This window comes from Clostridium cibarium (genome assembly GCF_014836335.1).
GTDB classification, from domain to species: Bacteria; Bacillota; Clostridia; order Clostridiales; family Clostridiaceae; genus Clostridium; species Clostridium cibarium.
On record NZ_JACSRA010000007.1, the window covers coordinates 57,672 to 115,342 of the forward strand.

The following is a 57,671-nucleotide window of genomic DNA, read 5'->3' on the forward strand; positions in this document are numbered from 1 at the left end:
AATGGATTGAAAGTAGGCAGGAAGGAAGATAGAACTATGAGTAGAGTTGGGGAGAAAATAAAGGACGCAAGATTAAAATCTGGACTTACACAAAAGGCATTAGCTAAGAAATTAGGAGTATCTGATAAATATATAAATGAAGTTGAAATTGGTAGAAAAGTGGTACCGGAAAGTTTTATTGATAAAGCAGCAAAAGTACTTAATGCTAATTTAAACGATATAAATATGGTAGTCACTGATGATGCACTAATGGAAGAAAGAAAGCAGGAAGTGGTAAAAGCTAAAGTAAGTAAAGTTTCTTCAAGAACTTTAGGAGAGACTTCAGAAGTTTGGACAGATGCTTTTTCATCAGTTTTAAAGAGAGTAAATATTTATGACTATAGTTTAAATGATATATTAGGAGGCAAAGAGTTACCTAATTACTCTAATAAGGTTGAAGGATATGTTGCTGATAAAGTTCTATACTTAAAGATAGAAGATAATGATATGTCTGGATTTAGAATTATGAAAGATGATATAGCATTTTCTCATTTAGTCAAGGAAGTAAGTAATGGGATATTCCTAATTGAGCATAAGGGTAAAAGAATTATTAGACAAATTAAACTAATAGGTAATGCGAGAGCTCTTCTTATTAGTAATGGTGGGTCTGTAATTACTGAGACAATTGAATTAAATAATATTAAAGTTATAGCGAAATTAGAAAGATTAGAGATATCTTTATAAATGCGTAAAAGAGTTGTTTAGAATAAAATTCTAAACAACTTTTTTTCTTAGTAATTAATTTAGATTTCTATAATAATTTATGGATTATAGTGAAACATATACTTGGCTTTTTTCATATATTGATATTATTAATTTATTGGAGGCCTATGTGGAAAACTCAAGTAATACAACAAATTTGATAAAAAATGTTCCTGAAAGTATATTAAGTAAATTGAACTTTATGTCAAAGGTAAGTAAGAATGCAAGTGAAGTTATAGAAGTAATTGTACTATATGGAGAAAATTTTGAAAGAGTAAATGAATATGTAAATAGCATTGGAGCCAAGTTACAAGATTTAGGATATGGGTATGGGATAGTAACAATAAAGGCTACAGATGTTGATAAGTTAGCTCAGAATCCGGATCTTCAATATATTGAGCTACCTGCTAGTCTTTATTTCTCAGATGCAGCTAGCAATAGAGCTTCTTGCATTGATAGATCACGTAGTACTTATGATGTATCTGGAAGAGGAATTATAATAGGCTTTGTTGATTCAGGAATAGATTATACTCATCCTGCATTCAGAAATGAAGATGGAACTACTAGAATTGAATATATCTATGACTTAAGTTTAGAGGGAGCTATTTACGATAAAAATCAAATAAACCAGGCTTTAAAAAATCAAGATCCTTTTTCAATTGTTCCATCTTATGATGTTATTGAACATGGTACTCATGTAGCTGGAATAGCTTGTGCTGGAGGAAAAATAGATGCTAAATATTATGGAGTAGCACCCAATTCATCTATTATTATGGTGAAAAGTGCAAGAGGAAATTTCACATTAAGTACTCAAGTAATGAGAGGATTAAAGTTCTTAGTTGATAAAGCTAATGAGTTAAAGATGCCACTTGTAGTTAATTTAAGTTTAAGTACAAATGATGGTGCACATAAGGGAACTAGCCTTTTAGAACAATATATAAATACAGTATCAACTTTAGAAAGAATAACCATAGTAGTTGCTGCAGGAAATGAAGGAAGTGCAGCTCACCATGTAGGAGGGGTTATAGAAGAAGAAAATATAATAAAGTTTAATGTAGCAGAAGATGAAACAGCAGTAGTTATAAATTTATATAAATCTATACTTTCTAAAATAAGTATAGAATTAATCACACCAGTAGGAGGGACAACAGGAGCGGTTATAGTTGAGGAAGGTTATAAAGAAGGCGTAATATCAAGAAATAGATATCAAATTTATAATACCGGGCCAAGGCCCTTTGATATTAATGGAGAAATAGGTATATCTTTAATTAGTGGAGGCAACTTTATATTGTCTGGAGAATGGACAATTATAATTAGACTGATAGATAAGTACAAGGGTATTTATCAGATGTGGTTACCTATAGCAGAAGGACTTAATGAAAAAACTAAGTTTTTAAGTCCTACAATTACAAATACATTAGGTATTCCTGCAACTGTAAATTCAGTTATTTCTGTAGGGAGTTACAACTATGTTACAAGGATGATATCACCATTTAGTGGGAGAGGAGTTCCTACAATTTATGGAGAAGTAAAGCCGGATGTGGTAGCTCCAGGGGAAGGGATAACATCTGCAATTCCTAATGAATCTTTTGATACAAAAACAGGGACATCAATGGCGGCACCGCATGTAGCAGGCATTTGTGGATTGATGATGGAATGGGGAATAATTAAGGAAAATGATCCATTCTTATATGGGAATCGTCTTAAGTATTATTTAATTATGGGAGCGAGAAGAGATCGAGCAGATGTTGTTTATCCAGATATTAGTTGGGGATATGGTGAGGTGTGTGCAAGTAATAGTTTCGAGGAAGTAATAGATGCTTTAAACATAATAAGTACAGCTGGCCCGCAATTTAGAGAAGAAAAAGTATTAACCCAGTATAATGAGTATAACATAGGTAAATTATTTATTCGGAGGCCACATATGTGACATTCACAAATAGGGTGGTTATTGCATAAAATGTATATGAAGTAATATACTAGGAGAAACAAATGGCAGAAGGTCAATTAAAGGTTCAGTGTTATAAAGGTCAAAGTTATGTACCTGTAGATGGTAGTAAAGTAACAATAAATCCTTCAAACAGTAATGCGAGAATGGACTATTTAAGGGTTGATTTAACTACAGATGCTACTGGGCAGACAGCGCCAATAAGCTTAAGCGCACCACCAATAGAGTATTCAAATGAACCAACAGATAATGCTCCATATAGTTTGTATGATATAAGGGTTGAGAGAGATGGGTTTCAAGACGCTATTATAAGAGAAGTGCAAGTGTTCCCTGAACAGACAGCATTGCAGAGAATAAATTTAATAGAAAGGGCTAATAAGCCTAGTACCGTTGAGGAGATAGTTGTGTTACCTAACACTTTGTTTGGAGATTATCCAGAGAAGATTCCAGAAGATCCAGAAAAACCTCTTCCGCCTCCATCTAGTGGAGTGGTTTTACCAAATCCAGTAGTACCAGAATTTATTACAGTACATCAAGGTGGTCCTAATGAGGCAGGACCCAATTTTAGGGTTCCTTATAAGGAATATGTTAAAAATGTTGCATCTAGTGAAATATACTCAACTTGGTCATCAAATACTATAAGAGCTAATGTATTTTGTATAATATCTTTTACTTTAAATAGAATATATACAGAGTGGTATAGAGGAAAAGGAAAGAATTTTGATATAACTAATTCAACTGCATATGATCATGCTTTTAATTATGGAAGAAATATTTATGATAACATAAGTGTTATAGTAGATGAGTTATTTGCAACTTACGTAAGAAGATTTGGAAGAAAACAACCTTTGTTAACTCAATATTGTGATGGAAAGAATGTTCAGTGTCCACAGTGGTTGAGTCAATGGGGTAGCAAAACATTAGGGGATCAAGGAAGGCCACCGTATGAAATTTTAACCAATTATTATGGAAGTGACCTTGAATTAAAAACTGCAGAACAGGTCAAAGGTAGCCCAAGTTCTTATCCAGGATATGATTTAAGAGTAGGGTCAAGGGGGGAACCGGTAAGAGTGATACAAGGACAACTAAACAGAATATCTGAGAATTACCCACTTATACCAAAGCTTGCAGTAGATGGAGTGTTTGGTAGAAAAACTGAGGAATCTGTAAAGGTATTTCAAAGTGTATTCAACTTACCACAAACAGGAATAGTAGATTATAAAACATGGTATAAAATTTCAGATGTTTATGTGGGAGTAACAAGGATAGCAGAACTTAGAGGAGAGAATAATATATTTTATCCAGTAAATGATATAGGATATAGAAGTGAGGAAGAACCTCATTTTAAATATCCAAAGTAAAACTAAATTTAAATGCATAATGTATCAAAATTTATAGAAGTTTATTTTGAGTACATTATGCATTGTTTATACTCCTTCAAAGTTAAATGTAGGAATGTAATTTTTATTATTTGTTCCATTCTCCTGAATAAAGCCATTACTAACCCCTATAGATGCCGCATAATCTATTAAGGAATTGTAGTGATTGGGATTTAATGGCTTGTTTATTTCTGGATAACTTGATGCAGTATGCATAGGTGTATATTGATTCATTATGCTTATATAAACCTTGTTACCAAAGGTGTTGTATATTGCATCTATAATTTTCTTTGAGTCAAACAATAGCCCTGGTAGCATGAGATGCCTTATCATAACACCCTTGAGTATTTTGCCGTCTGAATCAAATAATGGTTCCCCTACTTGATTAAGCATTTCCTTTAGAATAGGAATGATATTATCTACATAATGTGTAATTTTCGAATATTTAAGTGCATATTTATCATTAAAATATTTAAAGTCAGGAAGATAAACATCAATATATCCATCTAGAGATTTAATAGTTTCTAAAGAGTCATATCCATTAGTGTTATAAAGGATGGGTAATGTTAAGCCATCTCTTTTAGCTATTTCAATAGCTTCTTTTATTAGTGGAACATAGTGTGTTGGGGTTACTAAGTTTATATTGCTAGCTCCTTTATCTTGAAGTTCTAAAAATATCTCACTTAATCTTTCCACTGTTATATATTTTCCTTTAAATTCTTGACTTATATCATGGTTTTGGCAAAATACACATTTTAAATTGCAATGTGAAAAGAATACTGTTCCTGAACCTTTTCCCAAAGATATAGGAGGCTCTTCCCAAAGATGAAGATAAGCTTTAGCTATCTTTATCCTACTATCGGCAGCACAAGCACCTAATTCGCCTTTAATTCTGTTTACATTACAGTTTCGTCTGCATAAGTTGCAGTTTATGAGTTCTTTAGAATATTTCAAAAGAGCACCTCCTGTTTAAGTATTCAATAAATTATAAGTCTAATAGGAGGCGATTACAAGAAGTTAATTTGACATTTTATCTTTATGCTTATAGTAGAAAATTAAGCACTGAATTATAAATATTAAGCTTAGAACACCAAATAAAGGATACAGAGTAGATATTAAGTTAGTAAAACCGATTTGAGATATAGGCAAAGCTATGACTAATACTAAAAAAATACCTCTTTCAAATTTTATATTAAAGGTTTGTTCAAGAGTTTTACTTATTGAATATACATCTGAAACTTCTGTTGAGAACATTTCTAACCAAATGATTATTAAAAGTAAAGCTTGTATAACTGGACCAAATCTTTGAGCAACGAACAATAGTGGTATTTCGTATTCGTAAATATAAGGTTGATTAATCATAAGCATAAGATTAATCATACAGCAAAGTAGAGTGAGACCTATAGCGCCAAAGAAAATACCTATAATCATTGTTTTTGATTTTTTCATTTGCGTACTTAAAGGAACTAGTACACCAGAGGAGCAGAGAATATTATATCCAGCATATAGAATAGTTGAGAGCAAAATCCCTTCTCTTTTAGGCTTAAAACTGGCTATATTGTCGATAGTGACCATTTCTCTGCAAAATAAAAAGTATAGGATGGTAATTATAGTTATGGTAGTTATTAAGGCTGGGACAATAAAAGAATTTACTTCAATTAAGCCATCTGTTCCTCTAATTAAAAAAAATGAAGCTAAAGCAATCATAATTAATGAACCGGCAATTTTAGGTATACCAAAAAATTGATTAATTAAAGCACCACTTCCAGCTATTATTATTGATGCACTTGATATTAAATAAAGTGTGGTTATAACTCCGGTAAGTTTACCTAAAAGGTTAGGACTTATTATTTTCATTACATCACTATAAGAGTTAAGATTATAGTTAACACTTATTTTTGAAATAATAGATCCCATTATTATGTAGAATGTACCACATAAAATTATCCCTAAGAAACTCTTTACACTAAATGAGGTGAAGAATTGGGTTATTTCCTTGCCAGAGGCTAGTCCAGCACCAACGATAGTGCCAATAAAAACTACAGCTATCTGAAATATTTTAGTAATCTCTTTATTCACAATATATTTCCTTTCTAAGTTGTTTCTAATAACAAATATATTAATGATGTATATGTATTTATTCTAATTCAATGGTATAAGGAGAATTTTCTAAGGAAAACTAAACTTATTAGTATCTAGTAATAAGAAAGAGGAGTTTTTTATGAAAAAATTTATAGTGTTTGTTTTAATATTAGTTTTACCAATTAACATTATTGGTTGTGAAAGGTCAGCGAAAGAAGTGTCATTGTACTTATTTAATATTAATGAAGCAATAGAGTCAGGGAACAATTTTATGAAGGGTTTGGCGAATGATGATATTAATGAAGCTAATAAGTATTGTAGAAATGAGACTATAGATGAAAATGAAATTAATAAAATAAGAGAAAATAAAATAGATTCATATAAAATTGATTTAGTATCAGAAGGATCAAATTATGCATATATAAGATATCTATTAATAAGGGGAAGTAAGAATGTTGTAAGGGCTGATCTTGAAAGTCTAGATTTAAAAGTAGTTAAAGTAGATGATAAGTATTTAATAGATGACGTAAATATTAAGAGCTTGAAACAAGTATATAAAGATGGAACTTCTTTAAGATTGATAGATGAAGAAACTGGGAAGAGTCAATTGCTTTTAAGAAGAAGAGATTTACCTAAGCAAGTATTCCCTAAAGATGGGAAGGTAGTGATAACCAAAGAAGATGTACCAGAAAGTGAAATTTCTTTTATCAACATAGGTTTTCAGGGAGAATCTATAGCTATGACTGCGACACGTGGGAATAATGCAATAATAGCTTTAGCTTTGGTGAATAAAACTAAAAAGGCATATGGAGAAGCAAAAGGAGAAGGAAAAGGAGGACAACAGGATGTAAATGTTGATGAAAATATAGAGAAGTTTTTAGAAAAACCGATAGCAGAAGATATAATGGGGTATGATGTACTAAAGAATGTAGATGTCCAAAAGCTATTGTTCTCTGATAGTGATGGAGAATTAATTGTACAGTTTATAGAGGAAGGAAAGGGATCAACTATCAGGATATATAAAAATCCAACAGGAGAATTATTGCCATTAAAGTTTGATGTAGTCTTTCCAAGTGATAAATATTCTCTAGATATTCTTAGAGTTACAGATAGAGGAGTGTTTGTGAAATCTACAGGAATGAAGGGAGATAAAGATTCTGAAGGAACTTATTTAGTGGATTTGAAGGATATGAGAATAATAAAGAAAGAAATGGAGAAATAGTGTTTTAGCATTTTTAATTTTAATCTGTTATTATAAGTATGATATTTTTATTTGGAGGAGGATGACTATGGGGAAAGAATGGAATGGGAAAAGATATCATAGCTTAAATCACTTTTTAAGAGAAAAGTTTGGAGAAAAAGTTTTTAAAATATCTTTAGATGGAGGTTTTTCTTGCCCTAATAGAGATGGAACTATAAGTAGTGGTGGATGTTTATTTTGCAGTGAAAGAGGATCAGGAGATTTTGCTGGGGATAGAGATTTTTCTATTGGGATGCAATTTGATCATGTAAAGAAGATGATGTTAAAGAAGTGGAATGGTAGCAAATATATTGCTTATTTCCAGGCTTACACTAATACTTATGCATCTATAGAAGTTTTAAGAGAAAAATATGAAGAAGCACTTAAACAGGAAGGCGTGGTGGCTTTAGCTATAGCTACAAGACCTGATTGTTTAGGTGAAGATGTATTAGATTTGTTAGAAGAAATAAATAAAAAATTTTATGTTTGGATAGAGCTTGGGTTACAAACTTGTAATGATGAATCAGCTAAAAAAATAAATAGAGGATATAAGTTAGAAGTTTTTGAAAAATCTATAGAGGAGTTAAAAATAAGAAATATAGATTTTGTTGTTCATAGCATTTTTGGATTACCAGGTGAAACTAAAGATGATATGCTTAAAACAGTGAAATATATTGCTCATTCAGGAGCAAAAGGAGTAAAGTTTCATTTACTTCATTTAATGAAAAATACTCCTTTGGTTAAGTTATATGAAAGAGGGGAATTAGAATTTTTATCTCAGGAAGAGTATATAGATTTATTGTGTAAGTCAGTTGAAATGATACCGGAAGATATGGTTGTACATAGGTTAACCGGTGATGCTCCAAGGGATTTGTTAATTGGACCTATGTGGAGTCTAAAGAAATGGGAAGTTTTAAATGCTATAGATAAAGCTATGGAAGATAATGATATATATCAAGGGGAAAAATTTAAGGAAGGTATGAATTTATGAAGATTGATGTTATTATTTCAGCAGACTACATAAGAGAAGATATAATTAAGGATAATATTGTTGTGGTAATAGATATGCTTAGAGCAACTTCAGTCATTACAACAGCTTTAATGAATGGTTGCAAAGAAGTAATACCCTTATTAACTGTAGAAGAAGCATTTGAGATGAGAAAAAGGTTAGGAAAAGAAAATTGTATTTTAGGAGGAGAGAGAAGGGCTGTTAGAATCGATGGATTTGATTTATCCAATTCTCCTTTAGAGTACACAAAGGAACAAGTTTTTGGTAAGACGATAATAATTACAACAACTAATGGAACAAGAACTTTAACTAATTGTACAGCTGCAGATAAAATATTTGTTGGATGTATGCTTAATGCAAGAGCTCTAGCTAATAGGTTGATGGAGGTTAACAAGGATTTAGTTATAGTTAATGCTGGAACGAATGGCCAATTTTCTATGGATGATTATATATGTACAGGCCTTATTATTAACGAAATTAAAAAAATTAATAATAATGTGGAGCTAACAGATATAGCATTTACAGCAGAGAAGTTATATGAAGAATCTACTAATGTATTAGAATATATAAGTAATGCAAGGCATTATAATGTTATGATTAATTTAGGGTTAGAAAAAGATATCAATTATTGTGTTCAGAAAAACATAACTAATATAGTACCCGAATACAGTGAAGGACATATTATAGGAATAAGTTAAAACATTATTAAATATTAATTAGTAATCTGGTATAAAAGGGGAATGACTATGTGTAGATGCAAGTATCCTAAATCTGTTATTAAAAAGGGTATTAATGTTACTGAGGATGAAAGAGGAGAAAGGTGTTATAAAGTTTCATTTAACCTTGGTAAAAAAGGAAGTCACGTTCTAGTTATATCTAGAGCTCCTAAGGGAGTAGAGGAAGATAGTTGCAATAGCCTATATAAGAGAATAGTTAAGTTTATGGAAGAAAACAAGGATGAGTTTAAAGGAATACAAAAACTAACGATAGTAAATCTTTTTACAGTATATGAATATTCAAGAGAGGATTTATATGAGGAGTGTATTTTAAGAGGTAGAGAATATATAGAAGGAAACGAGGATATTCTTTATAATGATGAAGTAATAGCTGAAGAAATACATGATGCTGATTATATAATTGCTGCTTGGGGAGAACCTTTAGAGGGTTTAGATGAAATATATATAAGCAGAGTGGAATTAATATTAAAGTCTTTAAGGTATGAAATGATGAATAATTCTCAGAAAAAGCATATCTTGAGAGTTGGGGAAGTAAGTAAGAAAGGGTATCCTAAGCATTGTTTGGCTTGGTCATATAAAGATAAACTTGAAAATTTATTTGAATGAAAAAGATTTATAGTAAGCAGTATTTTATGTTTTTATGCATAAAATACTGCTTTAAATATTTAAAGCGGTATAAAGGAAAAGGGTAAATATTGCGTTTTCATGGAGTGTGATAATTGAATATATTCTATTTGTGGGTCATTAAAGGACAAGTATCTCATTTTATTTATTAATATCTTTTGTGGAAAAAATTTCTCTCAAGGTTTACAATGAGAACATATGTTTGGTTATTGTATATGTAGTTCTTATTTAGGGGGGATTTTATGAGGTTAATAGAATTACTAATAAACTCTGATAAAAACTTTGATGCAATCTATTCAAGGTTTAATAAGAAAATTGAGTTTTTAACCATGAGTTTTCAACTTGAGTTGTATAAAAATTACATTGTATTATTTCTTTGGCAACTTACTAAGAAAATAAATATTTCTAATTTTAAATCAGAAGAGGAGTTATACAAGTATATATCTGTTTCATTAAAAAATTATTGTATAAACATTTATTATAAACAAGCTAAAAATAAGAATGTTACATATAATTCAATGCTTACAAATATAGAAATTGATAAAAAGTATTCTTGTAATCCTATGGATAATTCGTCTTTAGCTTTTGATGAATTGATTTCAAGTTTATCAGATAAACAGAAAAAAGTTATAACTATGAGATATAAATACTGTTTATCAGATTGTGAAATTGCTAATTTTTTAAGTATATCAAGACAAGCTGTATATAAAAGCAGAAAATCTGCGTTAAGCATTTTAGAAAAGACTTATAGAAATGCCCTAAGTTAAATAATATAGCTAAAAATCGGGGGTAAGTTTATAAATATGATTGTTTTTTATTGAAATAAGAGGGAGATGTTAATGATGGTAGATGAAGCGGTAAAAATAACTCAACGATGGCTAAATAGAACGTATAGTGGAAAGAAGGGATATATTGTAATAGATGAAGATGGGATAACCGGAGGAAATACAATAAAGGCACTTACAATAGCTTTACAAATAGAGCTTGGAATAACTGAGCCTAATGGTAATTTTGGACCGGCAACTACTAGTGCGTTTAAGGATATAGCAATTTGGTCCGATAAAGCAAATCAAGTTTACATTTTGCAAGGTGCGTTATTTTGCAAAGGGTACAATCCAACAGGATTTACTGGGACGTTTGGGGAAAATACAAAAAATGCAGTAATAGAGTTTCAATCAGATGCAGGATTAACGAATTTAACAGGAGTTGTAGATTCACTTTTAATGAAAGCATTGCTAAATATGGATTCTTTTAAGCTTTTAGGAGATTCTAAGATTCGTAAAGTTCAACAAAACTTAAATAGGGATTATTCTTCTAATGGGTATTTTAGAGCTAACATAGGGTTGGTTCCATGTGATGGAATTTATGAAAGAATAACTAATAAGGCGTTAATTTATGCTTTGCAGATCGAAGAAGGAATAGTTGAGCCTAATGGCAATTTTGGACCAGCAACAAAAGCAAGGTGTCCTAGATTAAGATTAGGTAGCAGACAAAGTAAACTTATATATTTGTTACAATATGCTTTGTATGTGAACGGTTTTGATTCAAGTGGATTTGATGGATTGTATGGAGAGAATACAAAGAAAGCAGTAACGGATTTTCAGAGGTTCTCTAGCTTGGATGAAACTGGAGTAGCTGGTATGCAAACGTGGGCATCACTGCTAGTAAGTAAAGGAGATGAAAGCAGAAAAGGAACAATTTGTGATTGTTCAACAACAATTACCCCTGCAATAGCTAAAGCATTAAGGAGTAATGGATATATATCAGTAGGGAGATACCTTACTGGTAATTATAAAATCACACCTAGTGAATTGAATATTATCTTTGAGGAGGGATTGAACTTTGTTCCCATATTTGAAACCTTTGGAAACAAAGGTGATTATTTTAGCACATTCCAAGGAAGTAATGATGCAAAGGATGTAATTGAGGCAGTAAATAATCTTAGGTTAAAGCAAGGAATTATATATTTTGCAGTAGATTTTGATGCTCTAGATAAGTATATAAAGGGAGTTTTAGAGTATTTTGCTGAAATTTATAAGGTGTTTAATGATATTGGAACAAGTTTTAAAGTAGGAATATATGCTCCAAGAAAAATTAGCAGTATAGTTAGCAAGGCTGGTTATACTTGTAGTAGTTTTGTCTGTGATATGTCAACAGAATTTAGCGGGAATATTGGATACCCATTACCTAAAGATTGGGCTATAGATCAGATATCAACGATCTCGATAGAAATTATAGATGGAAATATAAAAATAGATAATAGTATTAGCTCAGGGAGAGATATAGGAATATCAAGATAAATTAAGTAGAACCCATCATTTTGATGAGTTCTAAATTTATATAAGGTTACATGCCTAACATTTCTAAATCTTCATATGATAATTCATTACTTATTGAGTCTAGACGGCTATGGTATTTTTGGGTTAAGTGTTCAACACTACTAGATAAATTGATCTTTTTGTAAGATTTATTATGAATTTTCTTATAAATAATATTAGTATGATCCAATAAGTATACAATATGATCAAAGGTTTTTTCTGAAAATCTTAATTTATATAATATAAAATTGTCATTTGATGAATCTACTATATCTTTATTATCAATATATATATTATCATTTATCTTATGGTTGGTTTGGAAAAAAATATCTCCACATAAAACAACTCCAGATTCTTCATAGAATATTGTAATTAGGATACCATCTCTAATAAATAATGCTCTAGTAATATTAGAGATACCAGTATTAGTCTTTTCTATAATTATTATCTTAAATTTTTCATGAGTTAACTTATTGTAAAGTGATGTAATTTGGTTGTTTTCATTGGATGGACCAAGTAACATATCGAAAAGTTCTTTATCAAAATTCATAATTCTATCAATTTTAATGGAACTTACATTATCATTTGTTTTACATAATGATAAGTCTTTCATGGATAGGAAAATTAACTTATCTAAATGTATTAATTCATACAATGTTAAGTTCCACTTTAGAAGCATACTATTAGTTGAAATAATATTTAGTACATGTTCCAACAAATCATCAAAGGAACTTTCATTATCTAAGTTATATGTATAAGAAACAAACTCATGATTTATGTCAAAATACATCATAGTAGCATTTATTATATCTGTAGATAGGTCAATTGTTAAGACTAGACCACTCTTATAAAAAATATGATATTCATCTTTTTCGTATGATGCTGCAGATAATTCAAAATGCTCTTCTTTTAATACAGAATAAATTAAATTCATTTTTTGTGTTACCATATCAATCCCCCCATTTCGCAAGTGGTTAATTTCTTATTATATTATATCACATAAAAGGAAAAAAATGCAAAAAGTAGGTTAGTGAATAGGTAAAGAGTATTATTTTTATCATTAATACAGAGAATAAAAAAAGTAACCTTATAACAAGGTTACTTTTTTAATTTCAAAGAATTAAGACTTATTTTTAATAACTTTTCTTTAGGCTTCTTACCAGCAGAACCTAACTTAACATTTAATAGATCTAAAATAAACATGAGAAGAGGTATGCCAAGAAGCAGTCCCCAGACTCCCATGAAGTGTTCAGATATTAATAGAGTGATAAAAACGATAAAAACAGGAAGTTCGGTTTTATCAGCCATAAATCTAGGATTCAATACATAACTTTCTAGAGCGTGTAAAACAGCTATCAGAATAAGAATATAAAAAACTGTTTTAAATCCGCCTATAGTATAAGCTATTATACAAAGAGGAATTAATGAAGCGATAGTACCGGCAACTGGAACCAAGCTGAATATAAAAATCATAACCCCAAGCCCCAAAACTTGAGGAAAGTGAAACAAGAATAGTGCTATTGTAGATAAAATACTATTTACAAAAGCGATAATTAATTGAGCTTGCACTACTTTACCAAATGAGTTTAAAAAATTAGTTCCAAAGTCCAATGTGTATTTATAGACCATAGAAATTTTGCTATCTTCAAATTTAAAAAAGAATTCTTTAATTTTATCTTTTTCAAGTAAAAAGAATAAACTTAATATTGAAGCTATAAAAACATTGAATCCCCAAGCTCCTAGGTTTGAGGCATATCTTAAAATCTGATCTAATCCAGCCCCTTTTATGATTGATATAAAGTCAATTTCATGAATATATTTTCTTACATAAGGAGAGAGAAATCCAATATTAATTGAATCAAAGTTAAAGTTAGTTATTTCTGAAATTATCTCACCTAGCTGTTTGATAATTATTGGAATATATGTAGACACAAAAAATACGATTGCAGTTGATAAGATTAAATACAAGAATAATGTTATTATTGTTGGATTTATTTTAATATACTTATCTAATTTGTCGGTAATCCCTTTTTGAAAACTATATGTTATGTAGGTGAATATAAATGTTAGTAAGAACAGATTAAGCATTGATTTTAGTATGAAGAAGAAAAAGATAATTATAAATAAGACAATAAGTCTTTTGGTTATATCTTTTTTTAGTAAGTCTTTCAAAAAATTCATCCTGAAGTCACCTCTTTAGAAATATTTTTAGAAAAAGTAGTAACGGTAGACTTTTTGTATGTCACTACTTTTTAAATTTAAATTTACACAACTTGAAATACAAAGAATTTCAAGTAATAACTTTCATCTGAATTCCATAGTATTGGATGATCTGCAGATTGGGTTCTAAATTCAACTTGCCTTAATATTCTGTGAGCATCATGTGCAGCTTCATTTATTGTGGACTTTAGTAAATCTTCGCTCATGTAGTGTGAGCATGAGCAAGTTACAAAGTATCCTCCAGGCTTAACCATTTTCAGCCCTCTAAGATTAATTTCTTTATATCCTCTTTTAGCTCCATTAATAGTGTTTCTAGATTTAGTGAAAGCTGGAGGATCTAAAATAACTACATCAAACTTTCTTACTTCCTTTGACCATGTAGATAATACATCAAAGGCATTATGACATTCGAATTTAACAGTATCCTGTAAGCCATTAAGTTCAGCGTTTTTTGTCGCACATTCAATGGCATGTTCTGATACGTCTATACCAAGTACTGATTTTGCACCTGCAATGCCAGCATTTAATGCAAAGGAGCCGGTATGTGTAAAGCAATCTAAAACTTCCCTGTTTTTACATATCCTATGAATAGCAGCTCGATTTTCTTTTTGATCTAAGAAAAATCCGGTCTTTTGACCATTTTCAATATCAACTATGTACTTAACTCCGTTTTCAATAATTTGAATATTGGTATCAAATTCATCAGTTAAAAAGCCTTTTCTTTGCTCAAGTCCTTCAATCTCACGAGTAGCTATATCACTTCTTTCATATACTCCTTTAGCATTGAAATCATTAACAAGAAGATGAACTATAATATCTCTATATTTATCCATTCCCAAAGTTGAAATTTGTATAACATAGTAATCTTCAAACTTGTCAATAGTTAATCCAGGAAGTAAATCAGCTTCACCAAAAACCAATCTACAAGAAGATGTGTCTATAACAGTTTTTCTATATTCAAAAGCAGCTTTTAATCTGTTTTTAAAGAATTCTTTATCTATTTCTTCATCCTTATCTCTAGTCATGATTCTAATAGTTATTTTACTTCTATCATTAATATAGCCTTTTCCTATAAAATATCCTTTGTGATTATATACTTCGACTATATCACCATTTTCATAATCACCATCATATTCATTTATTTCATCTATATATATCCATGGACGTCCGCCTTCAGCTCTTTTATTTTTTCCTTTATGTAAATAAAATTTGCTAGTCATAATTATCTCCTTTCAAAAAGACTCTTCTAAGATTATAACAGTATTTATAGGGAAAATGGTATCTTTATTTAACATAATTAAGAATAATTAAGAATACTTAATATTAATTAAAGAATATAGAAATGTAATTTTAAAAAAAGACGAAAATTTATGTAAAAACTATTGAAAAAAATTCGAAAGTTGATAGAATAGGCATTAGAAAATTAAATATATTGGGGGCAAAAAAATGAATTCTGTAGTAGTTACAAAATTTGGAGGAAGTTCACTTGCAGATGCATCACAGTTCAGCAAAGTTAAAGAAATAGTATTTGCAGATAGCAATAGGCGATATGTGGTTCCATCGGCACCAGGAAAAAGAAATGCAAAAGATACAAAGATAACAGATTTATTATATCTTTGTCATGCACATGTTATGACTGGAATTTCATTAGACGATGTTTTTAAGCATGTTTATGAAAGGTATACTGGAATTGTCAATGACTTGGGATTAGATTTTGATATCCAAAAACACTTAGGTATCGTAAAGAAAGATCTTGAAGCTGGTGCTTCGAAAGAATATGCAGCTAGTAGAGGAGAGTACCTAAATGGGTTGATATTAGCTAAGTATTTAGGATATGAATTTGTTGATGCAAAAAATGTTATTGTGTTTAATAATGATGGAACTTTAAATTCAAAAGAAACAGATGAATTATTAAGAAATACTTTAAGAAATGTTGAAAAGGCTGTTATTCCTGGATTTTATGGGGCAGATAAAGAAGGGAATATAATTACATTTTCAAGAGGTGGATCAGACGTAACTGGTGCATTAATAGCAGCTAGTATAGAAGCTGATTTATATGAAAACTGGACTGATGTTTCAGGATTTTTAATGGCAGATCCAAGGATAGTAGAAAATCCTAAGGCTATAAGCCGTATTACGTATAAAGAATTAAGGGAATTATCATATATGGGAGCATCTGTACTTCATGAGGAAGCAATATTCCCAGTGAGAAGAATGGGTATTCCAATAAATATTAAAAATACTAATAGACCTGAAGATGAAGGTACATATATAGTACAAGATACAGATGAAAAGGAGTGTAAGACAATAACAGGAATAGCAGGTAAAAAAGATTTTACTGTTATATCTATTGAGAAAGCTATGATGAATTCAGAACTTGGATTCTGTAGGAAGGTACTTTCAGTGTTAGAAATGAATAACGTATCATTTGAAAATATGCCTTCTGGAATTGATACAGTATGTGTTGTTATTTCAGATAGTGAGCTTAAGAATAAGACTGACAAGATAGTTGAGGAAATTCGCAGAGCATGTGACCCAGATTCCGTAGTGGTACATCCTAATATGGCGTTAATAGCTACAGTAGGAAAGGGAATGGCAAAAAGAAAGGGTGTCGCAACTAGAATTTTTAGCGCATTAACAAATGCAAATGTAAATATAAGAATGATAGATCAAGGTTCATCGGAAATGAATATATTAGTAGGTATTGAAAATGATGATTTTGAAAGAACTATAAGAGCTATTTATGGAGCTTTCAATTAGATAGTTAAAGGGAGGCATATAGCCTCCCTTTTTTATAATCTCATTTGGAAGTTTATTCATCTTCTTCTTCGGAATTATTATTTGAACTAGCTGCTATAGCTAATAATATTTCAGAATCTGTTATTAGAGATATTCCCTTAGGTAATGTTATATTGCTTGCTAGAACTTTATCTTCAAAATTCATGTTACTTACATCAAATTCTAAAGTTTCAGGCATACTTGAAGCAACGCCTTGGACTTCTATTTCAGGAGAAAAAGTTTCTAAAACTAATCTCTTAGTTTCTAAGTTTTCTTCACCTAAAAATGTTACAGGAATTTTCAATCTTATAACTTCATTTTTTCTAACAGCTTGAAAATCAGCATGAATAACTTTTCCATAAACATCTTTTTGAACTTCTTTTATTACACAAGTTTTGGTTTTTCCGTTGATTTTTAAAGGAATTAAGGAACTTGATGTGTTTGAACTAATAAGTTTAATCAATTCGATCTTTTTAATTTTTATAGGAATTGCTTTTTCTAAACTTCCTCCGTAAATTATACAAGGAACTTGTCCATTTTTTCTTAATAGGTTTGATTTTTCATTAGATTCTCTTTCAATAACTTCAAATGCTAGATTTGTCATTATAAAGCCTTCTTTCATTAAATTATTTATACTTTACTAATGTACTCTATAGCAATTAAGCTGCTTGTAATCTTATGCGTTAGGATTAAGCGACCTACTTCCTATAGAGTTTGTAGGTTATTTCCCTTATCGCATTCGCCTCCTTTAATGAAATACAATTTAAGTATATCACTAGAAAAAATATATTTAAAGCAAAGTTGCAAGATAATTGACAGATATTGAGGTGTTGATATATAATGATAAACAAAAGCTATGATTAGGAAAAGTACTTAAATCTTCTACTTTAAGAGAGCAACTGGTTGGTGGAAAGTTGTATAGAGTTTAAAGGAAAATCACCTAGGAGTTGGAAATTGAAAGGCTTAAGCTTAGTAGGTTTTCCCGTAAGCCTGCGTTAAAGGATAGAGTATGAAAGTACTTGAAAAGAGCATCTTGAAATATTTAGATGCATTTGCCATAGGTGGTATAGCGAATATAACTTCGTCCTTTTGGATGGAGTTTTTTTTATTTTTATAAAAAGTTATTAATAAATTTATAAAGGTAAATAACCTAAAAAAGTTAACTATAGGAAATAAGAGAGGAGTATCTTTAGAATGTACAAAAAAGTAGAAATGCCAAAAGGTTTTGTAGGCATGGAAAAAGAAGTCGCAGATTTTTGGAAAGCAAAAAGTGTAATTAAAAAGAATTTTGATATGAATAAAGATGGTGAGTATTTCACTTTCTATGATGGACCTCCAACAGCAAATGGAAAGCCTCATGTAGGGCATATTTTAACAAGAGTTATGAAGGATATTATCCCAAGATATAAGGTTATGAAGGGATATAAAGTTATAAGAAAAGCTGGTTGGGATACACATGGTTTACCAGTTGAACTTGAAATAGAAAAGAAACTTGGAATCTCAGGTAAGGAACAAATTGAAGAATATGGCGTTGAAAAATTCGTTACTGAATGTAAGGAAAGCGTATTTAAATATGTTTCAATGTGGGAAGATATGACTAATAAAATTGGATATTGGGTTGATATGGATGAGCCATATGTAACTTATCACAATTCTTATATAGAATCAGTATGGTGGGCATTAAAACAAATGTGGGAAAAAGGTCTTTTATATGAAGGACACAAGGTTATGCCATACTGCCCAAGATGTGGGACAGCTCTTTCATCTCATGAAGTAGCTCAAGGGTATAAAGATGTTAAAGATTTAACTGCAACTGTTAAGTTTAAGGTAGAAGGGGAAGAAAATAAGTATATATTAGCGTGGACAACAACTCCTTGGACATTGCCATCAAACTTAGCTATATCTGTAAATAAGGCTTACACTTATATAGAAGCAAAAGTTGGAGAAGAAATTTTAATCCTTGCAAAAGATTTAGCAGGAAAAGTTCTTGGTGAAGATTATGAAATAGTTAGAGAATTTAAGGGAACAGAACTTGTTGGTCTTAAATATGAACAATTAATGCCTTTTGCAAAAGTAGAAGGAAAAGCATTTGAAATAATTCATGGTGATTATGTTACTTTATCAGATGGTACAGGAATAGTTCACATTGCACCAGCTTATGGTGAAGAGGATAGTTTAGTTGCAAAGGCTAATGGAATCACGTTTATTAATTTAGTTGATAAAGAAGGTAAATTCGTAGAAGAAGTTACTCCATGGGCAGGTAAATTCGTTAAAAAGTGTGATGAAAGCATCTGTAAATGGTTAGAAGAAAATAATAAGTTATTCAAAGCAGAAAAACACCTTCACTCATATCCACATTGTTGGAGATGTGACACACCACTTCTTTACTATCCAAAGGAAAGCTGGTTTGTTAGAATGACAACTCTAAGAGATAAACTTTTAGAGAACAATAATAAGATTAATTGGTATCCAGATAACATTAGAACAGGTAGATTTGGTAAGTTCTTAGAAAATGTTATTGATTGGGGTATTTCAAGAGATAGATATTGGGGAACTCCACTTCCAATATGGGAATGTGAATGTGGGCATAAGGAATGTGTTGGCAGCATTGAGGAATTAAAAGAAAAAGGAAGAAATGTGCCAGAAGATATAGAACTTCATAAGCCATATATTGATAATGTTAAATTAAAATGTCCTCACTGTGGTAAAGAAATGGTTAGAACTAGAGAAGTTATTGACTGTTGGTTTGATTCAGGGTCAATGCCATTTGCCCAATTACATTATCCATTTGAAAATAAAGAGTTATTTGAACAAAACTATCCAGCCCAATTTATATCAGAAGCTGTTGATCAAACTAGAGGTTGGTTCTATACACTATTAGCTATTTCAACTGCTATTTTTGATAGAAATCCATTTGAAAATTGTATAGTTTTAGGGCATGTTTTAGATAAAAAGGGATTAAAGATGTCTAAGTCAAAAGGAAATGTAGTCGATCCATTTGAGGTGTTAGATGCTCAAGGTGCAGATGCTACAAGATGGCATTTTTATACAGCTAGTGCACCATGGTTACCAACAAGGTTCTCAGTTGATGATGTTGGTGAAGCTCAAAGAAAGTTCTTAAGCACATTATGGAATGTATACTCATTCTATGTTTTATATGCAGATATAGATGGATTTAATCCATTAGATTATACTGATTTCAAATCAGAAAATGTTATGGATAAATGGATTATGTCTAAGTTAAACACTTTAGTTAAGGATGTAGATGATAAGTTAAACGCTTATGATATAACAAATGCAGCTCTTCAAATAGAAGATTTTACAGATGAGTTATCAAACTGGTATGTAAGAAGAAATAGATCTAGATACTGGTCAGAAACTTTAACTGACGATAAGATAGGAGCTTATGTGACTTTATACAAAGTTCTTGTAACTTTATCAAAGGTTGCAGCGCCATTTGTGCCATTTATAACAGAAGAAATTTATCAAAACTTAGTAGTTAATTTAGATTCAAAAGCGGAAGAAAGTATTCACTTATGCAATTGGCCACAAGTTGATGAAAAGGCAATAAACAAAGAATTAGAAAAAGAGATGGATCTAGCTTATACAATAGTTAAGCTTGGAAGAAGTGCTAGAAACGGAGCTAACATTAAGAATAGACAGCCGCTTTCAGAAATACTAGTTTCAGTTGCATCAATTCCAGAATATTATGGAGATATCATAACTGATGAGTTAAATATCAAGAGTATAAAGTTTGGTGCGGATTTATCAGAACATGTTAATTTTGAGCTTAAGCCAAATCTGCCTGTACTTGGTAAAAGTTATGGAAAGTTAATTCCAGCTATAAGAAAAGAAATAGCATCTAGAAATCAAATGGAATTAGCTCAAAAGATTAAGAGTGGCAACGTTGAAGTTATAAATATAGACGGAACTGAGATTGAATTAAATTCAAATAGTATTCTTGTTACAATGCAAGGATTAGATGGTTATGCTTTTGCAGGTGAAGGAGAAATTGGAGTGGTTCTTGATACTCATATTACAGAAGAATTAAAAGAAGAAGGTCACTTAAGAGAAATGATTTCTAAAATTCAAAATATGAGAAAAGAAAAAGGCTTTGAAGTTGCTGACAAGATTAACTTATATGTTAGAAATAATGACATGTTGATGAATGTAATCAAGAAGTTTGAAGATATAATTAAAAGAGACACTTTAACAGTTGAAGTTATATACGGAGCAGAAAATTGCGATTATATGGAAACAACAATAAATGGTGAAAAATTAGATATTGATGTTAAAGTAATTAGATAATATTTAAATATGAATGCACAATTTAGGGTAGAATTAGTAATATATATTCTAAATTGTGCATCATTTATTATGTGCAAAAAGAACAATGTTTTAAGAAAAACTATAAATAAAAAAGATAACTGCTTGTTATTGCGCTAATATATATGTATAATTAATAATTAGAATATATAAAAATGGGAGTGATAAATAAATGGCAACTTCTATTAAAGACGTAGCAAAAGAGGCTGGCGTATCTATTGCGACCGTATCAAGAGTGTTAAACGATATCGATGTTGTAAATGAAGACACAAAGAAAAAGGTTTTAGACGCCATTAAGAAGTTAGGTTATAGACCTAACATTGTAGCAAGAAGTTTGAAAACTCAAAGAACTAAAACTATAGGTATACTAATTCCAGATATATCAAGTCAATTTTATCCTGAAATCGTAAGAGGAGCAGAGGATGTTTCACATATATACGATTACAATGTAATACTATGTAATTCTGATTTCGATGCAGAAAAAGAGAAAGAATATTTAAGAGTTCTTAAGGAAAAGATGGTGGACGGAGTCATTTATATGAGTAGTTCACTTAATGAAGATATCTTAGATTTAATTAACGAGTTAGATTTAAAAACCGTATTGGTTGAGACAAAAGATAAGGATGGTGCTTTCCCAAGCGTTACTATAGATAACGTAAGTGCTGTACATGATGGAGCTAAATATCTTATTGAACAAGGAATAAAGAATTTAGGTTTTATTGGTGTAAAAAATGATGGTATGAATGCATGGGGAGAGAGATACATAGGATTTGAGAATGCTTTAAAGGAAGCTAATTTATCAGTATTAGATGATCTAGTTTGCTTTGATACATTAAGAGTAAAATCAGGAGCAAAAGGTGTAAAACAATTTATAGAAAGTGGTAAGAAATTCGATGGAATTGTTTGTGCATCAGATGAAATTGCAATGGGTGCAATAAATGAACTTAGAGATAATGGAATTAAGGTACCAGAGGATGTAAGTGTAATAGGGTTTAATAACAACTATGCTGCTTCAATTTTCTATCCTAAAATATCAACTATTACCCAACCAAGTTATGATATGGGATCAGTTGCTATGAGAATGCTTATAAAAATTCTTAATAAGAAAGATTTGGAACAAGATCAATATGTTCTTGATTATGAATTGATTAAGAGAGACAGTACAAAATAAAAAATAATACCTATAGGCTAATATTTTTGTAAGTTTTAGCTTATAGGTATTTTTATCTTAATGTATGGGAAAGTATAAAAAATTCAAGGGGCTGTATCAGATTGAGTTAAAAAAACTTCAATCTGATATAGCCTCTCTTACTTGATTTTTTTATATGAAATTTTACTTAATCAATAAGCTAAACCATCGTTTTTAGAAGCTTAGTTCAAATTATATTTAGTGAAATTATTATTTTTTAAAACTACAATTTATATCCAATAGAATATAATGCAGCTTGCTCACCATGGATTAAAGTAGTATCAAACAATGGTATTTTAGTGTCTTTTTGTTGAATTAATAATCCAATCTCTGTACAACCTAATATAGTTCCTTGAGCACCTTGTTTTGCTAACTTATTTATAATATTTAGATAAATCTGCTTTGAATGTTCGGATATAATTCCTAAACACAATTCATCATAAATAATTGTATTTATAAGATTTATATCTTCTGCATCAGGTATTAATACGTCAATTCCATTTTCAATTAACTTAGACTTATAAAAATCCTGCTCCATTGTATATTTTGTTCCTAATAATGCAACCTTGTTAATACAGCTTTTCTTTAATTCCTGTGCAGTTACATCTGCAATATGTAATATAGGAATATTAATAGCTTCTTGAATTTGATTTGCTACTTTATGCATAGTATTAGTGCATATAACTATAAACTCTGCACCTGCTTTTTCTAGACTCTGTGCAGCTTCTGATAAAATTTGCGCACTCTTCTCCCAATTCCCAGTTGATTGACATTTCTCAATTTCATGAAAATCAACACTATATAATAAACACTTTGCTGAATGTAACTCTCCAAGTTGATCTTTGATAACATTGTTCACAACTTGATAATAGGTAACCGTGCTTTCCCAGCTCATACCCCCAATTAAACCAATTAGTTTCACTTCTGTTCACCCTTCCAATTTGATGATTTTATGTTATATATTTTAGTTATAACTAAATTATACCATATGATAAGTAAATAACTAGAAATAGATATGGATATTAATCTATATATTTAATAATTTTAACGGAAGGTATAGTGTTATTGTTGATGATTCTGGTATGTAAGATAAATTAAAATACCGAAGGTCATCGGTATATGTCTAGGACTACAAAGTGCATCGGTAGTTAACTTTGGTAACCTTGTTATTGGTGGAGTGTTTATTTTAATTCCTTAATATGTTTTTTATAAAAAAGCAGTTTGTTATTAAAGTGCAACTTTTTGTATTAAATAATCACTAATGTTGTTCGAAATTTGACATTTAGGAATAATAAATGTAAAATAATACAATATAATAATATTATTGTAAAAAATGTATCAATATACTTGGCAAGTAATTGAATAAGTATCAGGGGGGGGTATATGGAGCAAAATATATATACAAAAAAAATATGTTATGAAAATGTAAAAACATTCATAAGTAAATGTATGAATGAAGTATTTTCATTATCAAAAGAAATGAATTTTAATCTTATTCAAGAACACTATAATTATATTTTTGATAGTATATATAATTTAGTGATTGAAGATTTATTAGCTTTTGTAAATAATGATCCTGCTTGCAATGGAAATTTAGATTTAGTATTAAATTCATATAGATCATTTAAATGTATCGTTTTATATAGAATCGCAAATTGTATTTATTATAGTAATAATATTGATAGTTATAATAAATTAATTTTAGCTCGAATGATTTCCGAATATGCAAAAGTACAAACGGGTATAGAAATACACCCTGCCGCAAAAATTGGGAAACAGTTTGTTATTGACCATGGAATTGGAACAGTAATAGGTGAAACATGCGAGATAGGAGAACAATGTTATCTATTACAAGGAGTTATATTAGGATCTAAAGGTATCTCTGCAAATGAAGCGGGAAAAAGACATCCTACTTTAGGGAACAATGTAGAAATAGGAGCTTTTAGTAGAATACTTGGTCCAATTACTATTGGGAATAACGTTAAAATTAGTCCACACACAGTATTGACAAGTGACATACCTAGCAATTCAAAAGTTATTATTCAAAATGAATTACAAATTCTAAAAGAACGAAATTGTATTAATTCAATTAGTATAACTAATATAAAATATGACGGTGAATTGTTATTGTCTATATATGGGGAAAACTTAAAAGATACTTCTATTGAAGTTTTAGATAAAGATTTTAATTCTATCAATTATATAGAATACAACGTACTGATGATGAAAAATGATATCATAAAAATTAAATTTAAAACAACTAATAAAAGTTTATTAAAAGAAATCAAAAATATCTTTTTGTTAAAAATATTTAATCAATATAATAATGAAGTAATACTAGCAAATTGTATAGCAATGAAATTAATGTTCAAAGATATTATAACTTGATAGTAGAAATTTTTTAAAATTCCATTTATGCAATGAAGAAAATAATATATTAGGAGGATAAGTATATGGATAAATATTCACTTGTAAATTGTATTGGAAATACTCCAATTGTTAAGTTAAACCAAATAGTACCTAAAGATTCTGCAGATATATATGTAAAGCTTGAAGGGTTTAATCCAGGAGGCAGTCATAAAACTAGAATTGCATTAAATATGATAGAAGAAGCTGAGAAAAGTGGTATTTTAGTTCCTAATAGTGGACAAACAATAATAGAAGGAACAGGTGGTAATACAGGTACTGGACTAGCAATTGCCGGTTGCTTAAAAGGCTATAAAGTAGTATTGGTAATTCCAAAGCATTATATTACCAAAGATAGAATGTCTATGTTGCATGCTTATGGAGCAAAGGTAATAGTTTGTGAAAGTGCTTTTGGTGCACACATTGAGACGGCAAAAAGACTTTGTAATGAAAATCCTGATTATGTATATTTAAACCAATTCATTAACCCTTCAAATCCTAATACACATTACAAATATACAGGTAAAGAAATTATAGAACAAATTTCTAGTCCCATAGATGGATTTGTATGTGGTGTTGGTACTGGAGGAACATTATCTGGAATAGCAAAGAGAATTAAAGAAGCTTATCCATCAGTAATAATAGCAGCAATGCAACCTAAAGGATGTGAGGTTTTAAAAGGAATAGCTGTTCCACATGAAATTAAAGGTAATGTATCTGCAGAAGGAATTCCAGAAACGTTTGAAGTCTCTCTTGTAGATACCTCAATATCCGTTTCATTTGATAGAGTTAAAGAAATTGCTAAATTATTATCAACCAAAGAAGGCCTTTTCTTAGGAATTTCATCATGTGCAAATATAGTTGCTGCCATTGAGCTGGCGAAGACATTAGGAAGTGGAAAAACTATTGTTACAATATCTCATGACTTTGGAAACAATTATGTGGATTTTTACAATGAACTATTTTCAAATTAAAATTTCTATAAGAAAATGAAAAAACAACAAAATTATATTATAAAGATATGTATAATGTAAGATTTAAAGCTAAAATCATAGATTTATTCTTAGATCAAACCATTGCGTTTCCGGGAGGCGATACTGGAGGCATCTATGTTAATTATAACGGTGAGGAGATAAAAATTCCATTTACCAATATGCAGAAGTTAACAAGGAAGGTGTTTGGGGCGATATAGAAAAAAATATAAGTTGCTTTTGCTTATAACAAATTATCTTTAATTATATCATAGATAATATTTTTTATAACAAAATTAAGATTTTATAAAGGAGAAAATATTATGGATGAGAAATTAAAAGCCCTTACGGCAGCTTTTAAAGAAACGATACCAGTTTTAACTGGATTTACATTCTTAGGAATGGCGTATGGAATATTAATGAGTACAAAAGGATATGCATTTTATTGGTCTACATTAATGAGTGCTATTGTTTTTGCGGGAAGTATGCAATATATTGCTATTACTACTTTATTAACAGTAGCATTTAATCCTTTATACGCATTATTTTTAACACTAATGATAAATGCAAGGCATTTATTTTATGGAATATCCATGTTAAAAAGATTCAAAGGAATAGGTAAAGTCAAACCTTTTTTGATTTTTTATATGTGTGATGAAACATTTTCTATAATTTTTAATAAAAAAGCACCAAAGGGAGTAAAAGAAAATTACTTCTTTTTCTTCATAGCTTTCTTAGATTATTTATATTGGGTAATTGCATCAACAATAGGAGGATTATTAGGTAAAATAGTTAACTTCAATACTGAAGGAATTGATTTTGTTTTAACAGCTTTATTTATAGTTATGTTTTTAGAACAGTGGAAGAATTCTGAAAGTCATAAAGCTGCCATAATAGGACTAGTATGCTCTATTATTTCTTTAGTTATATTTGGGGAAAATAATTTTATTATTCCAGCTATGATATGCATTTTAATAATATTAACTCTGTTTAAAACTAAACTAGAAAGGAGTAATTTAATAAATGACATTAACACCAATTCAGATTCTTATAACTATTAATGTTATTGCCTTTGGAACTATCATTACGAGATTTTTACCATTTATAATCTTTAGAGATAATAAAAAAATGCCTAAGTATATTGAATATTTAGGTGATATATTGCCTTATTCAGTTATTAGTTTATTAGTTATATATTGTTTGAAATCAGTATCATTAACAAGTAGTCCTTATTCTTTGCCAGAACTACTATCAATTATTACAATAGTAGCTTTACATAAGTGGAAGAATAGTACGCTATTAAGTATTGCCGGAGGAACTATCATTTATATGATATTAGTTCAATGTATATTTTAGAAATCAGGAGGCGTATCATTATGATATACCTCCTGATTTTTTAGTAAGGAATCGACATAATAAATACACTATTTCCACTCATTATGGTTTCAGAATTAAGTTTAGCCGATTTCATGTAAGGAAAAGTTAGTAGTCAATTATAATGATAATTAATTAAAGAATATGTGGAATATTAAAGATATGTAATTTTTATATGAAAACATATATAGTTCTAAATGTATTTCTAATTTTAGATAAACAATAAAAATATTAGGCATGAAGAAAATAAAGTAGTTATAGAAACTATCCAGGCATATGGATTTATTAAGAGATTAATAAAGATGAAATTATTTAGCAATTTCCCTGTTCTTCATGTGAAAAATGGGGAGGAATAATGAGAATGATAAAACATAATGGATTGTATTGGGAAGGTTATAAATCGTAAAGTAAAAGCATAGGTTTTTATTGGGGCCTATGCTTTTAATTCTAGTTTGTAAAGTCTTTTCACGAAGGGAGCTCGTTTCGGAGCCGTTCTTTTATAATTAAATTATGCCTTCATTTTTTAATATGTTTTCTAAATTTTTTACTTTTTCATTTAATGTTACAAACTTTTCTCTTAATAGTTCTTTTGACAAGTTTTCTTCGTTTGCAACTTTTTCTAGATCTTTTACAGTTTCTAAGGCATCGTTAATATCTTGTTGAGCCATTTTTAAGTTAGTGTCTTCCATATAGCTTCTCCTTTTTAGGTAAAAAATAAAATATATAATAATCCTATCACTACTAAAAGAGTAGTGCAAGGCATATATTTTATTAAGTAATAAGGTATGTGGAGGAAAAATGATAAATTATATTTGGTTTGGACTTATATTTTTAGGACTTCTAGTGTCATTGATTACTGGAAAGGGAGGAGACATATCAAGCAGTATAGTTAATTCAGCTGATAATACTGTAAAATTGATTATTGGACTTGTAGGAGTTATGTGCTTTTGGTGTGGAGTTATGAAGGTTGCAGAAAAAAGTGGATTGACTGAAAAATTGGCCAAGCTTATGAGGCCCATCTTAAAAATTCTATTTAAAGATGCAGCGAAAGATGAAAAGGCTCTTGGTGCGATAGTTATGAATTTAACAGCCAATATGATGGGGTTATCAAATGCAGCAACACCATTTGGAATAAAAGCTATGGAGGAAATGGACAGACTTAATCCGAAGAAAGGGAGGGCTAGTGATGATATGGCTCTTTTTTTAGTTATGAATGCAGCGTGTATTCAATTAGTTCCTTCAACTGTTATGTCAATTAGAGCAGCTTGTAATTCTCAGAGTCCTGGAATAATTATAATACCTGCTATAATATCAACGGCAACAGCAGCTGTGGTAGGAATTATTTGTTGTAAAATACTTCAAAGGTACTTTTAGGGGGTAATTTATGGATGGATATATAACTAAAAGTATAATAGGATTTATCGTTATATTAATAATTGGATATGGCATGATTAAAGGTGGCAAAGTTTATGAATGGTTTATAGAAGGTGCAAAGGATGGTTTAAAGGTATGTCTTAATATATTTCCTTATCTTTTGGCTATGATTGTAGCTGTCGAAATATTTAAACAGGCTACACTTTTAGATATTCTAAATAATTTTATAGCTCCAATAGCAGGATTAATAGGACTTCCGAAGGAAATAATACCATTGATATTAATAAAGCCTTTATCAGGAAGTGGTGCAGTAGGGATTTTTACTAATATTGTTCAAGCATATGGACCAGATAGTGCTATAGGGTTAATAGCATCAGTAATTATGGGAACTACAGAAACTATTTTTTATACAGTAACAGTATATTTTGGAGCAGTTAAGGTTAAGAAAGTTAGACATACTGTTTGGGCAGCTATTATGGCAGATTTAGTTGCTATAATAACGGCTGTAACAGTTGTAAGATTGTTCTTATTAAGTTAAATTTAAGAATAGGGTATATTAATTTGGAAAATTTAGTGATAATATATTTCTATGATGATACTTGGAGGTGAAGTTCAGTGATAAAAGTTGATGCTATAACAAAAAGTTATAATGGGGAATATAAGGCTGTAAATAATCTGAATCTGGAAATAAATGATGGAGAAATATTTGGATTATTGGGGCCAAATGGAGCTGGAAAAACAACAACTATTAAAATGATAACAGGAATTATTGAGCCTACTGTAGGGAACATAGAAATTAATGGTATAAGTATTTTAAAGGATCCAGTAAAAGCTAAAGAACAATTTGGGTATGTACCAGATAATCCAGATATGTTTTTAAGGTTAACAGGTTTAGAGTATCTAAACTTTATGGCAGATGTTTATGGTGTAGATACTAACATTAGAAAAGATAAGATAAAAGAATTAACAGAGAGATTTGAAATGACTACTGCACTTGGGGATAAGATTCAATCTTACTCACATGGTATGAGGCAAAAGATAATAGTTATGGGAGTATTAATTCATGATCCGAAAGTTTGGATACTTGATGAGCCACTAACAGGATTAGATCCAAAGTCTGCATTTACATTAAAAGAGATGATGAGAGAGCATGCTGATGCTGGAAATGTTGTGCTTTTTTCAACTCATGTATTAGAAGTAGCGGAAAAACTATGTGATAAGGTTGCTATTATTAATAAGGGGCAATTGATATTTAACGGAACCTTACAAAATCTTAGAAATGAATTTAAAGAAAATGAATCATTAGAAGATATGTTCTTGGAGCTTACAAGTAATGAGAAGGCTTAAATTAATAACAAAGTACTTTATGAAAAATGCCCTTGAAAGTAACTTTGGTAATAAAAATATGAAACCATGGTTGAGTGTATTGCTAATGCTATTTGTGGTAGGCTGCATATCTTCACCACTTGCACTTATGGTGTCAGTTTCTTACAAACCATTAGAAGCTATGGGACAAGAAGGTTTTTTATTAACTACTATATTGATATTAGGAACATTGGTTACTTTTGTTTTTGGTATAAATACAATATTAAATGTTTTTTATTTTTCTAATGATGTAGAGCATATTTTACCATTACCTTTTAAAAGTTCACATATAGTTTTTGGTAAGTTTTTAGCCGCTTTACTTGATATGTATTTTTATTCGCTCATATTACTATTTCCATTAATAGCGTATGGAATAGCAAGTAATGCTGGAGTGGTATATTATATATATGTTTTATTATCTATTCTAGTTATTCCTATACTTCCTATGATAATTGGAGCTCTTATATGTATGTTACTAATGAGATTTACATCATTATCTAAACATAAAGATGCCTTTAGGATGTTTGCTGGAACCCTTATGTTAGTTTTATTCGTTGCATTTAATTTTTTTAGTCAATCATCTGGAAGTAATGATGAGGTTTTAGTTAAGTTAGCAGCAGAGCAAGGAAATAATAGTTTAATGAACGGCATTAGCAATGTGTTAATTACAAATAAGTTAGCATCTTATGGATTGTTATATAATAAAGAGTTAAGAGGATTATTATTTATTCTAGCAGCAATAGTTATTGCAGCTGCTTTATTTGGTGTGTATTACATCATAGGGGGAAGCTTATACTATAAGGGGATTATAGGTGCTTCAGAGACATATAGTAAGAGGGAAAATGTTCTAGAGACTAAAAATGCAGATAAACTTATAAGGGCAAATTCACCTATAAAGGCGTTGGTATTAAAGGATATAAAACTTTTATTTAGGACACCACAATTCTTTATTAATTGTATAGCTATGATGTTTTATATGCCTGCTATATTTGGATTAGCTTTCTTTGCTAAAGGTTCTGATTATTTAGGGGAAAAACTTGTAGGAAAAGAAAATCTTTATGGATATGTAATTGTAGCTATATTAGTTTTTTCAATAATGTCTATATTATCAGGTGGAGCTGCATCAACAGCGATATCGAGAGAGGGAAAAGATTTAATAGTATCACAGTACATTCCTGTATCTGGTAAAGATTTTATTATGTCTAAAATTATATCTTCAATTTTGATAAATGAAATCAGTGCGATAATAGTGATAGCACTTATGATATTTTTAAAGCTACCAGTAATAATTATTGCTTTAGGAAGTGTAATTTCATTAGGTTCAGTAGCTGTAATATCACTAGTTGAGCTATATTTAGATTACAAATCTCCAAAGTTAGAGTGGGAAAATGAAAGAGATATGTTTAAAAAGAATTATATGCCATTGGTGTTAATGTTAACAGCATTAGTTCTAGGAGGAATATTCTTATTATTAACATTTGTTTTGAAAAGTTATTTAATAACATTTTTAGCTATGGTAATTGTAATAGTTGTTGTAGGTGTTGTTGTTTTAAATATGTTAAATAAGGCGTGTAAAGATTCAATTATTTAAATTATAAATAAATCTATCTTAAAGTATTTATTAAGTTACTTTGAGGTGGATTTTTTTGTATCTATATTAATTATATGAAATATAAAGAGTATAATAAACTTATATAAAGAAAAAGGGTGGTAGTTTACATGGAAAAAGGTGTTTTAAGGAAAAATAGAGATAAATTAATGAAAAATTTAGAAGATAATTCTATGGTTATATTATTTGCTGGAAGTGCACCTAAGAAAAGTGCTGATGAGATGTATGAGTTTACTCCTAATAGGAACTTTTACTACTTTACAGGAATAGAAGAAGAAGATCATATTATGATATTAACAAAATTTAAGAAAGAAGTTAAAGAGTATTTATTTCTCAAAGAAATAGATGAAGATGAAGAGAGATGGAGTGGAAAGACCTTAAGGAAAGAAGAAGGAATAGAGATTTCAGGTATAGAAAATGGATTGTATTTGAATGAATTAGAAGGATTTTTAAATAAAACTTTTAATGGACAGGAAGAAATGAATATTTACTTAGACATGGAGAGGGATTCTTTCAGTGAGTTAGATACTATTGTGGGGAGATTCGCTAATGGTATTATAGAAAAATATCCTTATTTAAGAATAAAGAATGTTTATCCAAAGATAGTTCCTTTAAGACTTATAAAGTCTGATGAAGAAGTAGAAGAAATTAAAAAGGCAATAGATATTACAATTGAAGGAGTTAAATCTCTTATGAAAAATGCTAAGGTTGGAATGAGGGAATATGAATTAGAAGCATTTTTTGACTTTACTTGTAAAAGCAATGGAATAAGGGATTATGCATTTAAAACAATAGCTGCGGCAGGAAAGAATGCAACTATATTACATTATGCAGATAATAATTGTGAGATTAAAGATGGGGATTTAATTCTATTTGATCTAGGGGCTCAATATAAATATTATAATGGTGATATTTCTAGAACTTTTCCTGTGAATGGCAAGTTTACAGATAGACAGAAGGAAGTTTATGAAGCAGTGCTTAGAGTTAACGAAGCTGTAATTAAAGAAATAAAGCCAGAAGTTAAATTTTTAGAGTTAAATAAAAAAGCAAGAACAATGATAGCTGAGGAATGTAAAAAACTTGGACTAATAAAAGCAGAAGAAGAAGTTTCAAAGTATTATTGGCATAGTATTGGACATAGTTTAGGTTTAGATACCCATGATGTTGATTCGCCAGATAGAGATACTGTATTTAAAAAAGGAATGGTATGGACAGTAGAACCAGGAATATATATAGAAGAGGAAGGGATAGGTATTAGGATAGAAGATGATGTTTTAGTAACTGATACAGGTGTAGAGGTATTAACTAAGAATATGATAAAGAGTATTGAAGATATAGAAAATTATATGTCTAAAAATTAGTATATATCATCTTATATAAGGAAAAAATAAAAGAAATACTTAAATTCAAACATTTTGATACGGGGTGATTTTATGGTCAATGATGCAAAAAAGATATTTTTAGCAGGTGTTGGAGCAGCGGCTATGACTTATGAAAAAGCAAGTGAAGTTGTGTCAACATTAGTTGAAAAAGGTAAACTTACAGTAGATGAAGGAAAAGAGTTGTCAGAAGAACTAAAGAGAGAAGTTAAAAGTTCAGCAGAAGAAGTTAAAGAAAAAGTAGCAGAAAAGATAAAACCATTAACAAGAGAAGATTTAAGATGCATTTTAGAGGAAATGAATTATGCAACTAAATCTGAAATTTTAGAATTACAAAGAAGAATAGAGGTTTTAGAACAAAAAAATAACTAACGTGGAATCCCTTGCTTAAACATTTAAGTAAGGGAATTTCTTTAGGAGTTGAAGTTATGAGAAATAAATCTACAGAACGATTTAATGAAATTATTAAGGTTTTTGCATTTTATGGATTTGGAGTAATAATAGATAATAAAGTAACCCATAGTAAGAAATCAGCAGAGAATTTAAGAAAAGTATTTGAAACACTTGGACCTACTTTTATTAAAATTGGACAAATACTAAGTACTAGAACAGATATATTACCTAATGAATATATAAATGAGCTTATTAAGTTACAAGATTCGGCGAAAGAAGAAAGTTATGATTTAATTAAAGAAGTTATTGAAATATCTTTAAATAAGAGTATAGAAAATTATTTTTCATACTTTAGTAAGGAGCCAATTGCAGCGGCATCAGTTTCACAAGTCCACGAAGGAATATTAAAAGATGGAAGAAATGTTGTTGTTAAGGTCCAAAGGCCTAATATTTATGAAAAAATGAGGATAGATATATCCATTTTAAAGAGGATGGTTAGGTTTACTAGATTTAAGTTAGAAATACCGGGAATTGATATTTTAGAAGTACTTGAGGAGCTTGAAGAAAGCTTAAAAAAAGAATTGAATTTTATACTTGAAGGGGAGAATATAAAAAGATTTAAAGAAAATAATGAGAATGTAGTAGTCTTGCATGTTCCTGAAGTGATAGATGAACTTTGGAGTATGAAAGTTTTAACCCTTGAAAAGATAGATGGCTTTAAAATAAATAATACAAAAAAGATTAAGGAAGAAGGTTATTCTAATAGGGATATAGCAAGAAAATTGGCATTATGCTATTGTAAACAAGTATTTGAAGATGGTTTCTTTCATGGAGATCCTCATCCAGGAAATATATTGATTTCTGAAGGAAAATTATGTTTTATTGACTTTGGAATTATGGGAGAATTAAATGAAACATTAAGAAATTGGTTGAATTATGCTATGTTTGCTTTGGCAACTGCAGATAAGAAAAAATTAAGTGAATTTATTTTAGCTGTAGGTATCAAAAGAGGAAAAATCGATAAGGGATTATTATATGAGGATATAAGTTATCTATTTGATAGTTATGTAACAACTAGTTTAAAGAATATAAAAATAGAGATATTATTTCGAGAGGTTTTTACAATTGCAAAAAAGAATAATATACAATTACCCAGGAAATTAGTTAGCTTAGTTAGAGGAATTATAATATTGGAAGGAGTAATTGCTGAAGTAGATCCAGAGTTTGATATTTTTTCTATAGCAATATCCTTCGTTAAATCGAAAAGTAAAACGGCACTTTTAAAGGAGTTAAAAGGTGAAGAATTAATATTAGCAACCTATTCATTTATGAGAGACCTTATAAGAATCCCAACAGAGACTTTAGAAGTACTAAATAGTATAGAAAATGGTAGAAGTAAAATAAATTTGCATATAACTGATTTAAATAAGACTATATCTAATATGCAAAACATGGTTAACAGATTGACCGGAGGACTTTTGGTTTCATCTCTTATAATATCTTCATCACTTATAATATGTAATAAGGTAGGTCCTACATATAGAGATTTATCTTTACTTGGGGTTGTTGGATATTTGGTATCAGGGATATTTGCTATCTTATTATTAGTTTCTATGATTAGAGCTGGGGATTTTAAGAGAAGGAATAAATAATATTTGACATAGAAATTTTTTTGATTTATCATAAGTATGGAAATGCTATGAAAAGAAGAGTAATAAAGGAATGTGTTTGAAGAGAGCTGATATTTGGTGAAAATCAGTAACAGAAAACTTTATGAAGATGGTCTTGGAGCAGAACTATTGAGCTGGATCTTAGTTAGATAGTTACGGGAGCAACCGTTATATTGCAAGGTGATGATAGTCAGCTAAAGAGTTTCTTATCGTGAGGTAAGAGAGAAATAGAGTGGTAACACGTAATTTAAGTTTAATACGTCTCTATATAGGTAAAATACCTATATAGAGACTTTTTTTATAAAGATATTTTAATAGAGGAGGAAAAGATATGAGTAAGAAACCATATTATATAACTACGCCAATTTATTATCCATCAACTAAATTACATATAGGGAATACCTATACAACAGTTGCAGCTGATGCAATTTCAAGATTCAAGAGATTAACAGGTTACGATGTAATGTTTTTAACAGGAACAGATGAACATGGTCAAAAGATCCAAAGGGTAGCAGAAGAAAAGGGCATAACTCCAAAGGAACATGTAGATGAAATAGTAGCTGGGATTAAAGATTTATGGAGCATGATGAATATAAGCTATGATAAATTCATAAGAACTACTGATGATTATCATATGAAAGCTGTTCAAGATATATTTAAGAAACTTTATGATCAAGGAGATATATATAAGAGTTCATATGAAGGATGGTATTGTACACCTTGTGAATCATTTTGGACAGAAACTCAACTAGTAAATAGTAATTGCCCAGATTGTGGTAGGCCTGTTGAGAGATCAAAAGAAGAAGCTTATTTCTTTAAAATGAGTAAGTATGCTGATAAATTAATTCAATATATAGAAGAACATCCTGATTTTATCCAGCCAGAATCAAGAAAAAATGAAATGTTAAATAACTTCTTAAGACCAGGATTACAAGATCTTTGTGTTTCAAGAACAAGTTTTAATTGGGGAATTCCAGTAACATTTGATGAAAGTCATGTAATTTATGTTTGGATAGATGCATTATCAAACTACATAACTGCTTTAGGTTATGGAAATGATGATACAGAATTATATAAAAAGTTCTGGCCAGCGGATGTTCATTTAATTGGAAAAGATATTTTAAGATTCCACACAATATATTGGCCAATTATGTTGATGGCTTTAGGATTACCTTTACCAAAGCAAGTATTTGGGCATGGATGGTTACTTGTTGATGGAGGCAAAATGTCAAAGTCAAAGGGAAATGTAGTAGATCCAGTGACTCTTGTAAATAGCTTTGGAGTAGATCCTGTTAGGTATTATTTATTAAGAGAAATTCCTTTTGGATCAGATGGATTGTTTAACAACGAAATATTTATAAAGAAGATTAATTCAGATTTGTGTAATGATCTTGGTAATCTTTTATCAAGAACTGTAGCTATGGTTGAAAAGTATTTTGGAGGAGTAATTCCTGCTCAGTCAGTGAAGGAAGGCATAGATGATGAATTAATAAATCTTGCTTTAGAAACACCAAAAAAGGTTGAAGAAAGCATAAATGAACTAAAGATTCCAGAAGCTTTAGAAGCTATATTTGACTTAATTGGAAGAGCAAATAAATATATAGATGAAACAACTCCTTGGATATTGGCTAAAGATGAAGCTAAAAAGGATAGGCTTGGAACTGTTTTGTATAATTTGTCAGAAGCCCTAAGATTTGTTTCAATACTAATATCTTCATTTTTACCAGATACAGCGAAGAAGATAAATGAACAAATAGCTACAACTAATGTTGAGTGGGATTCTTTAAAAGAATTTAACGGAACAGTTGTAGGAACTAAGGTGGTTAAGGGTGATAACTTATTCCCAAGAATAGATGTAGATGCAAAATTAGCTGAATTAGAAGCATTAAAAGAAGCTGAATCGAAATCAAGTAAAAGAGAAATAATACCTATAAAAGAGGAAATAACTATAGATGATTTCTCGAAAATAGATCTTAGGGTAGTTAAGGTTATAGCTTGTGAACCTGTAAAAGGTGCTAAAAAATTACTTAAATTAAAGGTTGATTTAGGCAACGAAGAAAGACAGGTTGTATCAGGTATAGCAAAGGATTATAAACCGGAAGAATTGGTAGGGAAAAATGTCGTTTTAGTAGCTAACTTAAAGCCAGTAAAATTAAGAGGTGAATTATCACAAGGAATGATACTAGCTGCATCAACAGATGATGATAGTATATTAAAGGTAGTTGATCCAGGTGAATTACCAACAGGTAGTGTTGTAAGATAATTTAAATATTATTAAGAGTTCAGGAAACTGGACTCTTAATCTTAATATAAGAGGTAGAGTATGAATGTAATTATAGGTAATGCATGGCCATATGCTAATGGGCCACTTCATTTAGGAAGAATAGCAGTATTAATGCCGGGGGATGTTTTAGCGAGATACCATAGATTAATGGGTGATGATGTGGTATTTATTTCAGGAAGTGATTCCCATGGAACACCTGTAGATATGAAGGCCAAGGAAGAAGGAATATCACCTCTAGAGGTAGCAGAAAAGTATCATGAGGAGTTTTGCAGGTGTTTTAACAAGTTAGGTTTTTCTTTTGATTTATTTACTAAAACTCATACCGAATATCATAGTAGAAAAGTACAAGAATTTATATTGGATTTATATGAAAAAGGTTATATTTACGAAAAAGAGGTAGAACAAACTTTTTGTGAAAAATGTAATGAGTATTTACTAGATAAATATATAGAAGGGAAATGTCCACATTGTGGAGAAATTGCTTCAGGAGATCAATGTACTGAATGTTCAGAGATATTTGAAACGGAAGATTTAAAAGATAAAAGATGCAAGATTTGTGGATCTGAGCCAGTGGTTAAAAAAACTAAACATCTATTTTTTGCCTTATCAAAGTTTGAAAATGATGTTAGAAGGATATACATAAAGCAAAAAGGTTGGAGGGAAAATGCGGAGGTTATAACTAAAAGGTATTTAGACGAAGGCTTGAGAGATAGAGCTGTAACTAGAGATTTTAATTGGGGGATTGATGTTCCACTAGTTGGGTATGAAGATAAAAAGATATATGTGTGGATTGAAGCTGTAATGGGGTATTTAACAGCTAGCATGATGTGCATAGAGAAAAGAAATGAAAATTATATGGATTATTGGAATGGAGAGGATAGTAGAATATACTTTGTCCATGGTAAAGATAACATACCATTTCATACAATAATTTTTCCTAGTTTGTTAGCTGGATTGGGAATAAAAAATCCATGTATAAGAGAAATATCTAGCGAGTATTTGAAGTTAGAAGGTAAAAAGTTTTCTACCACTAAGAACTGGGCCATATGGATAGATTATTTAACTGATAATTATAATACAGATTTAATAAGATACTATTTAATTCTAAATGGACCTGAAAAACGAGATTCAGACTTTGTTTGGAAAGATTTTATTAGTACTAATAATAACGACTTAGTAGGTTTGTATGGGAATTTTGTTAATAGAACATTAACTTTTTTACAGAACAATTTTAACGGGAAAGTCCCAGAGGGAAAAATGCCGCAAAAATTAAAAGATGAATTGTTTAATGTTTATTTTGATGTTGGAGATAGAATTGAAGAAGGCAGATTTAAAGATGGACTTCAGCAAATTATAAATGTAGTAAAAAAGGCTAATAAGTTTTTTGATGAAGAAAAGCCTTGGGAAAGGTTGGCCGATGATAAAAAGAAGTGTGCTGAAACAATTTATATTTGTATTCAAATTATTGCAAACTTATCAAATTTGTTTGAACCATTTATGCCTTATTCATCTAAGAAAATAAGAGAATACTTAAATATAGATGAGGCCGCATGGAGTTATGTGGAAAAGAAGACTGGCAATATAAATAAAGTTGATGTCCTGTTTGAAAAAATAGATAAAAAGAATATTACGAAAGAAGTATTAAGATTAAAAAATAAGGTTATATAAAAGTTTTAGATTATTTATGAAAATATAATGTGATAATCTTATTAAGTTCGGAAACTTGTGTTTTTAATAATAATACTATAATGGAAAAAACCAGAGTATCTGCAATAGGGGATGAGATACTCTGGCCAACCATTCACACGAGAATGGTTTAGGGGTAAATAATAATGCTTTAACTACTTTACATGTATTACTATAATATACGTATATGACAATTCTGTGTCAAAAAAATTAAAAAAGAGTGTATAACAAATTTACTTATGTAAGAGAATACCTATTAAGAGGTGAAAAAAATGAGTAACAATGAGAATGTTATACATGAAATGAATAAGTTTTTAAAGGGAATTCATATGGGTGGAACCACATTTAAAGATTATTTGGAAAAAGCTAAAACACTCAAGTTAAAGCAAGAATTAGTTGAAATAATAGAGTCATTTAAACGTCATGAAGAAGCTATAACAAAGAGAGTAAATCAGTTAGGTGGTAATGCTTCTGATAGTGTTGGATTGATGGGAATGATGGGTGAGTTTTTTGAAAAAGTTAAACTAATGCCAGTAGAAACTGATGAGGAAGTTGTAGAACATGCTATTAATGCAATGAATATGGGAATTAAAAATGGAAATAAATTCATAGATGAACATAAAGATTTAGAAGAAAGTTTGTTAAAAGAAGTTAAGGCAGTTGTTGATGATTATGATGGGCATTTAATAAAATTAAAAAAACTTCTTTGATTTATTAGAAAGCTCCAATGGAGTTTTCTTTTTTATATTGAAAAACAAAAAAATAAGTTTGTTCCTTATTAATATAAAGAAGTATAATAATTATGTAAAAAGTTGAGAAATGGAGTGATTTTATGGCAAATAAGTATAAGATATTTGATAGTCATGCTCATTATGATGATGGAGCATTTGACATAGATAGAGATGAGCTGATTGAAAATCTAAATGAAGCTGGAGTAATAGGTATATTAAATTGTTCTTCAAGCTACGAAAGTATAAGAAAAACTTGTGAAATTATTAACAAGTGGAGTTTTATTTATGGAGCTGTAGGTATACATCCAGAAAATGCAAATGAATTAACGGGAAATAGATTAGAAGAAATTAAGGATATAATAAAAAGTAATCCTAAAGTTATAGCAGTAGGAGAGATAGGATTAGATTACTACTGGGAGGAAAATCCACCAAGGGATGTACAGAAAGAAGTGTTTAGGAAACACATGATTATAGCTAAGGAATTAAATTTACCTGTTATTATTCATGATAGAGATGCACATAAAGATACTTTAAGCATAATGAAGGAGTTCCCAGAAGTGAAAGGCATAGTTCATTGCTTTTCAGGGAGTGTAGAATTTGCTAGAGAATGTTTAAAATTAGGCTATTATATTGGAGTTACTGGAGTTGTAACTTTTAAGAATGCTAAGAAGTTAGTTGAAGTAATTAAAGAAGTGCCGGTTGATCGATTATTAGTAGAAACAGATTGTCCATATATGGCTCCAGAGCCTAATAGAGGTAAAAGGAACAAATCAGATTATATTGAGTATATAATAGAACGAATTGCCTTAATCAAGGAAATTGATCCTAAACAATTAAATTTGAGAGTTAACGAAAACTTTTATAGGTTGATGAAATTGGAAAAATATAGTAAAATGTAGTTTGTACAGCGAATAAAAATTTAATATGTGGGAATAATAGGAATGTGGGACTTATTATATTTTTAGAGATCTTCACCAATTAGTACCTAGATGAATTGAGAATATTAGCTATTATAAATATTATTTATTTTTTTATGCATAATGTGCATTTTATTACAATTCATCATATGCAAGAGTATAGAAATTTGACAAATTAGTAATTTCTAATATATAATGCAAAAGACGCTCTTGCCAAAGGAGGGGAATAAATGGTAGAAAAATTCAGGGAATACTTGAAGAGAAGTTTTTCTAACGGTCCGAAGGCAAAGATAATGTTGGGACTAATAATTTGTATAGCGTGTATAGTCACGATTTTAGTCTCTATGAGGAAGACAGTTAATATAAGTATAGACGGAAAAGACGAAACAATTATCACATATAAAGGGACTGTTAAAGATGTGTTGCAAGAAAGAGGCTACGAAATAGTAGAAAAAGATAAAGTGCAACCATCCTTAGAATCCAATATTACGAATGATGAAACAATATCGATTAAGAAAGCTGTACCAGTTAAGGTTGTTATAGCAGGTGAAGAGCGAAATATATTAACAGCCGAAAACACAATAGAGGACATGCTACTTGCAGAAGCAGATAATCTTGCAGAAGATGGGATATACTATAAAGATACAGATATAGTTAGTCCAAGCAAAGATACTGAAATTGCACCAGATATGGACATTCAAGTAGTTAATGTTAAAGAAGAAGAAGTACAGGATATGGAGGATATACCATTCGATACGGAACAAACTATTGATTATAATAAAATTAATACCTATAGAGAGGTAACTAAAGCTGGAGAAACTGGTAAGAAAGCAGTTACTTATAAAGTTGTTAAACATAATGATGAAGTTATTGCTAAATTAAGAGTTAGTGAAACTCCAGTAAAAGACCCACAAACAGAGCATGTTACAGTTGGTGGTGCAATTCAAAAAACAAGTAGAAGTGGAGAAACTTATCTATCGAAAAAAACTTTGTATATGGAAGCTACAGCTTATTCTGGTGGTGGAAGAACTGCTACAGGAAGAACGGTAACTTATAATCCTGATGGTATAAGTACAATTGCTGTAGATCCAAGAGTAATACCTCTTGGAAGTTTAGTAGAAGTAAGTGGATATGGGCTAGCGATTGCATCGGATACAGGTGGTGTAATTAAAGGGGACATTATTGATGTTTACTTTGATTCAAACGGTGAATGTACAAGCTGGGGAAGAAAGTATAATGTTGAAGTTAACATAAAAGCATACCCAGGCGAATGGTAGAAAATGATTAAGAACTGTCTCGAAATATGAGACAGTTCTTTTATTTATTTGACATTATACAGTTATATAGGTAAATTAAGAATATATTAAAATGGAAGGAAGAATTATTTTGATTAAAGAAGTGATAGTAGTAGAAGGTAGGGATGACATAACAGCTGTAAAAAAAGCAGTTGATGCAGAAATTATAGCTACTAGTGGATTTGGTATAAATGCTAAGATTATAGATAGAATAAAAGAAGCACAAAAAAGGAAAGGTGTTATAGTCTTAACGGATCCTGATTTTGCTGGAGAGAAAATAAGAAGCATAATAGCAAAAAGAGTAAAGGGTGTAAAGCATGCATATATAGCGCAAGAAGATGGGCTAAAAGATGGAGATATAGGAGTTGAAAATGCAACACCTGAGGTTATACTAAAGGCTTTGGAAGGAGCAAAAGTAACTTTAGAAGAGAAAAGTGAAAATTTTACTATGGACGATATGTTTTATTGTAAACTAACAGGGCAAGCAGATTCGAAAAAAAGACGAATAATACTAGGCAAGGAACTAGGGATTGGATACGGAAATGCTAATCAGATGTTATCAAGATTAAATAACTATGGTATTACAGAAGAGGAATTTGTAAAGGCTATAAATAAAATAAAAGAGGAATTAGGAGATAGCTAATGGATATAAAAGATTATAAGACACAAGAGCTAGTAAAGAAATATAATTTTAAATTTTCAAAGAGTTTAGGACAAAATTTTTTAATAGATGATTCAGTGCTAAATGATATTGTAGATGGTGCAGATGTTCAGGAAGATGATTTAGTAATAGAAATAGGACCGGGAGTAGGATCTTTGACAGCTCAGCTTATAGATAAAGCTAAGAAGGTGGTATCTATAGAACTAGATAATGATCTTATTCCTATATTAGAAACAGAACTTGGTCAGTATGAGAATTTCTCATTAATACATAATGACGCGTTAAAGGTGGATTTTAATGAAATTATTGGAGAAGAAAATAGTGTTAAGTTAGTAGCAAATCTTCCTTATTACGTTACAACTCCTATTATTGTAAGACTACTTAAAGAGGGATATAAATTTAAATCTCTTACTATAATGATACAAAAGGAAGTTGCAGAGAGAATAGATGCTGAGCCAAATTGTAAGGAATATGGCTCTTTATCACTATTGGTTCAATATTATTGTAATACTAGAATAATAAGAACTGTAACACCTAGTTGTTTTATTCCTAGGCCTAAGGTTGATTCTATAGTAATTAGATTAGATAGATTAGATGAGCCGAAGGTGAAAGTTAAAGATGAAAATTTGATGTTTGAAATAATAAGAAATGCTTTTAATATGAGAAGAAAAACTCTTTGGAATGGAACAAAGTTTATAGGTATGCCAAAAGAGAAGCTTTTAGAAGCTTATGAGAAAGCAGGAATTGACCCAAAAAGAAGAGGAGAAACATTAAGTTTACAAGAGTTTGCAACGTTATCAGATTGTGTTAGTGAATTAAGATAGAAAATAGCATAATTATTAGTACTTCGCATATAATGTATTGAAATAATTTATGTGGAGGAATAGGCTTGGCACATAATAAATTGTATAGAAATTTTATAATTTTACAGGAGGATGAAAAAAGCCATGGTATTTCAGGGGAAAAGCCTCTATCGGGATATGCAAAAATAGAAGCAAAGAGCGACAAGTGCAAAATATCATTTTATGCTCAAAATTTAAATAAAGATGATAAATACACCATAGTACTTATTTGCTACAAGAAAGATATGAAACAGATAGTAGACTTAGGCTCCTTGGAAGTAACAGACGTAGGTAAAGGAGAGGCTTGTAAGGAATACTATATAAATAACATAGCAGGCTTGGATTTTTCTTATGAAAAGATATCAGGAGCTGCAATATGTAAATACAAAGATGGTGAATTATCATTTTTAATGTATGGCTTTATGAATGGAGAAAACATAAAGGATGGCTGGAAAAAGTGTAAAGTGATAAAATACGCAGATAAAGAAGATAAAACCTTTAAGAAAGATTTCAAGAAGATAGAGAAGAACTTTGATGATAAGGGTTTGAATAAAGTAGAAGATCATCATGTTGAATACCATAAGGCTGAATATGATGATAAACATGGAAAAGATTTAGAAAAACATCATAAAGAAAATAATGATGCTTACAAAGAAGATAAATGTGAGGATGAACATAAGGACTATCATAAAGAGAAACATGAAGATTATCATGATAAAAAAGAAGAATATGAAGGTGGTAAAGAAGAGCATCATAGTGAAAAATATAAAGATTTAAATATAGATGAAGATAAAGATTATCATGAAGAAGAGCATCATGAACATCACCATGAGGAACATCATGATGAAGAAAATAAGTATAAACATAGTTGCAAAGAAGAAAATGATTATTATGATGATGAAGGTTATGGGGCTGTCGGAGAAAAATGTAGTAACATAATGGAAAAAGAATCAAAGTTTGATCAGTATGAGAAAAGTATTGAAAAGACTAAGAATAGAGAAACTATTTCAGATAAATTTGAGTTAAGTGGAGACATGGGAAAATTCTTCAATGAAATTGTTAATGGATTTGAAGAATATAGAAGTAAAGCTAATGATATAAAATATTGTAAGTGGTACAAGGTTAATGTAAATAGTTTAGATGATATGTGCAATATAAATAATTATAATAAGTATACAGTAGCTTATTATCCTATGTTGAATTATTACCCTTATATAAAGAAATATGGTTATTTTATGCTTGGGTATAAATGTGATTCTAAAGGTAATTTAAAGTATATAGTTTATGGCGTTCCAGGAAAGAAAGATGAGGATGAACAACCTTATGCAGGAAAGACAGGTTTTGTTACTTGGATGGAACTGGATAGTGGAAACGAAGGTTGTTGGTTAATGTTTTATGATTTTAGAAACTCAACAATAGTAGTGCCAATGAAGTAAGGTAAGGTTTATGAATAAAAAACAATTAACTATGACTTTAATATTAGGAGCGCTTATGCTTCTTTTAATATTTACCCAGAGATTTTTTGATAATAACTTTAAGAAAGTAGCATTAACGAATAGCAATATGGGGGAATTAAAGGAATATTCAATGGTTAATGGGCAATTTGCTTATTCTATACCCAGCAAGTGGAGTTTAAAAGATATAAATTCAGATGACTATGATGTCTTTAAGGCAGAATTTAAAGGTAATGATATAATGGGATATATCGAATTAATTAACAATAATGATGATGTAGTTTCAGTGGCACAAAAAGATTTAGATAACTTGATACTTTCTCATGATAAGGAGAAAATAGATAGATATAAGTCAGGCAAAAGAAATTGCATAAAAGTTATTTATAAGACTAAGATAAAAAATGGATATACATTTGTTAATATAAATTATTATATTCCTTTAAATGAAGGCAAGATAGGTAAAGTTACTTTTATTGTTAAAGAAGATTCTTATAAGGATGATATGTCTGTGGTTTTCAATTCTATTGTAGATAATTATATATGCAAATAAGAGTTTGCCATTAGTTCATTAAAGTATTATAATTTATATGTATATTAGGGGAAGCTAATAAGCTTCTCCTAATTAATTATATAAGTTATTATGAAGGAGAGTATTACAATTGAAGAAAAATAAATTCTTAATTATAGGATTAATAATTATTATTATAACAACTTCTCTTTCGGGATGTAGTTTAATAGACAAAGGTTTGGAAAAATTAAATTTTAAAAATAGTGACTTTGAATATATACATCAAAGTAAGGTAGATAAAATAGTTATTCAGAGTGCGCGAGATTCAGGATTTAAATTTGTTATAACTGATAATAATGCTATTAATGATATATACAATATATTAAGTAAAGGTAAAGTAAAAAGTGAGAAGACTTCTTTAGATCCAGATTATAATTTTGAAGTCTACATGGGAGACGAAGTAAAATCATATAAATATGCTGTAAGTGTTGATGAAAGAGGCGTAGGAAATTTTTATGATGATAATACTGCATATTTAATTTCGAAAGATTTAGATGATACTATCATGCAGAATTTATCTACAACAAGAAAACCTAGAGATTTTGAGGATATATATTATAATAGTATATTACAAGTAATTAACAAGAAAAAAGATGAGTTGACATCATCGGATAATAAAGTTGGAGTTAATATAAGTGGAGATGTAGATTGTTTAAAATATATGTTTTCCGTAGATCTTAAGAATTTTGAGAAAAATTTAAATAAAGCAGTACCAGGAATTAAACTTATTAATAATGATATATCTGATTTTGATACTGTTATTACAGTAAAAAATAGAGGATATAGTAGTAAAGTATTTAAAACAAGTATAGTTGTAGATAATAAGAAAGCTAAGAGTTATGAAACTTATTATGTTCAAGGAGCTTATGAATATAAGAATTGGAAAATAACTGTGAGTGAACCAAATGAAAAGCCAAAGAGTTGGTAGAGATTAAGGAGGACAAAATGGGAAGTTGTGATAATTGTGCTAGCAAGGAGCAATGTGCTTCAAAGGGAATTACATCATGTGAAACTTCAATTAAGGTATTACCTAAGTATGGGAATATAAAAAATGTAATTGGAGTGATTAGTGGTAAAGGTGGAGTGGGAAAATCTACAATAACAGGGATAATGGCTACGATGTTAAGAAAAAGAGGTTACACTGTTGGGGTTTTGGATGCAGATATTACAGGTCCTTCTATGCCTAGATTTTTTGGAATTAACAATCAAAGAGCACAGATAACACCTATAAATGAAAATGCTGTGAAGTTTTCACCGGTAGAGACTAAAAGTGGAATAAAAGTTATGTCTATGAATTTAATTACACAGGTAGAGGATCAACCAGTTATATGGAGAGGGCCGGTAATCACTGGAGTACTAAATCAAATGTATATAGATACTGAATGGGGAGAATTAGACTACTTATTAATAGATATGCCACCAGGGACAGGAGATATTGCTTTAACTGTTATGCAAGATTTCCCTATAAAAGAATTGGTGATAGTATCTACGCCTCAAAGTATGGTATCTATGATAGTTAAAAAAGTTGTTATAATGGCAGAAAAAGTTGGAATAAAAATAAGAGGGGTAGTAGAAAATATGTCTTACATAGTGTGTACTGGCTGCGAGAAGAAGGTGCATGTATTTAGTAAGAAATCAGCAGAAGAACATGCTGATTATCTAGGAATTCCTTTAATAGGGGAATTACCTATTGATTTAGAATTTACAGAAGCTTTAGAAGAAGGCAAAGCTGAAGAGTATGTATTAAGTAATTCTTTATATTCATTAATCTTTGAAGGGCTATATTAATAATTTTCATTTCTTTGGAGATAATACTTTATGAAAGTATTCTAAAGGAAGGGGAATTAAATATGAAAGCAAAAGTAGATCAAGAAGCTTGCGTTGGATGTGGATTATGTCCATCAATATGTGAAGAGGTATTTCAATTGGGGGATGATGGAAAAGCACACGCAATTGTTGATACAGTTCCAGCAAATGTTGAAGATGCAGCTAAAGATGCAGAATCTAGTTGCCCTGTTGATGCTATAGAATGTGAATAATGATATTAAAAAAGAACCTTTAATAAAGGTTCTTTTTTAATATCAAGCTTTTGCTTCTTTTAAAAATATATTTAATGGAAGTAAAGCGATTACTATAACACAGATTATTGCATCAGCAGCTACCATTGGACCATTTACAACTGCAGAGTATATCCATGGGTGCATTCCGGCAGATAGAGCATCTGATGAGAAGAATACTACTCCTGATATAAAGTGACAAACAAATTTTACGACAAACGCCATTATTGTGGCTGGAATAGGTTTATCTCTTAAATATCCTGCTAATCCTATTGCTAAAGATGGTAATGGATAATCAAATAAAATTTGAACTGGATGAACAAAATATGGATCAAGGAATAAATTTAAAAGACCATATAAAAATCCAGTTAGCATCCCTATTTCAGGACCGTAAATAAAGGCAATTAATAAAATAGGAACCATTCCTCCAAGGGTGACGCTTCCACCCATAGGAAAGTGATATATTCTAAATACTTGTAGCACGCAAGCTAAAGCTAAAGCTATTCCTATACGGCTAATCATTTTAGCATCAAGTTTTACTTTTTTAAATCTAATTAAGGCAACAATAATTATTGCTAATCCGATTAATCCAATAAATAAACTTGGATTATTAATAAGTGTTTGTGATTTATCAGAAAAACCAGTAAAATAGTTTCTTAGTCTATCCGACCAATCGCTTAAAAAATTCATAAAAAAACCTCCTAGTAATTCTGCTAGAAGGCCTAAAGCTTAATAATATAATAATTATAATTGCTTTCCTACGCTGGTATTAACCAGATCAGGTACAAGGGTTAACGATATACATTTCTCAGCCTTTAGGCACCCCTAGCAGATATTTTCATTTCTGCTTTTATTTTATGTCTTGCATTAGAAAAAGTCAATTAATTTATTGACAACCATGCTAGACGAATTTGGGGCAGTTGGACTACATACTATATTTTCATTAGGGATATTGATGGTATCTCCTATATTGAAGTTAGATATTTGATTTAAAGGAATTGATGTTATTCTTCCATCTTCAAGGGAAACATATGCATCAATACTGTTTTTATCAATAATTATTGCTTTCATTTATATGTACCTCCTATATAATAGGATGGCTATAAAAGAAAAAGATATACCTAAGTATATCTAATAAAGATCATTATAAATAATTTTGAAAACCTCTAAGGATTCTTCAATTTTAGATTTTAATAATTTTTTTTTGCTTTCAAAATTGATTCTTCCTTCTTTAGTTAATGTATATATTTTTTGAAACTTTTTCTTTGGATCGTTCCACTCGCCTATAATATCTCCTTGTTTCTCTAGTTTCTTTAAAATAGGGTATATTCCACCAGTACTAGGCACCCATAGTCCATTAGTTTTTTCACCTATTTTATGAGATATATCATTTCCATTTGACGGATTTAAACTTAAGATATAAAGAATATAAATTGGAAGCAATCCTTTTGTAAAAACCTGCCCTACGGCTTCATTTTCTTTTTTTATTTTTTTTAAATCAGCAAGTTTTTGTTTATATTCTTCATATAATCGTTTCTCCTCGGCTTTAAGATCCTTTTCATTCATGATTAGATTTAGAGTTCTTCTATAATGAAGCCTAATAATCCAGGACCAGTGTGGACTCCTAATGCAGGGCCTACAGTGGCAGTGGAAATTTCATTTATATTTTCATTTGTTTTTAAAGCATTAAGAATGGCATTACTTTCCTCGATAGCATTTCCTTCGATAATCCAAATGTTGCATTTGTTTTTGCTTAAATAGCCTTCTACAATTTCCTTTAATTTATTTATAGATTGTTTACGGCCTCTAGCTTTAGCATATGTTTGATAAATACCGTCATCTCCAACAAAAACTATTGGTTTTAAATTTAGAAGTTCTCCAATTGTTCCAGCAACTCTTCCTATTCTTCCGCCTTTTTTTAGATATTCAAGTGTATTCAATGTGAAATAGGTATGTACACTTTTTCGGTAAGTTGGAAGCAGTGATATAATTTCTTCAAAGGTTTTTCCTTCTTTAACAAGCTTTGAAGCTGATAATACAATAGAGCCTTGTGCCATGCTTAATGTTTTAGAGTCATAAACATAACTTGTTAGGTTAGGGTGGTCTTCTAAAGCCAATCTAACAGAATTACTTGTACCAGAAAGAGCACTTGATATATGTATAGCAATAACATGTGTATAGCCTTCTTCTTCAAGGTTAGTTAATATACTCTCTATTTTCTTCATACAAGGCAAAGAAGTAGTAGGTATTTCTTTTTCTAATGAGTCATATAGTTCATATGGTGTTATACTTACTCCATCTTCATATTCATTATCAGAATATATAATTCTAAAAGGAAGGGAAAATATATTATGTTCTTTTAGTAAATCTGATGATAAATCAGATCCGCTATCGGTTATTATTGCGATCTTCTGCATAGTAATACCTCCAATATATGTAACAAAATTATTATCAATAGTGATAATGTTAACTATATCAGAAGTGATAATGTTAGGCAATAAAAATATTGGACTACCTGACTTCCATAATGGAAAGTATAGTTAGCCCAACATTTAGCTAGTTTTCTGCAATATTATCATTTAGAAGGAGTTCCTATGGATATATCATTTTTTTTATCAACTATATGCCAAATTGTTTTTCCAGGAGAAAGGGGAACCTTGTTTCCTGATTTGTCATATAATATAGTTCTTGAGCCTTTGGCTGACTTTTCCCAAGTTACATCTATAACCTTACCTCCAGATAAAACATATCCCTCTCCTTTGCCTAAGAGGTCTATATTTAAATGTAAGTTATCACTGCTTAGATTTATATTTGTTTTTTGTATTACTATATTTGAAAAATTTAATTGATTATTATTTAATGCATCAATAGAAATTTTGCCATCCATAGACTTTGTATACAGACCATCCTTATAGTTATATGATGTGTTGTATCCTTTATTAATAGTGATACTTAAATTGTTTGCTTCAGTAAATTCTGAATTAGAATAATATTCACTATTAAAACTTAAAAAGGGTTTGTTTTTAATTTCTAAATTCTTACTAATAATATATTTAGTTATGTTTTCCGAGGAAGTATATAAATTGTGAGGAGCTTTTCTTTTATTATCTCTCCAGAAATAGGAGCCTTCAGAAATTTCATTTATGCTCATTAAATTTTTATCATTTGAAATTCTATTTAATGCATCTTCTGAGCCGCCGCAATGAGCAAAGGGGAGTTCAAGTTCCTCGGCAATATCTATGAAGTATGGGCGAACACTCCTTATAGGACCGATTACTTCTGGCAAATTATCATGGAATAAAGCTATAAATCTAGGAATTCCACCTTCAGCAGAAGTTTCATAGATAATATCTGCATATGAAATTCCGCTTTGTGGACGAGCTTGTGAAGAATTTCCAATCATTCCCATGAAAGAAGGTTTGTTGTTATCGTCAGCGGTACATTCCTTACCGGTATAGTAACTGTAATATTTTTCTTCTGGTTTTTCTTTAATATTATCTGTAGAAGATATGGTTTTATTTTGACAACCTATAAGTAAAACTGATAATGAAAAAATAATTAAAAAAATTTTTTTCATATTTAGCCTCCTAAAGTATTTTTGAAGTGGCGGTATAGTTTAATTCTAATGCAAACAGGAAATAAATTCCATAGAATCTAATTAAAATATTGGTCATAAAAGTAGAATACTCTAAAAAAGTGAGAAAAGAAGAACAATATAGTAATAAATAATGATATAGATGATTAATTGATTTTTTCAGTAATTTGATATATGTAATTTTATGAAGTATAATAACATTTGTGGTTTAAACCACTACTATATATTGTGTAGCGGGGGTGTAGCTGTTGCTATATGTTGTGAAGAGAGACGGAAGAGAAGTTGAGTTTAATGCTGACAAAATAACTCATGCTATAAAAGGTGCTTCCGGAGAAGAAGGTCTTAACTTAAAAACAAGTGAAATTTATGAAGCTGTACAGAAGGTCGTTATGTATATAGAGATGACTGAAAAAAATAAAATTACAGTGGAAGAAATTCAAAATTATGTTGAGAAAGCATTAGAGGATACTAATCATAAGGAAATTGCTTTAGCATATTCCAATTATAGAAAAGAAAGAACAAAGATTAGAGATATTAAGTCAGATTTAATGAAAGCAATACAAAAAATTGGTGTTGAAACAGATAGGGATAATGCTAATGTAGGAAATAATTTCAGTTCAAAACTTTTGAGAATAGCATCAGAGTCAAATAAGTGGCATAATCTTTCAGCTATGCCAAAGTATTTAGCGAAAGCTCATGAAACTGGAGATTTATATTATCATGATTTAGATAGTTACAATTTAACAACAAACTGTCTACATATACCTACTAGAGAATTATTGGAACATGGATTTAATACAGGATATGGGACTATAAATGTACCAAAAAGAATTGAGAGTGCTGCTGAGCTCTCATGTATACTTTTACAATCAACTCAAAACGATATGTTTGGAGGTCAATCACATCCGGATTTTGATAATGATATGGCTGTTTTTGTAGAACCTACAAGACAAGAAATCATAAATGAATTAAAAAGCCTAGGAGTTCAGGAAGAAAAAATAAATGAAGTGGTTGAAACAAAATTAAAGGAAAGAGTTCATCAGGCTATGCAAGGGGTTGTTTACAACCTAAATACAATGCATTCAAGAGCAGGTTCTCAAGTTCCATTTAGTTCAGTAAACTTGGGTATTCCAACTTCAAAGGATGCAGCTTTAGTATGTGAAGCTTTTTTAGAAGAATACGATAAAGGATTAGGTAAAGGGGAGCAACCAATATTCCCAAACATAATTTTTAGAGTAAAAGAAGGCGTTAATAGAGAAGAGAATGATCCATATCATTATTTATATAAGTTAGCTTGCAAGGTTGCAGCAAAGAGGATGAATCCAACATTTATGAATATAGATTCTGATTTTAATAAAGAATATTATGAAAAAGGATATATGCCTGCAACAATGGGATGCAGAACTTATCTTATGAAAAATGTTAATGGAGAGCCAGGTTGTAAGGGAAGAGGAAATATTGCTCCTACAACAATAAATTTGCCAAGAATAGGTATATTAGCTAAGAAAGATATTGATGTATTTTTTAAGTTATTTCAAGAGAAAATTGATTTGGCTAAAGAATCATTATTGCATAGATATAATGTTTTAAAGAATTTGAGGGTTAAAGATTTACCATTCGTAGCAGGACAATACTTAATGAAAGGTTCTGAAAATTTAGATCAAAATGATTCGATAGAACCAATTTTAAAACAAGGAACATGGGGAATTGGATTTATAGGCCTTGCAGAAACACTTGTTGCTTTAACAGGAAAGCATCATGGAGAAAGCGATGAAGCAAGAGAATTAGGGTATAAAATTATTTCTTACTTAAGGGAACAAGTAGATAAAATGACAGAGGAAACTCAGTTGAATTGGAGTACATATGCAACTCCAGCAGAAGGGTTATCTGGAAAGTTTATAAAGCAAGATCAAAAGCTATTTGGAATAATACCAGGAGTAACCGATAAAGAATATTATACAAATAGTTATCATGTACCAGTAGGATATGCAATATCAATTAAGAGAAAAATTGATATTGAAGCACCATATCATAAGCTATGTAATGGAGGACATATTAGTTATATAGAAGTTGATGACAATCCTACAGGCGAAGGTATAATGGATATAATTAATTATGCATACAAAAATACAAATATAAGCTATATGGGAGTGAATTTTCATATAAGATATTGTAAGGAATGTGGAGAATCGCTTCATAGTCATGAAGCAAAATGTCCTAAATGTAGTAGTACTAATATTCAAGGAATTTCAAGGGTAACTGGATATTTAAGTCTTGATGAAAGATTCGGAGCAGGAAAATCTCATGAAAGAGAAGATAGAGTTACACATACAGACAATCATGTAAATACTTACAAGGTATAAATCAATAAAAAATGTATTTAAGCTAAGTTGGGTAAAACTAACTTAGCTTTTTTAATTTTTATGAAAAAAAGATACGACATTATATTTGATTTAAGGTGACGCTTAAAGGACAAGGATGCAATTTTTTTTAAAAAACTTGCAACAATTAATATGTTAATGCAGAAAAATTAAAAAAAACACAACGATATTGAATGGAGTGTAACGATATCTTGCAAAAAAATAAATATTTCCTATCTTTTGATATTGTTATTTAATGCACTATATGATAAAATTAGTGCATAAAAATAAATTTAATATATGGAATCTTTTTTGATGTGATTGGGGAATTTATCTTAAAAGAAAAAATATATTTATAAGCAATAATTAAAAACGGGGGGATTATATATGACTGTAAAAAGGTCTAGTGATGGAAAAAGAATATATATTGTAGACACAACCCTTAGAGATGGAGAACAGACAGCGGGGGTTGTTTTTGCTAATGAAGAAAAAATTGCAATTGCTACCATGTTAAGTGATTTAGGTGTAGATCAACTTGAGGTTGGAATTCCAACAATGGGTGGAGATGAAAAGCAGGCTATTAAAGATATAGTTAAGAGAAATCTTAAGAGCAGTATCATGGCTTGGAATAGACCTGTAATATCTGATATTAACGAATCTATTGATTGTGGTGTAGATGCCGTGGCAATCTCGATATCAGTATCAGATATACACATAAAAAACAAATTAAAAAAGTCTAGAGAATGGGTACTAGAAAAGATGGTAGAAGGTGTTGAACACGCTAAGAAAAATGGATTATATGTATCTGTAAATGGAGAAGATGCTTCAAGAGCTGATAAAGATTTTTTGATTCAATTTATGAATACAGCTAAACAAGCAGGAGCAGATAGATTTAGATATTGTGATACAGTAGGGGTTATGGGGCCATTTCAAATTGAAGAGCAAATTAAATACCTTTATGAAAAAACAGGCTTTGATATAGAAATGCATACCCATAATGATTTTGGTATGGCAACAGCAAATGCTATTGCAGGCATTAGAGCTGGAGCTAACTATGTAGGGTTAACAGTAAATGGATTAGGAGAAAGAGCAGGAAATGCAGCTTTAGAAGAAGTTCTAATGGCATTGAAATATGTTTATGGAATGGAAATAGATATTGATACTACAATGTTTAGGGAAATATCTCAATATGTATCTAGAGCAGCAGGAAGAGAACTCCCAATATGGAAAGCTATTGTTGGAACAAATATGTTTGCTCATGAGTCAGGAATTCATGCAGATGGAGCTATAAAAAATCCTAAGAATTATGAAGCTTTTGATCCAAGAGTTGTAGGACTTGAAAGGCAGATAGTAATAGGTAAACACTCAGGTAAGGCTGCTATAGTGAATAAGTTTAAAGAATATAATATAGATTTAACAGATGAAGAAGCTACAGGAATTTTAGAGATGGTAAGAGCCACATCAGTAAGGCTTAAGAGAAGTCTCTTTGATAAGGAAATTGTGCAAATGTACAAAGAGTACAAAAGATTAGCTAATTCAAAATAATATTAATTATAAAAAAGCAATAAGTAGGGGGAAAAAGATGGGCGATAATTTAGTATATAAAATTCTAAAAAGTCATATTGTTGAAGGAGAATTAAAGGCATTAGAACCTATTGCTATTAAAATAGATCAGACCTTAACACAAGATTCAACTGGAACAATGGCATATTTACAACTTGAGGCAATGGGAATAGATAGAGTTAAGACTAAGAGATCTGTAGCATTTATAGATCATAATATGTTACAACAAGGATTTGAGAATGCAGATGACCATAAGTTTATACAAACAGTTGCTTCAAAATATGGAGTGCATTTTTCAAAACCAGGTAATGGAATCTGTCATCAAGTATTTTTAGAAAGATTTGCAAGGCCAACAGAAACATTAATTGGATCTGATAGTCATACACCAACAGCTGGTGGAGTGGGAATGCTTGCAATGGGTGCTGGTGGATTAGATGTTGCTCTTGCAATGGGTGGAGGAGCTTATAACATAAATACACCTAAAGTAGTTAAGATTAATCTTGTTGGAAAATTAAAAAGAATGGTAGCATCTAAAGACATTATCCTTGAAGTTTTAAGAAGATTATCTGTAAAAGGTGGAGTTAATAGAGTATTTGAATATGCAGGAGAAGGTGTTAAGACACTTTCAGTTCCAGAAAGAGCTACCATAACTAATATGGGAGCAGAACTTGGAGCTACAACTTCTATTTTTCCAAGTGATGAAAGAACTTTAGAATTCTTCAAAGCTCAAGGAAGAGAAGAAGATTGGGTAGAATTTAAACCAGATGCGGATGCGGTATATGATGAAGAAATTGAAATTAATTTAAGCGAATTAAAACCTCTTACAGCTAAACCACATAGCCCAGACAATGTTGTTCAAGTTAAAGAAGCTGGTAAGATAAAGGTTGATCAAGTATTTATAGGAAGCTGTACAAATTCTTCATATGAAGACTTAATGAAGGTTGCAAAAATACTTAAAGGAAATAAGGTTAATCCTAATGTAAGTTTAGTAATTGGACCAGGGTCAAGACAAGTTATGGAGATGATAGCTAGAAATGGAGCTTTAGCAGATATTATAAGCTCTGGAGCTAGAATACTTGAAAATTCTTGTGGACCATGTATTGGTATGGGGCAAGCACCTGGAACAAATGGAATTTCGCTTAGAACAGTAAATAGAAACTTCTATGGAAGAAGTGGAACATTAACAGGGCAAATCTATATAGTTAGTCCAGAGACAGCAGCAGTATCTGCTATTAATGGAGTTTTAACTGATCCAACAGAAAAGGATATAGATTTAACTATAGAAATGCCAGAGAAGTTTATTATAGATGACTCCATGATTTTAGCACCAGCTGAGACAAATGCTGAGGTTGAAGTTGTTAGAGGACCAAATATTAAGCCATTCCCAATAGGAAAAGAATTAGGCAATGAAGTGGATGGAAAAGTAATAATAAAGGTTGAAGATAACATTACTACTGATCACATTATGCCTTCAAATTCAAAATTACTTCCATTTAGATCTAATATTCCTTATCTTTCAGAATTCTGTTTTAATACAGTAGATACAGAATTCCCTAAGAGAGCTAAAGAGAATAATGGTGGATTTATTATTGCAGGAAGTAACTATGGGCAAGGGTCTTCAAGAGAGCATGCAGCTTTAGCACCTCTTTATTTAGGGGTTAAAGCAGTTGTTGCAAAATCTTTTGCTAGAATTCATAAGGCTAACTTAATCAACAATGGAATAATTCCTATTGATTTCAAAGATGAAGGGGATTATGACAATATTGATTTACTTGATGAATTAGTTATAGAAGGAATTCAAGATGCTTTAAGCACAGGAATAGTTAAAATAAAGAATTTAACTAAGAATGTAGAATTTGAAGCGGTTGTTGATTTAACAGAGAAAGAGATTGAAGTAATTAAAGCTGGCGGAAGACTTAATTATGTAAAGAATATGTAATATTATAAAGGCACCAAAGTCTCTTTGACGTTGGTGTCTTTAAATTTATAATCAGGGGGCAAAAAAATGAAGAGAGAAGAAAGAATAAAGTTAAATTTGGATTCGTTATGTGTGTATAAGGGGATATTTTCAGAAAAAGTTGGGGATAAATTTAAAACCCTTGTGGATAAGTTAGTTAATAGTAACACTTTGGGAGAATGCATTGTAGCCTATAATGAATTTACATATGAATTATTTAAGGAAAATAAGGACCTATCATTTAAAGAAGTTATAGTTGAAAACATGTTACTTGAAAACAACCCATTTAATATTTTTTTAGAGGAAAAAGAACAAGTTCCTGATTTTATTGTTAATGGAATTAGAGGAGAACTTGAAGTTTTATCTCAAATAGCATCAGTTAATAGTAAGGATATAAAGGACTGTCTTTTAGATAAATATGATGAGCAAGAATCGATTAAAAAAAGAATAGATTCATTGCTAGATTGGGGAGTAGGAGAAAAAAGTTATATACCAAAGAAGTGTATTGACTTTGAGGCTTTAAAAACATTATTAATTAATGGTATAGATTGGAGAGAATATACGGAAAA

53 protein-coding genes, 1 riboswitch and 2 other annotated features (2 of these 56 cut by a window edge) are annotated in these 57,671 nt (G+C 30.1%); of the genes, 40 read left to right on the forward strand and 13 right to left on the reverse strand.

Features of this window, described 5'->3' with window-relative positions; translation table 11 throughout:
* From H9661_RS05905 to H9661_RS05920, 4 genes are all read left to right on the forward strand, one after another.
* Positions 1–32, forward strand: the 3' end of a protein-coding gene (locus tag H9661_RS05905; protein ID WP_143317824.1) for a DUF3783 domain-containing protein. It extends 334 nt beyond the left edge of the window; 32 of the gene's 366 nt are visible here — the last part of the coding sequence; its start codon lies beyond the left edge, outside the window; its stop codon occupies positions 30–32.
* 4 nt (positions 33–36) lie between these two features.
* Positions 37–723, forward strand: a complete 687-nt coding sequence (locus H9661_RS05910; RefSeq protein WP_143317840.1) for a helix-turn-helix domain-containing protein — start codon at positions 37–39, stop codon at positions 721–723.
* A 148-nt stretch (positions 724–871) separates the two neighbouring features.
* Positions 872–2,671, forward strand: coding sequence for a S8 family peptidase (locus H9661_RS05915; protein WP_243129635.1), 1,800 nt, complete (start codon positions 872–874; stop codon positions 2,669–2,671).
* Between the two features lie 62 nt (positions 2,672–2,733).
* Positions 2,734–4,050 (forward strand): peptidoglycan-binding domain-containing protein, encoded by a 1,317-nt coding sequence (locus H9661_RS05920; RefSeq protein WP_143317826.1) that lies wholly within the window; start codon positions 2,734–2,736, stop codon positions 4,048–4,050.
* Between the two features lie 66 nt (positions 4,051–4,116).
* On the opposite strand, the gene H9661_RS05925 is transcribed toward H9661_RS05920, so the two are convergent.
* Positions 4,117–5,022 carry a radical SAM protein gene (locus H9661_RS05925; RefSeq protein WP_191767933.1) on the reverse strand — a complete coding sequence of 302 codons (906 nt, stop codon included), beginning with the start codon at positions 5,020–5,022 and terminating at the stop codon, positions 4,117–4,119.
* A gap of 63 nt (positions 5,023–5,085) precedes the next feature.
* Positions 5,086–6,147: a YkvI family membrane protein gene (locus tag H9661_RS05930; protein WP_143317828.1), complete on the reverse strand. Its 1,062-nt coding sequence runs from the start codon at positions 6,145–6,147 to the stop codon at positions 5,086–5,088.
* Between the two features lie 142 nt (positions 6,148–6,289).
* On the opposite strand from H9661_RS05930, the gene H9661_RS05935 reads away from it, so the two are divergent.
* The 6 genes from H9661_RS05935 (at position 6,290) to H9661_RS05960 (ending at position 12,060) form a co-directional block, all read left to right on the forward strand.
* Positions 6,290–7,372 (forward strand): hypothetical protein, encoded by a 1,083-nt coding sequence (locus tag H9661_RS05935; RefSeq protein ID WP_191767934.1) that lies wholly within the window; start codon positions 6,290–6,292, stop codon positions 7,370–7,372.
* Between the two features lie 67 nt (positions 7,373–7,439).
* Complete coding sequence (gene mnmL, locus H9661_RS05940; RefSeq protein ID WP_191767935.1) at positions 7,440–8,381, forward strand: tRNA modification radical SAM protein MnmL/YtqA; 942 nt, start codon at positions 7,440–7,442, stop codon at positions 8,379–8,381.
* Positions 8,378–9,097 carry a 2-phosphosulfolactate phosphatase family protein gene (locus tag H9661_RS05945; RefSeq protein ID WP_143317831.1) on the forward strand — a complete coding sequence of 240 codons (720 nt, stop codon included), beginning with the start codon at positions 8,378–8,380 and terminating at the stop codon, positions 9,095–9,097. Before mnmL ends, H9661_RS05945 begins: the two co-directional genes overlap by 4 nt.
* A gap of 48 nt (positions 9,098–9,145) precedes the next feature.
* Positions 9,146–9,742 carry a DUF1643 domain-containing protein gene (locus tag H9661_RS05950; protein WP_185966857.1) on the forward strand — a complete coding sequence of 199 codons (597 nt, stop codon included), beginning with the start codon at positions 9,146–9,148 and terminating at the stop codon, positions 9,740–9,742.
* Between the two features lie 260 nt (positions 9,743–10,002).
* Positions 10,003–10,527: a sigma factor-like helix-turn-helix DNA-binding protein gene (locus H9661_RS05955; protein ID WP_191767936.1), complete on the forward strand. Its 525-nt coding sequence runs from the start codon at positions 10,003–10,005 to the stop codon at positions 10,525–10,527.
* A 72-nt stretch (positions 10,528–10,599) separates the two neighbouring features.
* Positions 10,600–12,060, forward strand: coding sequence for a peptidoglycan-binding protein (locus tag H9661_RS05960; protein WP_243240348.1), 1,461 nt, complete (start codon positions 10,600–10,602; stop codon positions 12,058–12,060).
* 46 nt (positions 12,061–12,106) lie between these two features.
* On the opposite strand, the gene H9661_RS05965 is transcribed toward H9661_RS05960, so the two are convergent.
* The 3 genes from H9661_RS05965 to H9661_RS05975 all read right to left on the reverse strand — a co-directional run bounded on the left by H9661_RS05965 (position 12,107) and on the right by H9661_RS05975 (position 15,518).
* Entirely contained in the window at positions 12,107–13,027 is a 921-nt protein-coding gene (locus tag H9661_RS05965) for a hypothetical protein (protein WP_143317834.1), read from the reverse strand.
* Between the two features lie 149 nt (positions 13,028–13,176).
* Positions 13,177–14,259 carry an AI-2E family transporter gene (locus H9661_RS05970; protein ID WP_143317835.1) on the reverse strand — a complete coding sequence of 361 codons (1,083 nt, stop codon included), beginning with the start codon at positions 14,257–14,259 and terminating at the stop codon, positions 13,177–13,179.
* Between the two features lie 83 nt (positions 14,260–14,342).
* A complete protein-coding gene (locus H9661_RS05975; protein WP_191767937.1) occupies positions 14,343–15,518 on the reverse strand; it encodes a class I SAM-dependent rRNA methyltransferase in 1,176 nt (391 codons plus the stop codon).
* Between the two features lie 226 nt (positions 15,519–15,744).
* Here H9661_RS05975 and H9661_RS05980 point away from each other — a divergent pair, with 226 nt between their 5' ends.
* Positions 15,745–17,058, forward strand: coding sequence for an aspartate kinase (locus H9661_RS05980; protein ID WP_143317837.1), 1,314 nt, complete (start codon positions 15,745–15,747; stop codon positions 17,056–17,058).
* 52 nt (positions 17,059–17,110) lie between these two features.
* On the opposite strand, the gene H9661_RS05985 is transcribed toward H9661_RS05980, so the two are convergent.
* Positions 17,111–17,680: a 50S ribosomal protein L25 gene (locus tag H9661_RS05985; RefSeq protein ID WP_185966836.1), complete on the reverse strand. Its 570-nt coding sequence runs from the start codon at positions 17,678–17,680 to the stop codon at positions 17,111–17,113.
* 243 nt (positions 17,681–17,923) lie between these two features.
* Positions 17,924–18,168, forward strand: a binding site (T-box leader).
* 102 nt (positions 18,169–18,270) lie between these two features.
* On the opposite strand from H9661_RS05985, the gene ileS reads away from it, so the two are divergent.
* Together ileS and H9661_RS05995 are read left to right on the forward strand one after the other, a co-directional pair.
* Complete coding sequence (ileS, locus tag H9661_RS05990) at positions 18,271–21,384, forward strand: isoleucine--tRNA ligase (protein ID WP_143317493.1); 3,114 nt, start codon at positions 18,271–18,273, stop codon at positions 21,382–21,384.
* Positions 21,385–21,574: 190 nt separating this feature from the next.
* A complete protein-coding gene (locus H9661_RS05995) occupies positions 21,575–22,573 on the forward strand; it encodes a LacI family DNA-binding transcriptional regulator (protein WP_143317494.1) in 999 nt (332 codons plus the stop codon).
* A gap of 241 nt (positions 22,574–22,814) precedes the next feature.
* Here H9661_RS05995 and H9661_RS06000 read toward each other — a convergent pair whose 3' ends face one another.
* Positions 22,815–23,513 (reverse strand): amino acid racemase, encoded by a 699-nt coding sequence (locus H9661_RS06000; RefSeq protein ID WP_191767938.1) that lies wholly within the window; start codon positions 23,511–23,513, stop codon positions 22,815–22,817.
* Between the two features lie 461 nt (positions 23,514–23,974).
* On the opposite strand from H9661_RS06000, the gene H9661_RS06005 reads away from it, so the two are divergent.
* From H9661_RS06005 to H9661_RS06020, 4 genes are all read left to right on the forward strand, one after another.
* Entirely contained in the window at positions 23,975–24,979 is a 1,005-nt protein-coding gene (locus H9661_RS06005) for a serine O-acetyltransferase (RefSeq protein ID WP_243129626.1), read from the forward strand.
* A gap of 65 nt (positions 24,980–25,044) precedes the next feature.
* Positions 25,045–25,971, forward strand: a complete 927-nt coding sequence (locus tag H9661_RS06010; RefSeq protein WP_191767939.1) for a PLP-dependent cysteine synthase family protein — start codon at positions 25,045–25,047, stop codon at positions 25,969–25,971.
* A 320-nt stretch (positions 25,972–26,291) separates the two neighbouring features.
* Entirely contained in the window at positions 26,292–27,029 is a 738-nt protein-coding gene (locus H9661_RS06015) for an AzlC family ABC transporter permease (RefSeq protein ID WP_191767940.1), read from the forward strand.
* Complete coding sequence (locus tag H9661_RS06020) at positions 26,992–27,324, forward strand: branched-chain amino acid transporter permease (protein WP_143317498.1); 333 nt, start codon at positions 26,992–26,994, stop codon at positions 27,322–27,324. The genes H9661_RS06015 and H9661_RS06020 overlap by 38 nt, the downstream gene beginning before the upstream one ends.
* Before the next feature lie 521 nt (positions 27,325–27,845).
* On the opposite strand, the gene H9661_RS06025 is transcribed toward H9661_RS06020, so the two are convergent.
* The gene (locus tag H9661_RS06025) at positions 27,846–28,031 is read right to left on the reverse strand and encodes a hypothetical protein (RefSeq protein ID WP_143317499.1); all 186 of its coding nucleotides are present in this window, start codon (positions 28,029–28,031) and stop codon (positions 27,846–27,848) included.
* Positions 28,032–28,140: 109 nt separating this feature from the next.
* On the opposite strand from H9661_RS06025, the gene H9661_RS06030 reads away from it, so the two are divergent.
* The 19 genes from H9661_RS06030 to H9661_RS06120 all read left to right on the forward strand — a co-directional run bounded on the left by H9661_RS06030 (position 28,141) and on the right by H9661_RS06120 (position 47,609).
* Positions 28,141–28,716 carry a nucleoside recognition domain-containing protein gene (locus tag H9661_RS06030; protein ID WP_143317500.1) on the forward strand — a complete coding sequence of 192 codons (576 nt, stop codon included), beginning with the start codon at positions 28,141–28,143 and terminating at the stop codon, positions 28,714–28,716.
* Between the two features lie 10 nt (positions 28,717–28,726).
* A complete protein-coding gene (locus tag H9661_RS06035; protein WP_143317501.1) occupies positions 28,727–29,254 on the forward strand; it encodes a spore maturation protein in 528 nt (175 codons plus the stop codon).
* Between the two features lie 77 nt (positions 29,255–29,331).
* Positions 29,332–30,063 (forward strand): ABC transporter ATP-binding protein, encoded by a 732-nt coding sequence (locus H9661_RS06040; RefSeq protein WP_143317502.1) that lies wholly within the window; start codon positions 29,332–29,334, stop codon positions 30,061–30,063.
* Positions 30,050–31,672: a putative ABC transporter permease subunit gene (locus H9661_RS06045; protein ID WP_143317503.1), complete on the forward strand. Its 1,623-nt coding sequence runs from the start codon at positions 30,050–30,052 to the stop codon at positions 31,670–31,672. The genes H9661_RS06040 and H9661_RS06045 overlap by 14 nt, the downstream gene beginning before the upstream one ends.
* Positions 31,673–31,800: 128 nt before the next feature.
* Complete coding sequence (locus H9661_RS06050; protein WP_191767941.1) at positions 31,801–33,051, forward strand: aminopeptidase P family protein; 1,251 nt, start codon at positions 31,801–31,803, stop codon at positions 33,049–33,051.
* 72 nt (positions 33,052–33,123) lie between these two features.
* Positions 33,124–33,441: a phasin family protein gene (locus tag H9661_RS06055; protein ID WP_143317505.1), complete on the forward strand. Its 318-nt coding sequence runs from the start codon at positions 33,124–33,126 to the stop codon at positions 33,439–33,441.
* 56 nt (positions 33,442–33,497) lie between these two features.
* A complete protein-coding gene (locus tag H9661_RS06060) occupies positions 33,498–35,114 on the forward strand; it encodes an ABC1 kinase family protein (RefSeq protein ID WP_143317506.1) in 1,617 nt (538 codons plus the stop codon).
* A gap of 38 nt (positions 35,115–35,152) precedes the next feature.
* Positions 35,153–35,401, forward strand: a binding site (T-box leader).
* A gap of 62 nt (positions 35,402–35,463) precedes the next feature.
* Complete coding sequence (gene metG / locus H9661_RS06065) at positions 35,464–37,395, forward strand: methionine--tRNA ligase (RefSeq protein ID WP_143317507.1); 1,932 nt, start codon at positions 35,464–35,466, stop codon at positions 37,393–37,395.
* A 60-nt stretch (positions 37,396–37,455) separates the two neighbouring features.
* On the forward strand, positions 37,456–39,084 hold the full coding sequence (metG, locus tag H9661_RS06070) for a methionine--tRNA ligase (RefSeq protein ID WP_143317508.1): 1,629 nt from the start codon (positions 37,456–37,458) through the stop codon (positions 39,082–39,084).
* A 290-nt stretch (positions 39,085–39,374) separates the two neighbouring features.
* Positions 39,375–39,812 (forward strand): DUF2383 domain-containing protein, encoded by a 438-nt coding sequence (locus H9661_RS06075; RefSeq protein ID WP_191767942.1) that lies wholly within the window; start codon positions 39,375–39,377, stop codon positions 39,810–39,812.
* Positions 39,813–39,934: 122 nt separating this feature from the next.
* On the forward strand, positions 39,935–40,732 hold the full coding sequence (locus H9661_RS06080) for a TatD family hydrolase (RefSeq protein ID WP_191767943.1): 798 nt from the start codon (positions 39,935–39,937) through the stop codon (positions 40,730–40,732).
* Positions 40,733–40,980: 248 nt separating this feature from the next.
* On the forward strand, positions 40,981–42,027 hold the full coding sequence (locus tag H9661_RS06085) for a G5 and 3D domain-containing protein (protein ID WP_143317511.1): 1,047 nt from the start codon (positions 40,981–40,983) through the stop codon (positions 42,025–42,027).
* A 109-nt stretch (positions 42,028–42,136) separates the two neighbouring features.
* Positions 42,137–42,688, forward strand: coding sequence for a ribonuclease M5 (gene rnmV / locus H9661_RS06090; protein WP_143317512.1), 552 nt, complete (start codon positions 42,137–42,139; stop codon positions 42,686–42,688).
* Positions 42,688–43,530 carry a 16S rRNA (adenine(1518)-N(6)/adenine(1519)-N(6))-dimethyltransferase RsmA gene (rsmA, locus tag H9661_RS06095; RefSeq protein WP_143317513.1) on the forward strand — a complete coding sequence of 281 codons (843 nt, stop codon included), beginning with the start codon at positions 42,688–42,690 and terminating at the stop codon, positions 43,528–43,530. Before rnmV ends, rsmA begins: the two co-directional genes overlap by 1 nt.
* A gap of 65 nt (positions 43,531–43,595) precedes the next feature.
* Complete coding sequence (locus H9661_RS06100) at positions 43,596–44,984, forward strand: hypothetical protein (protein WP_191767944.1); 1,389 nt, start codon at positions 43,596–43,598, stop codon at positions 44,982–44,984.
* Positions 44,985–44,994: 10 nt separating this feature from the next.
* Entirely contained in the window at positions 44,995–45,552 is a 558-nt protein-coding gene (locus tag H9661_RS06105) for a hypothetical protein (RefSeq protein WP_143317515.1), read from the forward strand.
* Between the two features lie 109 nt (positions 45,553–45,661).
* Complete coding sequence (locus H9661_RS06110) at positions 45,662–46,498, forward strand: YhfM domain-containing protein (RefSeq protein WP_143317516.1); 837 nt, start codon at positions 45,662–45,664, stop codon at positions 46,496–46,498.
* A gap of 17 nt (positions 46,499–46,515) precedes the next feature.
* Positions 46,516–47,358: an Mrp/NBP35 family ATP-binding protein gene (locus H9661_RS06115; RefSeq protein ID WP_143317517.1), complete on the forward strand. Its 843-nt coding sequence runs from the start codon at positions 46,516–46,518 to the stop codon at positions 47,356–47,358.
* Positions 47,359–47,420: 62 nt separating this feature from the next.
* Positions 47,421–47,609, forward strand: coding sequence for a ferredoxin (locus H9661_RS06120; RefSeq protein ID WP_143317518.1), 189 nt, complete (start codon positions 47,421–47,423; stop codon positions 47,607–47,609).
* Between the two features lie 42 nt (positions 47,610–47,651).
* Here H9661_RS06120 and thiT read toward each other — a convergent pair whose 3' ends face one another.
* The 5 genes from thiT to H9661_RS06145 all read right to left on the reverse strand — a co-directional run bounded on the left by thiT (position 47,652) and on the right by H9661_RS06145 (position 51,204).
* Complete coding sequence (thiT, locus tag H9661_RS06125) at positions 47,652–48,317, reverse strand: energy-coupled thiamine transporter ThiT (RefSeq protein ID WP_143317519.1); 666 nt, start codon at positions 48,315–48,317, stop codon at positions 47,652–47,654.
* Between the two features lie 48 nt (positions 48,318–48,365).
* Positions 48,366–48,464: riboswitch (TPP riboswitch) on the reverse strand.
* Positions 48,465–48,494: 30 nt separating this feature from the next.
* Positions 48,495–48,698 (reverse strand): hypothetical protein, encoded by a 204-nt coding sequence (locus H9661_RS06130; protein ID WP_143317520.1) that lies wholly within the window; start codon positions 48,696–48,698, stop codon positions 48,495–48,497.
* A 60-nt stretch (positions 48,699–48,758) separates the two neighbouring features.
* On the reverse strand, positions 48,759–49,193 hold the full coding sequence (locus tag H9661_RS06135; RefSeq protein WP_143317521.1) for a PadR family transcriptional regulator: 435 nt from the start codon (positions 49,191–49,193) through the stop codon (positions 48,759–48,761).
* Between the two features lie 8 nt (positions 49,194–49,201).
* Positions 49,202–50,044 carry a DegV family protein gene (locus tag H9661_RS06140; RefSeq protein WP_191767945.1) on the reverse strand — a complete coding sequence of 281 codons (843 nt, stop codon included), beginning with the start codon at positions 50,042–50,044 and terminating at the stop codon, positions 49,202–49,204.
* A gap of 158 nt (positions 50,045–50,202) precedes the next feature.
* On the reverse strand, positions 50,203–51,204 hold the full coding sequence (locus H9661_RS06145; protein WP_191767946.1) for a DUF3048 domain-containing protein: 1,002 nt from the start codon (positions 51,202–51,204) through the stop codon (positions 50,203–50,205).
* A 266-nt stretch (positions 51,205–51,470) separates the two neighbouring features.
* Between H9661_RS06145 and H9661_RS06150 the strand changes: the two genes are divergently transcribed.
* From H9661_RS06150 to H9661_RS06165, 4 genes are all read left to right on the forward strand, one after another.
* Positions 51,471–53,585 carry an anaerobic ribonucleoside triphosphate reductase gene (locus tag H9661_RS06150; protein ID WP_143317524.1) on the forward strand — a complete coding sequence of 705 codons (2,115 nt, stop codon included), beginning with the start codon at positions 51,471–51,473 and terminating at the stop codon, positions 53,583–53,585.
* A 384-nt stretch (positions 53,586–53,969) separates the two neighbouring features.
* A complete protein-coding gene (gene nifV / locus H9661_RS06155) occupies positions 53,970–55,127 on the forward strand; it encodes a homocitrate synthase (protein WP_143317525.1) in 1,158 nt (385 codons plus the stop codon).
* A gap of 37 nt (positions 55,128–55,164) precedes the next feature.
* Positions 55,165–57,084: an aconitate hydratase gene (locus H9661_RS06160; protein WP_143317526.1), complete on the forward strand. Its 1,920-nt coding sequence runs from the start codon at positions 55,165–55,167 to the stop codon at positions 57,082–57,084.
* 66 nt (positions 57,085–57,150) lie between these two features.
* Positions 57,151–57,671: the start of an ATP-binding protein gene (locus H9661_RS06165; RefSeq protein WP_143317527.1), read on the forward strand. 811 nt of this gene lie beyond the right edge of the window; the window shows 521 of its 1,332 coding nt (coding positions 1–521); its start codon is at positions 57,151–57,153; the stop codon falls past the right edge of the window.

What these genes read in the sequence shown, in the direction of transcription:
- H9661_RS06130 (WP_143317520.1), bottom strand. Translation starts at nt 48,698, where the DNA reads ATGAAAGCAATAATTATTGATAAAAACAGTATTGATGCATATGTTTCC.
- H9661_RS06135 (WP_143317521.1), bottom strand. Translation starts at nt 49,193, where the DNA reads ATGAATGAAAAGGATCTTAAAGCCGAGGAGAAACGATTATATGAAGAA.
- H9661_RS05995 (WP_143317494.1), top strand. Translation starts at nt 21,575, where the DNA reads ATGGCAACTTCTATTAAAGACGTAGCAAAAGAGGCTGGCGTATCTATT.
- H9661_RS06030 (WP_143317500.1), top strand. Translation starts at nt 28,141, where the DNA reads ATGATAAATTATATTTGGTTTGGACTTATATTTTTAGGACTTCTAGTG.
- H9661_RS05935 (WP_191767934.1), top strand. Translation starts at nt 6,290, where the DNA reads ATGAAAAAATTTATAGTGTTTGTTTTAATATTAGTTTTACCAATTAAC.
- H9661_RS05945 (WP_143317831.1), top strand. Translation starts at nt 8,378, where the DNA reads ATGAAGATTGATGTTATTATTTCAGCAGACTACATAAGAGAAGATATA.
- H9661_RS06025 (WP_143317499.1), bottom strand. Translation starts at nt 28,031, where the DNA reads ATGGAAGACACTAACTTAAAAATGGCTCAACAAGATATTAACGATGCC.
- metG (WP_143317507.1), top strand. Translation starts at nt 35,464, where the DNA reads ATGAGTAAGAAACCATATTATATAACTACGCCAATTTATTATCCATCA.
- H9661_RS06105 (WP_143317515.1), top strand. Translation starts at nt 44,995, where the DNA reads ATGAATAAAAAACAATTAACTATGACTTTAATATTAGGAGCGCTTATG.
- H9661_RS06010 (WP_191767939.1), top strand. Translation starts at nt 25,045, where the DNA reads ATGGATAAATATTCACTTGTAAATTGTATTGGAAATACTCCAATTGTT.
- H9661_RS06075 (WP_191767942.1), top strand. Translation starts at nt 39,375, where the DNA reads ATGAGTAACAATGAGAATGTTATACATGAAATGAATAAGTTTTTAAAG.
- H9661_RS06020 (WP_143317498.1), top strand. Translation starts at nt 26,992, where the DNA reads ATGACATTAACACCAATTCAGATTCTTATAACTATTAATGTTATTGCC.
- thiT (WP_143317519.1), bottom strand. Translation starts at nt 48,317, where the DNA reads ATGAATTTTTTAAGCGATTGGTCGGATAGACTAAGAAACTATTTTACT.
- ileS (WP_143317493.1), top strand. Translation starts at nt 18,271, where the DNA reads ATGTACAAAAAAGTAGAAATGCCAAAAGGTTTTGTAGGCATGGAAAAA.
- H9661_RS06160 (WP_143317526.1), top strand. Translation starts at nt 55,165, where the DNA reads ATGGGCGATAATTTAGTATATAAAATTCTAAAAAGTCATATTGTTGAA.
- metG (WP_143317508.1), top strand. Translation starts at nt 37,456, where the DNA reads ATGAATGTAATTATAGGTAATGCATGGCCATATGCTAATGGGCCACTT.
- H9661_RS05955 (WP_191767936.1), top strand. Translation starts at nt 10,003, where the DNA reads ATGAGGTTAATAGAATTACTAATAAACTCTGATAAAAACTTTGATGCA.
- H9661_RS06045 (WP_143317503.1), top strand. Translation starts at nt 30,050, where the DNA reads ATGAGAAGGCTTAAATTAATAACAAAGTACTTTATGAAAAATGCCCTT.
- H9661_RS05910 (WP_143317840.1), top strand. Translation starts at nt 37, where the DNA reads ATGAGTAGAGTTGGGGAGAAAATAAAGGACGCAAGATTAAAATCTGGA.
- H9661_RS05970 (WP_143317835.1), bottom strand. Translation starts at nt 14,259, where the DNA reads ATGAATTTTTTGAAAGACTTACTAAAAAAAGATATAACCAAAAGACTT.
- H9661_RS06140 (WP_191767945.1), bottom strand. Translation starts at nt 50,044, where the DNA reads ATGCAGAAGATCGCAATAATAACCGATAGCGGATCTGATTTATCATCA.
- H9661_RS05980 (WP_143317837.1), top strand. Translation starts at nt 15,745, where the DNA reads ATGAATTCTGTAGTAGTTACAAAATTTGGAGGAAGTTCACTTGCAGAT.
- H9661_RS05960 (WP_243240348.1), top strand. Translation starts at nt 10,600, where the DNA reads ATGATGGTAGATGAAGCGGTAAAAATAACTCAACGATGGCTAAATAGA.
- nifV (WP_143317525.1), top strand. Translation starts at nt 53,970, where the DNA reads ATGACTGTAAAAAGGTCTAGTGATGGAAAAAGAATATATATTGTAGAC.
- H9661_RS05985 (WP_185966836.1), bottom strand. Translation starts at nt 17,680, where the DNA reads ATGACAAATCTAGCATTTGAAGTTATTGAAAGAGAATCTAATGAAAAA.
- rsmA (WP_143317513.1), top strand. Translation starts at nt 42,688, where the DNA reads ATGGATATAAAAGATTATAAGACACAAGAGCTAGTAAAGAAATATAAT.
- H9661_RS05920 (WP_143317826.1), top strand. Translation starts at nt 2,734, where the DNA reads ATGGCAGAAGGTCAATTAAAGGTTCAGTGTTATAAAGGTCAAAGTTAT.
- H9661_RS06080 (WP_191767943.1), top strand. Translation starts at nt 39,935, where the DNA reads ATGGCAAATAAGTATAAGATATTTGATAGTCATGCTCATTATGATGAT.
- H9661_RS06120 (WP_143317518.1), top strand. Translation starts at nt 47,421, where the DNA reads ATGAAAGCAAAAGTAGATCAAGAAGCTTGCGTTGGATGTGGATTATGT.
- H9661_RS06035 (WP_143317501.1), top strand. Translation starts at nt 28,727, where the DNA reads ATGGATGGATATATAACTAAAAGTATAATAGGATTTATCGTTATATTA.
- H9661_RS05950 (WP_185966857.1), top strand. Translation starts at nt 9,146, where the DNA reads ATGTGTAGATGCAAGTATCCTAAATCTGTTATTAAAAAGGGTATTAAT.
- H9661_RS06015 (WP_191767940.1), top strand. Translation starts at nt 26,292, where the DNA reads ATGGATGAGAAATTAAAAGCCCTTACGGCAGCTTTTAAAGAAACGATA.
- mnmL (WP_191767935.1), top strand. Translation starts at nt 7,440, where the DNA reads ATGGGGAAAGAATGGAATGGGAAAAGATATCATAGCTTAAATCACTTT.
- H9661_RS06055 (WP_143317505.1), top strand. Translation starts at nt 33,124, where the DNA reads ATGGTCAATGATGCAAAAAAGATATTTTTAGCAGGTGTTGGAGCAGCG.
- H9661_RS05965 (WP_143317834.1), bottom strand. Translation starts at nt 13,027, where the DNA reads ATGGTAACACAAAAAATGAATTTAATTTATTCTGTATTAAAAGAAGAG.
- H9661_RS06115 (WP_143317517.1), top strand. Translation starts at nt 46,516, where the DNA reads ATGGGAAGTTGTGATAATTGTGCTAGCAAGGAGCAATGTGCTTCAAAG.
- H9661_RS06060 (WP_143317506.1), top strand. Translation starts at nt 33,498, where the DNA reads ATGAGAAATAAATCTACAGAACGATTTAATGAAATTATTAAGGTTTTT.
- H9661_RS06145 (WP_191767946.1), bottom strand. Translation starts at nt 51,204, where the DNA reads ATGAAAAAAATTTTTTTAATTATTTTTTCATTATCAGTTTTACTTATA.
- H9661_RS05975 (WP_191767937.1), bottom strand. Translation starts at nt 15,518, where the DNA reads ATGACTAGCAAATTTTATTTACATAAAGGAAAAAATAAAAGAGCTGAA.
- H9661_RS06050 (WP_191767941.1), top strand. Translation starts at nt 31,801, where the DNA reads ATGGAAAAAGGTGTTTTAAGGAAAAATAGAGATAAATTAATGAAAAAT.
- H9661_RS06085 (WP_143317511.1), top strand. Translation starts at nt 40,981, where the DNA reads ATGGTAGAAAAATTCAGGGAATACTTGAAGAGAAGTTTTTCTAACGGT.
- H9661_RS06005 (WP_243129626.1), top strand. Translation starts at nt 23,975, where the DNA reads ATGGAGCAAAATATATATACAAAAAAAATATGTTATGAAAATGTAAAA.